We start from the raw sequence: 41,430 nt of genomic DNA on the forward strand, positions 1-41,430 counted from the left end.
TCCTCTCATCGGGCCTGCAGGAGGGCGAGATGGCGAGCATCACCCGCCCGGCCCTGCTGGTCCCGGACTCGGTCCCGCTCCCCGCCGTGCTCGACCGGATGCGCGTGGCCAAGGACGACATCGCCTGCGTCATCGACGAGTACGGCGGCCTGGCCGGCGTGATCACGGTCGAGGACCTGGCCGAGGAGCTGGTCGGCGAGCTGGTCGACGAGAACGACCCGGAGCCGGCCGGCGTGGTCGAGCACCCGGGCGGAATCTGGGAGGTCCCGGGCACGCTGCGGCTCGACGAGGTCGAGCGCGCCACGGGCGTCGCGCTCCCGGAGAGCGACGACTACGACACCCTCGCGGGCCTCGTCCTGGCCAAGCTCGGCAGGATGCCCGACGAGGGCGACACGGTGACGGTGCCGATCGAACAGGACACCGACCCCTTCGCAGAGGACGAGCAGGAACACCTGGCAGAGCTGACAGTGATATCTCTCAACCGCAGAGTGCCCGAGTGGGTCCGCGTGGCCCCCGTCCAGCACGCGGAGGCGGCCCGATGACCATGCTCGTCGTCAGCCTCGCCCTGCTGGTCTTCAACGCGCTGTTCGTGGCCGCGGAGTTCGCCTTCGTCTCCGCCAGGCGCCACCGCCTGGAGGAGATCGCCTCCCGCAACAACCGCCTGATCAGGCTGGCGGCCAGGTCTGCGGTCGGCGGCACCAAGCAGCTCTCCCTCATGCTGGCGGGCGCCCAGCTGGGCATCACGCTGTGCACCCTGGGCCTCGGCCAGGTGACGGAGCCCGCGATCGAGCACACCCTGGAGCCGGTCTTCGCCGCCCTCGGCGTCCCGGAGGCCCTGCGCATGCCCATCGCCCTGACGATCGCCCTGGCCCTGGTGACCTTCGTCCACATGGTGGTGGGCGAGATGGCGCCGAAGTCGTGGGCCCTGACCCACCCGGAGCGCTCGGCCCTGCTGCTGACCGTCCCCTTCCGCGCCTTCACCTGGGTGATGCGCCCGCTCCTGTCGTCCCTGAACGGCCTGACCAACCTCATCCTGCGCCTGTTCGGCGTCCAGCCCAGGAACGAGCTGGCCACCACCAGAACCCCCCGCCAGCTGGCCATGCTGGTGGGCGAGTCAGGCCGCATGGGTCTCCTGGACCGCGACGAACACGACCTCCTGACCCGCGCCCTCCGCCTGGACGACGAGGGCATTGAACGCCTGATGATCCCCATAGGCCAAGCGGTCATGGTCCCACCCCAGGCGAACGCGAAGGAGATCAAGGAAGCAGCGGCAAGGAGCGGCCACCTCAGACTCCTGGTAGGCACGCCAGGCGACGTGAGAGGCGCCCTCCACGCAAGAGACGCCCTCCTGCAGCCCACAAGCAAGGCAGAAGACCTCTGCCGCCCGCTACCGAAGCTCCCGTGCGTAACCCAGGTCCCGGAGGCGGTGACGGCCCTACAGGAGGCAAGAGCCCACCTGGCCCTGGTAACAGCTCAACCTGGCGATGTAATCGGCATGGTGAGCCTCACAGACCTCTTGGGTGAACTCCTGGACACCAGAACCCTAGCCACTGTGACGTAAAACACACTGACAAGTCACCCGAAAGCCGGTTGCAACCAAACGGGCGTACCGTCAAAACACGGCACGCCCGTTACCAACAGGTTCTTGAAAAGAGAGACAGCCCCCCTTGCGATCCATCAAACACTTCGCCAGTGTGGGTCTGCCATGACAGAAGACAGAAGCGCCAGCGGCGATGGAGGGTCCGGGAGCCCACTCCCGGATAGGGGGGTCCGGGGGACCTCCCCCGGAAAAACGCTGGGGGTCCGGGGGTTATCCCCCGGGATAAATGACGAGGGGACCCACGGGAGCAAGCCAAAAGCTTGCGGCCAAGAGTCCCCAGTCACCGAGTGGGCGAGGAGGGATTTGAACCCTCACGTCCTTTCGGACACACGGACCTGAACCGTGCGCGTCTGCCGTTCCGCCACCCGCCCTTGTGGGTGCGGAAAGAACACTAGCACGGAACAGCCACTGGTACTGAACCCGGATACGATCGCATAAGACACGGGAGCGGAGGAGCTGGGCGCGACAGCCGACGAGCGCCAGGGATGCCGTGACGTGGAACGAGCGGGAACCGGGCGCCGGACGCGTCTGGGGGCCGCGATCATATGCACGGAGGAAGGGAGGTACCCGGTGGGAGTCCTTCAGCGCTTCGAGCGAAGGCTCGAAGGCTTGGTTGAGGGGGCCTTTGCGCGGGCGTTCAAATCTGACCTTCAGCCGGTCGAGGTCGCCAGCGCGGTTCAGCGGGAGATGGATGAGCGTGCGGCGATCGTCGCTCAAGGTCGCACGCTTGTGCCCAACGACTTCGTGGTTGAGCTGTCCACGACCGACAGCGAACGGCTTGAGGTCTACGCCGACAGCATCAGTCACGAGCTGGCCAACCTTGCCAGGGAGTACGCCAAGGAACAGGGCTACTCCTTTGTGGGACCGGTCCGGGTCCGCTTCGAGACCGCCGGCGATCTGGCTGTGGGGCTGTTCCGCATCAGGTCCGGCGTCATCCGCGGCGCGACGGTCGAGCAGGACGAGATTCGCCAGCCGGCGAGCGACCTGCCTCCGTCGAGGCCGAACGCTTTCAACGGGCGGCCCAGGCTGCTCGTCTCCACTCAGGACGACCCGCAGGGCGACCGTTCCTACGAGCTCACCACTCCGGTGACCTTGCTCGGCAGGGGCACCGACTGCGATCTTCGTCTGGTCGATCCGGGAGTCTCGCGACACCACGCGGAGTTGCGGGTCGAGGGCCAGACGGTGGCCCTCGTCGATCTCGGGTCCACCAACGGCACTTTCGTCAACGGCCAGCCGGTACGCAGGATCGAGCTCCAGAACGGCACGCGAGTGACGTTGGGGCGCACGACTCTGGTGTTCCGGCGCGATTAGGGGTAGACAAGCGGTCCATGTCCGAGCTCACGCTGCTGCTGATCCGGCTCGCCTTCCTGGCGGTGCTGTGGTTCTTCGTCATTGCCGCAGTCGGCGTGATCCGGACTGACTTGTTCGGTTCACGCACGGCTCCCGCGGGTCCACGCAAAGGCGTGAAACCCACCAAACCGGCGGCGAAGCCCAAGAACAAAAAGGGCGAGCCACGCCAGCTCATCGTTACCGGTGGCCCCTTGCAGGGCACCACCATTAACCTCACGGAGACGCCCATCACCATTGGCCGGGCCAATGACGCCACGCTGGTAGTCACCGACGACTACGCTTCCAGCCGGCATGCCCGGCTCTTTCCCCAGGACGGTCAATGGATCGTGGAAGATCTTGGGTCCACCAACGGCACGTATCTCGACCGCTCGAAAGTCACCCGCCCGACCCCGGTGCCGCTCGGTGTTCCGATCCGCGTCGGCAAGACAGTCATTGAATTGCGCAAATGACCATCGCACTCCGCTACGCCGCCCGCTCGGACGTCGGCCTCCTCCGCGAAGGAAACGAGGACTCGGCGTACGCTAGCGGCCGCCTGCTCGCCGTCGCAGACGGTATGGGCGGGCACGCACACGGCGAGGTGGCGAGCTCAGTCGCCATCGCCGCCATGGCCTCTCTGGAAGAGGCCCAACAGGGGGGTGACCTGCTCAACGCCATCGAGGCAGCGGTACGCGACGCCAATCGCAAGCTGCACGAGATGGTGGGGCGGGATCCCAGCCTCAAAGGCATGGGCACGACTCTGACGGCCATGCTCTGGCACGGCACCCAGGTCGCTCTGGTGCACGTCGGCGACTCGCGCGCCTACCTGCTCAGGCGCGGGGAGCTCTACCAGATCACCCATGACCACACGCTGGTGCAGCAGCTCGTCGACGACGGGCGCATCACGCCGGAAGAGGCGGCCACGCATCCGCAGCGCTCGATCCTGCTGCGCGCGCTCGACGGCAGTGGTGAGGTCGATCCCGACCTGACCCTCCGCGAGGCGCAGATCGGCGACCGCTACCTGCTGTGTTCCGACGGCCTGTCGGGCGTGGTGAGCGCGGAGACGTTGCACGCCACGCTCACCAACATCGACGATCCTGAAGAGGTCGTGCGCCAGCTCATCGATCTGGCGAACAGAGGTGGCGGGCCCGACAACATCACCTGCGTGCTGGCCGACGTGGTGGAGATCACCGACGGGCAGCAGGTGCCCGCCGAGGCCGCCATCGTCGGGGCCGCCGGCATGACCCGGCTGCATGGCAACCCCCAGGAGACCCATCCGGGGCGAGCCAGCGCGGTGACCGCGCCCCAGCCGGTCCTCACCGACGACGACTTCGATGAGCCGGTCGCCGAGGCGCCCCGGCGCAGGCGTCGTCGTGTGTGGCCCGTGCTGGTCACCGTGTTCGGCATAGGCGTCGTCGCCGTCGGCGTCGGCGGTTATTTTGGATATCAGTGGACCCAGGACCAGTTCTTCGTCGGTGCTAGGGGCGACGAGGTGGTCGTGTTCCAGGGGGTCCAGAGAGAGCTGGGTCCCTTCCAGCTCTTCAAGGTCTCCAAGGCCACGGGCCGGCAGCTCTCCAAGCTGTCCGATGCCGACCAGGCGATGATCAAGGGCGGCATTCCGGTCACCAACGTCGACGAGGGCATGACGAAGATCAACGCTTTGAAGTTCGCCCAGGAGGACGACAAGGACGGCAGCGACACCCCCGCCACGACCGCCAGCTCGTCGCCCACGCCAACCGTGAGCGCGACCAAGACGAAGCAACGGTAAATGAGCGAAGTCGCAGATTCCCCCGTCCCGATGCCGGCCAAGCGCCGCATGGCCCAGCTCGTCATGCTCGCTCTGGCGGTGCTGATCGTCATGGGGGCCTACGCCAACGTGGGCCTGGCGGTGGACGGCAAGGTCCCCGCGGGCATGCTGGCGTACGGACTGGGTCTGGGCGGCCTGATGCTGGCCGCCTACCTCGTGCTGGCGAAGTTCGCCCCCTGGGCCGACCCCCTGATCCTGCCGCTGGTGACCCTGATCAACGGTCTCGGCCTGGTGATGATCTACCGGTTGGAGGCCGCCAAGATGGGCGGCGCGTCCACCACCAACCAGATCATGTGGACGGGTCTCGGCGTCGTCATGTTCTCGATCACCCTGGTCGTGCTGCGTGACCACCGCATGCTCCAGCGCCTGACCTACACCGCGGGCGCCGTCGGCCTGGTCCTGCTCGCCATCCCCGCGCTGCTGCCGGGCAGCCTCAGCGAGGTGCAGGGCGCCAAGATCTGGATCCGCATCGGCGGCTTCTCCATCCAGCCGGGCGAGTTCGCCAAGCTGGCGCTGGTCGTCTTCTTCGCCGGCTATCTGGTGGCCAAGCGCGACGTGCTGGCGCTGGCCGGGCGGCGGCTGCTCTTCATCGACCTTCCCAGGGCCAGGGACCTCGGCCCCGTCCTCATCACCTGGGGGCTCAGCCTGCTCGTCCTGGTCTTCGAGAAGGACCTGGGCACCTCGCTGCTGCTGTTCGGGACGTTCATCGCGATGCTCTACATCGCGACCCAGCGCACCTCGTGGGTGCTGATCGGCGTGCTCCTCTTCGTCGGCGGCGCCTTCCTCGCCGGGCAGGTCTTCGACCACGTCGGCGCCCGCTTCGACGCCTGGCTCGATCCGAGCAACCCGATCTACTACGGCAACGACCCCGTCTGCCTGAAGGATCCGCCGGGCGACCCGATGTGCAGCAAGAGCTTCCAGATCATGCAGGGCCTGTTCGGGTTCGGCGCGGGCGGCATCCTGGGCACGGGGCTCGGCGAGGGCAACCCCCAGCTGATCCCGCTGTCGTTCTCCGACTTCATCTTCGCCGCGACCGGCGAGGAGCTGGGCCTGACCGGCCTGATGGCGCTGCTCATGATGTACGCCCTGCTGGTCGAGCGCGGCCTGCGCACCTCGCTGGCGGCCCGCGACCCGTTCTCCAAGCTCCTGGCGGGCGGCCTGTCGTTCATCCTGGCCTGGCAGGTCTTCATCATCGTCGGCGGTGTGACGAATCTCATCCCCCTGACCGGCCTGGTCACCCCGTTCATGTCCCAGGGTGGCTCGGCGTTGCTGGCTAACTGGATCCTTATCGCGCTATTGGTACGCATGTCAGATGCGGCCCGGCGGCCTCCGCCCCAGGCGATCCAGAACGAAGGACTGACGCAGGTGTTCCAGCGATGAACAGCCCTCTGAAGCGCGTGGCGGTGGCCTGCCTGGCCATGTTCGCGCTCCTGATGATCAACGTGAACTACCTGCAGGCGGTGAAAGCGGAGGGCCTGCGCGGCGACGCCCGCAACACCCGCAACTTCTACGAGCGCTACGCCATCGAGCGCGGCCGGATCACGGCGGGCGGCAAGGTGCTCGCGCAGTCCGTCGAGACCAAGGACCCCCGGTTCAAGTTCCTCAGGCAATACCCCGAGGCCAGGCTCTACGCCCACGTCACCGGGTTCTTCTCGCCGGAGAGCGAGAGCGCCATCGAGAGGTCCGAGAACCAGCTGCTCAACGGCTCCAGCGCCGACCTGCTGCTGCGGCGGAGCATCGACCTGTTCACCGGTGAGCCGACCAGGGGCGCCAACGTCGATCTCACGATCAACCCCAAGGCGCAGAAGGCGGCCTACGACGCGCTGCGGCAGAGCGGCAAGCGCGGCGCGCTCGTGGCGCTAGACCCGAAGACGGGCGGGATCCTGGCGATGGTCTCACTGCCCACCTACGACCCGACCGAGCTGTCCGGCACCGACAAGGGCAAGGTCTTCCCCCGCTTCGACGAGCTGGCCAAGGAAAAGGGCCAGCCGCTGCTCAACCGCACGATCGCGCAGACCTACCCGCCCGGCTCGACGTTCAAGGTCGTGACCATGGCGGCCTACCTGGAGGACGACTCCTCGCGCGGGCCGCAGACCACCGTGGACGCGCCGCAGCGGCTGCCGCTGCCCAACACGAACATCAGCCTGCCCAACTACGGCGGCGCGGCCTGCGGCTCCGGCTCGGTCACGCTGACGTACGCGCTGGAGAAGTCCTGCAACACGCCGTTCGGCAAGATCGGCATGGAGCTGGGCTACGACAAGATGAAGGAGCAGACCGAGAAGTTCGGCATGGGCCAGCCGGTCGCCGTGCCGATGTCGGTCACCGCCAGCGACTTCGGCCCGGAAGAGGACAAGGCGGCCCTGGCCATGGCCTCGATCGGGCAGCGCAGCAACCGCATGACCCCGATGCAGATGGCCATGATCGCCGCGGGCATCGCCAATGACGGCAAGGTGATGAAGCCGTACCTGGTCAACAAGATCACCGACGCCAAGGGCGACACCATCAACCAGGCCGACCCCGAGGAGCTGTCGGAAGCCGTCAGCTCCGAGACGGCGGGCAAGCTGCGTGAGATGATGGTCAGCGTCGTCCAGAACGGCACCGCAAACCTGGCGCAGGTCCCAGGCGTCCAAGTAGCGGGTAAGACGGGCACCGCGGAGACGGCCGACGGCCAGCCACCGCATGCCTGGTTCATCTCCTTCGCGCCTGCCGAGGATCCGAAGGTGGCCCTGGCGGTCATCGTGGAGTCCGGTGCTGCCAACGTCGGTGCGGAGGCGACCGGCGGCCACACCGCCGCGCCGATCGCAAAGGCCGTGCTGGAGGCGGTGCTGAACAAGTGAGTGACGGTAACCTGCTGGGTCATGCGGCTCCGTAACCGCTATCTCCTGATCTCCCGCATCGCCACAGGCGGTATGGGGGAGGTCTGGCGCGCCCGTGACGAGTTGCTCGGGCGCGAGGTGGCGGTGAAGATCCTGCGCAGCCACATCTACGCCGACCCCACTTTCCGTGAGCGGTTCAGGAACGAGGCGCGCATCACCGCGGCTTTGGCCGACCCGGGAGTGGCGCAGATCTTCGACTACGGCGAGCAGAGCGACCTGGCCTATCTCGTGATGGAGCTGGTGCACGGCGAGCCGCTGTCGGCGATCCTGGCGCGCAACCGCTCCATCGGGCCCGAGGTGACGCTCGACGTGGTGGGCCAGACGGCCAAGGCGCTGCACGCCGCGCACACCTCCGGGATCATCCACCGCGACATCAAGCCGGGAAACCTGCTGGTCACCTCAGAGGGGACCATCAAGGTCACGGACTTCGGCATCGCGCGGGCCCTGGAGGCGGCTCCGGTCACGCAGACGGGCACGGTGCTGGGCACGGCCCAGTACGTCAGCCCCGAGCAGGCCCAGGGGTTCCCGCTCACTCCCGCGACCGACCTCTACTCGCTGGGCGTGGTGGCCTACGAGTGTCTGGCCGGGCGCACGCCGTTCCGCGGCGACAGCCAGGTGGCGATCGCGCTGCAGCACCTCAACGAGCACCCGCCGCCTCTCGGGGTGGACGTGCCCGCGCCGGTGCGCGAGCTGGTCATGTCGCTGCTGTCGAAGGACCCCGCGCGGCGCCCGGCCTCGGCGCTGGAGGTGGCCGACCGGGCCTACCTGCTGCGCGAGTCGCTGGCCAGCGCCGAGCAGGGCGCCGACCTCAGCATGCTCACCGACCCGGGAGGCTTCCGGGTACGCGAGCCGGCTCCGGAGGACGAGCAGGAGACGGACCACCTCCACTCGGCCACCACGCCGCAGGAGCCGGCCGTGGGAAAGCGCCACAGGAGGACGCTGGCCCTGGTGGCCACCGCGGGCTGCGCGGCCGCGGTGGGGCTCAGCGCCATCACGTTCGCCGACCGGCAGCCCACGCAGCCGACGCCGGACGTGGCCGAGCCGACCAAGTCGGCGGTGGCGCCGCCGGACCGGGCGACACCCTCGCCCACGAAAAGACGTACCAAGCGGCCTTCCGTAGTTCCGGTGAAGTCACCGAGGCCTATACCCTCGCGGTCAGCTACGGTAAGCAAGTCGGCAACACCCACCAAGAAGCCGACACCGAAACCGACCCCGACCACCCGTACCCCTACGCCCACACCGACCCCAACGCCCACCACTACACCCAAAACTCCGACACCCACCGCCTCGCCGGACCCGGGTGATACAAACCCGCCCAAGGAGGAGACGTGATGCGCTTTGGGGTCGATGATGGACACCGGCGGCCCCCCGAGCAGGCCGGTACCCAAGATGAACGGTAAGGGACAGTGCAGGAAATGACTCAGCCTCGGCTACTCGGAGGTCGCTACGAGCTCGACGGTGTCGTCGGGCGCGGCGGCATGGCCGAGGTGTATCGTGCCCGAGACATCCGGCTGGACCGCATAGTCGCGATCAAAACCCTCCGGTCCGACCTGGCGCGCGATCACACCTTCCAGGCCCGCTTCCGCCGCGAGGCACAATCGGCCGCCTCTCTGAACCACCCGGCCGTCGTCGCGGTCTATGACACCGGCGAAGACGGTACCGAAGGCACCCCCGTGCCGTACATCGTGATGGAGTACGTCGACGGCCGGACGCTGCGCGACCTGCTGCGCCAGGACCGGCGGTTGCTGCCGGAGCGCGCGGTCGAGCTGGTCGACGGCATCCTGCGAGCCCTCGACTACAGCCACCGCGGCGGCATCGTGCACCGCGACATCAAGCCGGCCAACGTGATGATCACGCGCGCCGGCGACGTCAAGGTGATGGACTTCGGCATCGCGCGCGCGATGGCCGACTCCGCGGCCACGATGACGCAGACGGCGCAGGTGATCGGCACCGCCCAGTACCTGTCTCCCGAGCAGGCGCGGGGCGAGCGGGTCGACGCGCGCAGCGACATCTACTCCACCGGTTGCCTGCTCTACGAGCTGCTGACCGGGCAGCCACCGTTCACCGGCGACTCTCCCGTCGCGATCGCCTACCAGCACGTGCGCGAGGACCCGATCCCGCCGTCGCAGATCGACCGCGACATCCCCCCGTGGGCCGACGCGATCGTGCTCAAGGCCATGGCCAAGGACCCCGCCCACCGCTACCAGAGCGCGGGCGAGATGCGGGCCGACATCCAGCGGGCGATGTCCGGGATGCCGACCGACGCGCAGACGATGGCCATGAACGGCAACTTCAACCAGGGCACGCGGATGATGACCGCGACCCAGGCGGGACAGGGCCCGGCCACCCAGCGCACCACCGCGGTCCCACCCTACGAGTACGACGAGGGTGGCAGTGGCGGCGGCCGTGGCGGGCGCCGCAGGGCGAGCGGCGGCGGGAACAACGCCGTCAAGACCGCGCTGTGGATCATCGTCCCGCTGGCGATCATCGGTGCGTTCATCGGGGTCGGCTACTCGGTGTTCGGGTCGAAGGGCACCCCGGCCGCCACGCAGGTCACGATCCCGTCGCTGGCCAGCCAGGAGCGCGCGTACGCGGAAGAGCAGCTCAAGAACCTCGGGCTCACCGTCCAGGTGGTCCAGGAGAACAGCGACGACGTCGACAAGGGCAGCGTCATCAAGACCGACCCTCCCGAGAACTCCAAGGTCGACAAGGGCTCCCCGGTCAAGCTGGTCATCTCGAAGGGCCCGGAGAAGGTCAAGGTGCCCGACGGCCTCATAGGCCAGTCGCAGGAAGACGCCATGAAGACACTGGAGGACGCGGGCCTGCGCGGCACGGTCAAGACCAAGGTCTCCAGCAAGTCGCAGGGCACGGTCATCGACACCAGTCCCAAGGCCGGCGAGGCGATCGAGAAGGGCGGCGCGGTCACCCTCTACGTGCCCAAGGAGCTCGGTGAGGTGCCCAGCGTGATCGGGCTCACCGAGGCGGACGCCAAGGCCCAGATCAAGGCCGCCGGCTTCAAGGCCAGGGTCGTCCCGCAGGCGAACGAGCAGCCCGAGGGCACGGTCATCCAGCAGAACCCGGGTGAGGGCGCCAAGCAGGCACCGGGCACGACCATCACGATCGTGGTGTCCACAGGTCCCGGCCTGGACACGAACAACCCGCAGCCCACCACGGAAGTTCCGACGGACACGCCCACGGACGACCAGACGGACTTCCCATCCGACGGCGACCAGCCGACCGACGACAACCCGATCGGTGACGACGGCCTCGGAGGCAACGGCAACTGAGACATGAAGAAGGGCCGCCCGGGAACGGGCGGCCCTTCTTCATGTCGTCGCTGACACAAGAACGCCCCCGCCGCTCGGGGGCAACGGCGGGGACGTTCACTTGGTAGTCGCTCGCCGGGGGACATTTGTTACAAGATTCCTCGCAGCCAATTCTGGAGCAGCCGGTGGCCGTGCTCCGACAGCACGGACTCGGGGTGGAACTGGATGCCCTCGATGGGCGCCTCACGGTGGCGCAGGCCCATGATGACGCCGTCGCCGGTGCGGGCGGTCACGTCGAGCACGTCGGGGACGGTCTCGGGCAGCACGGCGAGCGAGTGGTAGCGGGTCATCCGCACGGGCGAGGGCAGCGTCTCGAACACGCCCTTGCCGTCGTGGGTGACGGGGCTGGTCATGCCGTGGACGAGCTCGGGCGCGCGGGACACGGTGGCGCCGTACGCGACGGCGATGGCCTGGTGGCCGAGGCAGACGCCGAGCAGCGGCCGGCGGCTCTCGGCCGCGTGGTGGACCAGGGGCACGCTCACCCCGGCCGCCTCGGGGGTGCCCGGGCCCGGGCTGATCAGGACGCCGTCGAAGCCGTCGGCGTCGCTCACGCGTACGTCGTCGCGCGGCCGTACGTCGCAGTCGGCGCCCAGCCCGCGAAGGTACTGCACGATGGTGTGGACGAAGCTGTCGTGGTTGTCCACGACCAGCACGCGGCTCATTTCCTCACGCTCACCTCGTCGAGTGTCACCATGGGCTCGAGTAGCGGAAACACGACATACCAGAGTACGACCCCCACGACGGCGACCATCACGGCGGCCGTCAGCAGCTTGGTCCGCGCGGTGCCGGGCAGCTTGCGCCAGAGCCAGGCGTACATGTCACTCCTCGTCCTCGGTCGCGTCCTTGAGCACCCCGTAGACGATCAGGCGCTCGGCGGCCGAGTATTCGGGGTGGCAGGTGGACAGCGTGATGAAGGCCCGGATAGGGCGGATGTCGGGCTTGCCGGGCACGGGGGCGAACACGTCGACCTCATCGGGTTTCACGATGTCCTGAGAGGTCACCCGGTACGTGTACGTGGTGCCGCCGGCCTCCACGACGATCTCGTCGTCGCGTTCGAGCTCGTCGATCTCGTTGAACGGGGCCGCGTACGTGGTGCGGTGCCCCGACACCACGAAGTTGCCGACCTGGCCCGGCAGGGCGCTGTCCGGGTAATGTCCCGGGCCCTTCTTCAGGTGCTCGGTGTCCACACCCTCGACCACGGCGTACTCGTAGTCGCGGCCCAGCTTGGGGATACGCAGCAGCGCCATGGGCCTGCCCGGCTCGGGCTTGACCGCCTTCCGCGTCGCCAACTGGCGCTGGAGCAGCCGCTGCTGGCTCTGGGTGTACGCGCCGGTGCCCCAGAGCAGGTACGCGCAGAACAGCATCATGATCAGGCCCGCGGTGATGCTCGTCTCTCCCACGGCCCGCAGCGTGGCCCGCATGCGATCAGCGTATTCGGGTCAGAAGCCGCAACCGGGGATCGCCATGTCCCGCGCGTGGCGGCTATCCTTGACCACACTTCAATTAGGCTTACCGAAGAGCCTGTGGACGATCCGGAAGCCCAGGCCCTCAGCAGGAGTTACCAGTGCCCAAGTCCAAGGCTCGCAAGAAGGCGGTCTACACCCCGCCGCAGAGATCACAGCAGGTCAAGGTCAGCCCTCGCTGGCTGGCACCCACGATGGTCGCGGCGTGGATCATCGGCATCCTGTGGATCGCGATCTACTACGTCGCACCACGGGCGCCCTTCTTCAGCGACCTCCAGAACTGGAACCTGCTGATCGGGTTTGTTTTCATCATCTTCGGGGTGGTGCTTTCCACCCGCTGGCGTTAGTTCTTTCCACAGCCTTTTCCACAGCCTGGGGAAGTCACACCGCGCTCATGATGGCCGACACCCTGACCATCACGAGCACGGCCAGCACGGCCAGCGCTCCCACGATCGCCAGCACCTGCCACAGAGGCCTGCTGTTCTTGGGAGCGTAGGCCAGCGCGCCCGCCAGCACCGATCCCGTGATCAGGCCGCCGATGTGGCCCGTCCAGCTGATGCCGGGCACGATGAAGGTGATCGCGAGGTTGATCGCGATGAGCGCGGCGATGCCGCGTACGTCCATGTTGAGCTTGCGCCCGACCACGAACACTGCGCCGAACAGGCCGAAGATGGCCCCTGACGCGCCGACCGTCGGCTGGTTGAGGGCATCCATCCAGAGGCTCAGCACCGAGCCGCCGATCGCGCTGATGACGTAGATCGCGAGGTAGCGGACGTGACCGAAGGCGCGCTCGAGGTAGGGGCCGACGACGTAGAGCGCCCAGCAGTTGAACAGGATGTGGAAGATGCTGCCGTGCACGAACGCGACGGTGATCAGCCGGTAGAACTCGCCGAGCACGGCCACCCGCGCCGGGAACATCTCCAGCTCCGCGGTGACGCGCTCGCCGGTGAGGTATTGGGCGCCGAAGACCAGGACGTTGAGGACCAGGATGGTGTACGTCACGATCGGCGTGCGTACGACGCTGCCGCCGAAGGTGGACTTCGCCTCGCGGATGCCCTTGTTGCCCTCGGCCACGCACTCAGGGCACTGGAAGCCCACGGCGGCGTCGCGCATGCAGTCGGGGCAGATGGGGCGCTCGCACCGCTGACACCGGACCCAGGTCTCCTTCTCGGGGTGCCGGTAGCACGTGGGCACCGCCTCAGCGGGCTGCTCGGGCTGCGGGGGCGGGCTGGGCGGCTGGCTGGTCATGACCGAAAGCCTATGGCTTACACGCCCTACCCGCGTGTCCTCACCCCTCGCCCCTCACCCCGAACCCCCGCCACCGACCAGCGGAACGCAGCTGGCGACTGACGGACGGCGGCTCGCGGGCGGCGGACGGTTGACGGCGGGCAGCGGACAGCGGAAGGCGGATGGCGGATGGCGGACAGCGGCTGGTCGCCGGTGGACGGCGGACGGGCGACGGCGGCTGGGCGACGGCGGCTGGGCGACGGAACGCGGCGGCCCCAAGGCCCAGGACCATCATGCGGGGGCCCGACCACGGCATCGCACCCGCCCTCACCGCGCCGCTTTGGCGAAACGGAGCGCGGCGTAGCCCAGCGCCACCGCACGGCGACGACCACACCCCCACCATCGAGACGCCACACCCGCCTTCACCGCGCCGCATCGGCGAGGTGGGGTGCGTTGGAGTCCGGCGCCATCGTGCGGCGGCCAGTGCGCCGGCTCGTTCATGGCGCCACGTCGGCTGTGTAGGCGTCTGGTGCACGTGTGGTGCCCCCGCTTGGGCTGGGGTGCCGATGTCCGCCGCTCCTGGGCGGGCGGAGTGCCTCCTACGGGGGGACGACCGGGAGGGAGGACGGCCGGGCCGGAGCGCGACCGGGCCGTCCCATCCCGAGGACGCCGCCGCAGGCGCGACCCCGAGCCGCCCGATAAGCGTCCGAAGGGGGACACGGCCCCGAGGCGCCCGAGAAACGTCCGAAGGGGGATACGACCCCAAGCCGGACCAATGAGCGCCCGATGGGGATGTAGCCCCTAGCCGACCCAATAAGCGCCCGGTGGGATGTGGCCCCGGCCGGACGGATAAGCGCCCGGCGGGATATGACCCCGGGCCGGCCTGAGGGCCGGCCGGTGGGGGCATGGGTGGGGCCGCCCCACGGCCTTGTGGGTGGGGCGGGGGTGGGTGGTGGGTCAGGCGGGGACGCGGTCGATGGTGACGGACTCGATGACGACGTCCTCCGCCGGGCGGTCCCGGCGGTCGGTCTGGGTCTTGGCGATGGCGTCCACGACGTCCTGGCCCTCGACCACCTCACCGAAGATCGTGTGCCTGCCGTTCAGGTGCGGCGTCGGCACGACCGTGATGAAGAACTGGGACCCGTTGGTCCCCTTGCCGAAGCGGACGCCCGCGTTGGCCATGGCCAGCAGGTACGGGCGGTTGAAGTACAGCTCCGGGTGGATCTCGTCGTCGAACTCGTAGCCCGGGCCGCCGGTGCCCTGGCCGAGCGGGTCGCCGCCCTGGATCATGAATCCGGAGATCACCCGGTGGAAGATCGTCCCGTCGTAGTAGCGCGCGGTGCTCTTCTCCCCGGTGCCCGGGTGCGTCCACTCTCGCGAGCCTTCCGCGAGCTCGACAAAGTTGCGCACCGTTTTCGGGGCTCTGTTGGGGAAGAGCTCCACCTTGATATTTCCACGATTGGTCTGCAGGTTTGCGATCAGCTTCTCAGCCACGAGACAGCCGCCCCCTCTATGTACAGGGTTAGTTCTGTGATGTTTTGAGGACTATGGCCGTAAGGCCTCCAGAGCCATCCTCCCACGGCTCGCCATGATTGAGCCGCCTTGTCCAGGGAAGGTCAGGCTCGGGGCCCCAACGACAGGGGAGGTTGTCGTGTCCCTGACAATGAAAAGACGCCGCGTGGTCATAGAGGTACCCGCCACGTGGACGGGCCGAATGAAGGCCCGGGCCGTGCGAACCGGCCACCTGATGGCGCCCGTGGCGGACCAGGCCAAGATGGCCGCCGCCCAGCGCCTCGAGGACGCCCGCTACTGGGTGGCGCCACGGATTCACTCCGCGGCGCACGGGTTCGAGGATCAGGTCGCTCCCAGGGTCAGCTCCATGCTGATCACGGCGGCCAGGAAGATCGACCCCACGCCCACGCGGTCGCGGCGATGGCCGACGCTCGTTCTGCTGACCGGCCTCGCGGTGGGGGCGATCGGTTACATGTTCTACCGCCGCAACGCCCAGCAGTGGACCGAGCATATGAAGGACTCCGCCTCCGATGCGTCACGTTGGGCCAGTGAGAAGGCCGACAGGACCGCCGAGTCTGCGGAGCGGATGGCGGGCCGTGTGTCCGACAAGGCAGATGAGGCATCTCGCAAGATGTCCTGATCCGGTGCTGCCGGAAGGGAAGCGCGTCCTCGGTTGATCCCGAGGGCGCGCTTCCCGTTTCCGGACCCCCGTTGACGAACCACCAAGCGCTTGCTACAAACCCGGCATGGCGCTGTCTCCCTTAGACGACTACCCCGTCCACCAGGCCGCGCAGGTCATGCGGCACGTCGCCACCTCCGACCGCAACTTCTACGACCGCTACTACTTCAACTGCCACCCCGGCACCGACGAGCTCATGCTGATCGTCGGCCTCGGCCAGTACCCCAACCTGGGCGTCACCGACGCCTTCGCCTGCGTACGCCACGGAGACCTGCACCGCGTCGTACGGGCCTCCCGCGAGCTGGGAACCGACCGGATGAACACGGAGATCGGCCCCTTCCGCGTCGAGGTGCTCGAAGGGCTCAAGCGGCTCAGGGTGGTCCTGGAGCCGAACGAGCATGGCCTGTCCTTCGACCTGCTCTGGGAGGGCACGATCCCGGCGACGCTGGAGCCGCGGCACTTCCTGCGGTGGCAGGAGCGGGTCATGTTCGACTCGGTACGCCTGGCACAGACGGGGCGCTGGTCCGGAAATATCAGGATCGGCGAGCAGGACATACCGGTCACGCCCGACCGCTGGCAGGGCACCAGAGACCGCTCCTGGGGCATCAGACCGGTCGGCGAGCCCGAGCCGCCCGGCATCCAGACCAAGAACGCGGGCACGTTCTACTGGCTCTACACACCCATGCAGTTCGACGACCACGCCATCCTCTGCATCATCCAGGAGGACGAGCGCGGCCGCCGGATGCTGGAGGAGGCCGTACGCGTCTGGCCCGACGGCCGCGAGGAGGAATACCTCGGCAGACCGGACTACCGCCCGGTCTACGCCCCCGGCACCCGCGACGTCGTGGAGGCCACGATCACCTTCTCGCCTCCCGGCGGCAAGCCGTTCGACGTGCGCTGCACCCCGATCCTGCCGGTGCACCTCATGGTCGGCACCGGGTACGGCCTGGAGCCGGACTGGAAGCACGGCATGTACCAGGGTGAGGGGCCGGTCGTGCAGGGCGTGACGTACCGGCTGCCCGACGACGCCGCCAGAATGTGGGGCATGGTGGACGCCGTCGGGCGCTTCGAGTACGACGGGCTCGTCGGCCACGGCCTCTACGAGTACTGGGCGCTCGGACCGCACCCGTCCTTCTCGGAATGACCTAGTCGGTCTTCTCGCAGATGATCTTTACCGCCTTGATACCGACCGACGGCGCGTCCAGCTTCTCGCCGGGCTTCGCCGGCTGAGCGGGCTGGGCGGGCATGGCCTGCACGCTGTCGGGCAGCTTGCCGTCCTCCGGGAGGGGCACGGTCTTGGTCACCTCCAGCATCTCGCCGTCCTCCGGGACGGGCACGGCCTTCGTCACCGCCAGCCCCTCGCCCTCCTGCGTGACGGTCCCGGCCCGGGCCCCGTCCAGCGGCGGCGCCTCGCCGTCGGGAAGGGCGTCGACCTTCACCGTGTCGCTGGGCTTGAACTCGCGCACCTTGCCGTCAGGACCGACGATCTTGCCGGCCGGGGCCGTCCGCGCGAATTCGGCCAACTCGACGGTCTTGCCGTCGGCCGTCTTGCAGGTCACCTTCGCGCCGGCGGTGCCCGGGGTCTCGTCGGCCATGGCGGAGCCGGTCAGGCCGGTGATGGCGAGTACGGCGACCGCGCCGAGCAGCGCGAGACGACGCTTGAACATGGGTTCTCCTCACTGAGATCGGTCGAACGCCTCCGAGACTGGCCCGGCGTACCTGAAGTGATCCTGAAGAGGCCCTAAATGATCTTCAGGTTGGCTTTAGGTGACCTGAGGCACCCTGGTCGGTGTGCGAGTGCTACTGGTGGAGGACGAGGAGCGGCTGGCCGACCTGGTGAAGGGCGGCCTGGCGGGCGAGGGCTTCGCCGTGGACGTGGCCCACGACGGGCGTGACGGCCTGTGGATGGCCACCGAGAACACGTACGACGTGATCGTCCTGGACGTGATGCTGCCCAGGATGAACGGCTACGCCGTCTGCGCCAAGCTGCGCGAGGCGGGCGACTGGACGCCGATCATGATGCTCACGGCCAAGGACGGCATCTACGACGAGGCCGAGGCGCTCGACAACGGGGCCGACGACTACCTGGCCAAGCCGTTCTCGTACGTGGTGCTGCTGGCCAGGTTACGGGCGCTGGTGCGGCGGGGCGGGCGGGAGCGGCCCGTGTCGATCACCGTGGGCGACCTGGTGGTGGACCCGGCGGCGCTGAAGTGCCGCAGGGGCGAGGTGGAGATCGGGTTGACGCCCAAGGAGTTCGCGGTGCTGCACGCGCTGGCCCGCCGCCCCGGCGAGGTCGTGTCCAAGGGCGAACTGCTGGCCCAGGCCTGGGACTTCTCCTACGACGGCGACCCGAACATCGTCGAGGTCTACATCAGCGCCCTGCGCCGCAAGATCGACACGCCTTTCGGGCGGACGACGCTCATGACGGTCCGCGGCGCGGGCTACCGGTTGGAGGCGGCATGAGCCCACTGCGCAAAGCGTCGGCCGCGCTCTCGTCCGTACGGCTGCGGGCGACCGCCGCCGCGACCCTGGTGGTGGCCCTCGCCCTGGGCCTGGCCGCGCTGGCGCTGGTGGCGGTGCTGCGCGGCACGCTGGAGAACAACGCCGACGCCGAGGCCACCAGGAAGGCCGTGGCGGCGGCGCCGTACGCGCAGACGCTGGACTTCGCGCGCGCCACTCCGCTCTCACCCGGCGTCACGGCGCCCGCGGACACTCTCGACAAGAGCTCGATCGCCATCACCAAAGACGTGACCAAGCACGGCGAGCCGCTCGCGATCGTCGGGAAGAGCGGCACGGTCCAGCTGCGCGACGGCACGACGGCCGCGATCGCCGACCCCGACGTCCTGCTGACCGACGACAAGAGCGCCTCGGCCACCGAGTGGGCGGCGCCGCAGAAGTACGCCGTCGCCGGCGTCGAGGTGGCCACCGTGGGCGGCCCCGCCATGCTCTGGTCGCGTGTCCCCCTGGAGGGCACCGAGAAGGCGCTGCAGACGCTCTACAGCGCGCTGCTGCCCGGCGTGCCCGCCGTGCTGCTCGTCGTGGCCGGGATGACGTGGATCTCGGTGGGCCGCGCGCTGGCCCCCGTGGCCGCCATCCGGGCCAAGGTCGCCGACATCACGGCCCGCGACCTGCACCAGCGCGTGCCCGTACCCGGCTCGAAGGACGAGATCGCCTCCCTGGCCACCACCGTGAACGGCACCCTCGACCGCCTGGAGACGGCCGTGGACACGCACAAGCGGTTCGTCGCGGACGCGGCGCACGAGCTGCGCAGCCCCATCGCGACCCTGCGCGCCCGCCTGGAGCTGGCCGAGCCCAGCGAGCTGACCAGGGAGGCGCTGGCCGACGTCGAACGCCTGCAGTCCCTGGCCGCCGACCTGCTCATCCTGGCCAAGCTGGACGCGGGTGAGCCGCTGCGCGCGGCCGAGTTGGACCTCGGCCAGGTGGCCGCCGAGGAGTCGGTACGCGCCAGGCGGCGGCCCGAGGTGCGCCTGGAGCTGGACATCGAGCCGGACGTGGTCATGAAGGGCTCCCGGGCCCACCTCGACCGCCTGATGACGAACCTGGCCGACAACGCCGTCCGGCACGCCGCCTCCACCGTGCGGGTGCTCGTACGCGCCGAGGAGGACCAGGCCGTGCTGGAGGTGCGGGACGACGGGCCCGGGATCCCGCCGGAGCAGCGGGAGGCGGTGTTCGCCCGGTTCACCAGGCTGGACGAGGCGCGTGCCAGGGACGCGGGCGGCGCCGGGCTGGGGCTGCCGATCGCGCGGGACATCGCGCACCTGCACGGCGGCACGCTCGTGTACGCAGATTCCGGATTTATCGCCAAATTTCCCCTGAACCACTGAAGATCTGCAAACGTGTGAGTGGTTGAAGGAGGCAACAATGCTCACACGCCGCGCATTGATCACCAGAGGCAGCGCCGCGGGCGCAGGAGTCGTGTTCCTGTGGCCGCGCCCGGCAGAGGCGGAAGCGGAGGCGGCCAAGCCCGTCCTCGCCACCACCAAGAGCATCCCGGTAGGGGGCGGGAAGATCGTCCAGGGCAAGTACGTGATCACCCAGCCGAGGAAGGGCGTCTACAAGTGCTTCAGCGCCAAGTGCACCCACCAGGGCTGCACGGTGGCGAGCGTCAGCCGCGGCACGATCAACTGCCCGTGCCACGGCAGCAAGTTCAGCGCCTCGACGGGCGCGGTGGTGAACGGCCCCGCCAAGAAGCCGCTCGCCGGCAAGAAGATCAAGGTCTCGAAGGGGAAGATCAGGCTGGCTTGATCGGCAACGCGTAGGTGGTGCTGCGCTTGGTGATCTCGAAGCCGGCGCGGGCGTACACGTTCACGGCCCCCGTGGGGTTGTCGGCGTCCACCCCGAGCCCGGCACTCTCGTAGCCCTGATCTCCGAACGCGGCAAGGGCGTGCCCGATCAGCGTGCTCGCCACGCCCTTGCCGCGCCACTCCCGCAGCGTGCCGATGATCTGGATCCACGCCTGGCGCTCGCCGCACCGGGCGGCGGCCTCGAAGAAGTGCGTGATCAGCACCCCGACCGGGCGGCCGCCGGCCAGGGCCACGAACGACGACTCGGGGCGGAAGTTCCTGGAGCCGGTCATCATGGCGCGCCAGCTCTCGGACGTGTGCCGCACGCTGCCCCAATGGTCGAGGAACGACTCGTTGCGCACGAGGCGGGCGCCTTCGTCCAGTTCGGGCGACCAGGCGACGATGGAGACGCCGTCCGGCGGCCGCACCGCGGGCAGGTCGCCCGGCAGGCTCCGCTCCATGCGGGCGAACCACCGTACGGCCGTGAGTCCGGCCCCCTCCACCAGCGCGGCGAGGTCGGACCGGCCGTCGGGGACGTCGACGTGGAGCTCCAGAGGGACGCCGGGGTGAGCCCGTTCGCTCACCCCCGGCGCCGTCCGGATGCTCCAGTCCATGATGTTCCTGCCGAGCCCCTGCCCGCGGTAGGCAGGGTGCACGCCGCCCGAAAGGCGCATCATGTGCAGGTCGTCGGCGGTCTGCCTGACGGGGAGGTAGCCGAAGGCCACGATCCGGTCGCCGTCCCTGGCCGCGAGCGTGCCCGTGTCCAGATCGATGAGGTGGCTGGAGACCTGCTCCGCCACGTCGTCGACGTCGTGGACCTCGCCGGTCCTGTCCTCGGCCTCCATGGCGGCCCAGAGCTCGGCCAGAGCCTCGGCGTCGTCCGCCGTCAGCGGTCCCCATTCCATGACCGGCAGCCTAGGCGAGCCTGGTGGCGCACCCCAACCGGGTTCCGATGTCGGCCAGGCCCTCGGCGAACGACCGGCGCGTACGTTCGCGGAACCCGATGAACAGCCGGTTGGCCAGGGCGACGGCCCAGTGGTGGCCGGCCACGTCGTAGACGCGGTGGACCAGGCGCGTGCCCCCGTGGTCGGGGGTGACCGACCACTCGCCGCGGTACCACCAGCCGCCCTGGTAGGCCAGGACGTGCTCGCCCAGCTCCGTCCTCGGTATGGCGCGTACGATCTCCGGCCACACCCGCTCGACCGGAGCCTCGATCACTCCGGTGACCTCGACGATGAGCCGCCTGCTCACGGCGCGCTCACCCGCGTGTTCTGGAAGGAGGCGAAGCGCCAGCCCTCGGCCGTGCGGAGCGCGGTCAGCGTGATGACGGACCGGCGGCTCGGGTCGGCCGCGCCGTTCACGGACGAGCCGCCGCCCACGATCACCAGCGCGACGTCGTCGGTGAGCGGCTTGATCAGCGGCTCGCCGCCGCCCCCTTCGAGCTTGATGTCGAGCTTGAACAGCTCGCGGTGGGCCTCCTCGATGGCCTGCCGGCCCTCCAGGTGCTGACCGAAGAACGTGATGTAGTCGGCGTCCTCGGTGAAGAGACCGGCGTAACCCTCGGCGTCCCCGGAGTTCCAGGTCTCCGCGATCCGCGCGAGCAGCCGAACGATCTCTGTGGACATGGCACTGCTCCCTGTGTCGCGGCGCCTATCCTGTGAATGCGAGTTCGGGCAGGGCAGGCGCCTTGTTCGGATTTCCGGCCGCCGGGGTGTTGGCGCACCTCGGCGGCCTTCTCACATCTCGACTGTGGTCTCCCAGTCGAGTTCTCCCTTGTCGAGCCGGTCGAGCAGCCCCCTGATCCAGCCCAGCTCGGCGGTGTAGAGCGCCTGCTCGCACTCCACCTCCAGCATGAGGATCGCGGGCAGGCCGCTGTCGGCCATGGCTCGCAGGTGGGCCTCCATCCCGGCGAGGACGCCCTCGATCGTGGCCGCGCGCCCGCGCAGCGCCCGCTGGGCCTCGGCGAGCGGCAGGCAACCGATGAGCGAGACGGCCGCGACGAAGGCGCGCCGGTCGGGATCGGGTTTCTCCAGGAGCTGCCGCAGCCGGGTGACCAGCTCCTTGCGGCCCTCATCGGTGATCTCGTAGACCGTGCGCTCGGGCCTGCGGCCCTCGCGGTCGGTCTTCGAAGGGACGATCAGGTCGTCCTTGGCCAGCCGCTCCACCGCGTGGTAGAGGCTGCGCGGCAGGCCGGTGATGTAGTCCTTGTGCGTGTCGATGATGAACCGGTGCAGCTCGTACGGGTGGCTCGGGCGCACGGTGAGCAGGGCCAGCACGGTCAGGCCGACCAAGCTGTGGCGTTGCGCCATGATGCCTCCATCCATATTGCACTTTGCAATATAACTCAGACATCCAGCTGCAGGAAGGTCCGCTCGATCGCCTGCCTGGCCACGTCCTCCGGATAGGGGAAGAGCTTGATCAGGTCACGCAGCCCCTCCACGTGGGCCCGCCTGGCCAGCTCGGCCACGAGGGCCAGCTCGGCCTGCTGCGCCTGCGCGAACGCCCGGTCCACGACCGCGCCGTGCCCCGGCACGATCACCTGGTCGGGCAGCTCGGCCAGCATCGCCGCCGTGGTGAGCGGCCAGTCGAGCGGGTACGAGTCGCTGAACGCCGGCGGCGCCCCCTCCTCCACCAGGTCGCCCGCGAACACCACGCCCGCGTCCGGCACGTGCACGACCACGTCGTTGCTGCTGTGCCCGAGCCCGAAATGCTGCAGATGCACGATCCGCCCGCCGATGTCGAGGCTGGCCGCGCTCGTGAACGTGTGGTCCGGCGGCACGATCGTGATCTCCTCGAACTCCTCACGCTGCTCGGGCCGCCCCTTGATCATTACGGCGCGCTGCTCCTCGCCGTACTGCTCGATCTCCTCGGCGCACCTGACGTGGCCCCAGATCTCGGCGGGGCGGAAGATCGCGTTGCCGAAGTAGTGGTCGAAGTGGGAATGGCTGTTGACGACCGTCCACGGGCTGGCGGTGATCCTCCTGACCGCCTCGACCAGGTCACCGGCCTCCCGGTGTGAGGCGCGCGTGTCGAGGACCAGGCAGTGCCCGTCGCCCACGACCAGACCCACGTTCATGTCGTACGACTTGTGGCGCCGGACGTAGACCCGGTCGCCGACCTCCTGCCATTGCTCGTTCATGCCAACGAACCCTACTTTCAAGCCGCGTCATTTGAGGTATTCGAGCACCGCAAGCACCCTTCTGTGCCCGTCCGCGGCGGGCGGGAGGTCGAGCTTGGCGAAGATGTTCGCGATGTGCTTGGCCACGGCCGCCTCGGTGACGAACAGTTCCTTGGCGATCGACGCGTTCGTCCGGCCCTCGGCGATCAGGCCGAGCACCTCCTGCTCGCGCGGGGTGAGCCGGGCCAGCGGGTCGCGGCGCCGCCTGAGCAGCTGGCGGACCACCTCCGGGTCCACGACCGTGCCCCCGGCGGCCACCCGGTCGAGCGCGTCGACGAACTCGCGCACGTCGCCGATGCGGTCCTTCAGCAGGTAGCCGATCCCGGCGCCGGCGCCCGGTTCCAGGAGCTCGGCGGCGTAGGTCTGCTCGACGTACTGGCTGAGCACCAGGACGGCCAGGTCCGGATGCCGCTCGCGCAGCTCCAGCGCCGCCCGCAGCCCCTCGTCGGCGAAGCCGGGCGGCATGCGCACGTCGGTCACCACGGCGTCGGGGCGGTGCTCGGCGACGGCGGCGAGCAGGGCGGGCGCGTCGCCGACCGCGGCGGCCACGGTGTGGCCGAAGCGTTCCAGCAGCCCGACCAGGCCCTCCCGCAGCAGGACGGCGTCCTCGGCGATCACTACGCGCACGGTATCTCCGCTCTCATCAGGGTCGGACCGCCGATCGGGCTCGACAGGGACAGCCTCCCGTCCACCACGGCCAGCCGGTCGGCCAGCCCGGTCAGCCCCGTGCCCCTGGCCGGGTCGGCCCCGCCCACGCCGTCGTCGCGCACCTCCACGACCAGCGTGCCGCCCTCGACCCGCCCGGTGACGGCGCCCCTGGTGGCCCGGCTGTGCTTGGCCAGGTTCGCGAGGGCCTCGCTGACCACGTAGTACGCGGTCACCTCAACGGGCGCGGGCAACCGGCCGGCCAGCTCCACGTCCACGTCCACGGGCACGGGCGAGCGCCCGGCCACGTCGCGTACCGCCGCGCCCAGCCCGCGGTCGGTGAGCACCTGCGAGTGCACGCCCCTGATCAGCTCGCGCAGCTCGGCGAGCGCCCGCTTGGCCTCCTCGTGTGCCTGCCCGACCATCCGCCCCGCGGGCGAGTCGTCCGGCAGGTCCAGCCGGGCCATGCCGAGCGCCATCGACAGGGAGACCAGCCGCTGCTGCGCGCCGTCGTGCAGGTCGCGCTCGATCCTGCGGCGCTCCGTCTCGAACGCGTCCACCAGCCGAGCCCGTGACCGCAGCACCTCGTTCAGCTCGGAGCCCTGCGGAGCGAGCACCGCGCGTACCATCGCCCCACGGGCGCCGCCCCAGGCGGTGATCGTGTACGCGGCGACGGGCAGCAGCAGCACGCCCGCCACGGAGCCCACGGCGGCGACACCGGGCTCCGCCTCGGGCTGCACGACCGGCGAGAGCATCAGGACCACCGGCCCGCCCACCGTGAACCCCAGCATGATCAGGTCGATCCACCACAGCGCGAGCACCGTGATGACGGCCAGCCCGGCCTCCCGCCCGCGCCCGCCGGGCACCTCGGGCAGCGGCACGCCGTCCACCAGCCGCAGCCTGCGCCGCTCGAACCAGGCGACGAGCGGCAGGCACAGCGCCAGCACGACCGGGGCCGCGACCACGCCGAGCGGGATCGTGGCGAACACCGCGGCCCCGACGGCCACGCCGGGGACGGCGCTGGCCAGCAGGTACGCCGCGCACCGCCAGGGCCACGCGGAGCCCAGGAAAGGCAGCGGCCGCTGCGTGAGCGCCTCCAGCGCGGTCCGGTTGAGCACTTTCTGACGGTATCCGCAGGTTGGCGGGCCAGGCAGTAGTGCTGGGTCTACTGTCCGAGGAAGCGGGTGAGCACCGGGGCCAGCGCCTTCGGGTCCACCATGTGCGTCTGGCCCTCGATGGTCTCGCGCACGGCCCCCGGGACTAGCTCCGCGATCGCGTCGGCGGCCCGGGCGAAGAAGTCGCCGCCCCCGCCCACGAACGAGTCGGCGCCGGCCCCGCCCGTGGCCACCAGCGTGGGGCAGGCGATGCCGGGCAGGCGGTCGGCGGGCGGGCGGCCGTCGCCCAGGCAGGCGGCGTCGTACGCGAGCGTGGGCGCGATGGCTTCCAGGCCCGGCCACATCGGCGACTCGCGGGCCTGCTCCACCATCTCCTGGGTGGCGCCCGCCGTCACCATGAACAGCGCGAACGCCTCGCCGCGACGACCCGCGGCCAGCAGCGCGCGGAGCCGGTCGGTGTACTCCCGCGAGCGCCGCGGCCCGTCCGGCGCCACGTCGTAGGGCACCTCGTACACGGCCAGTCTCGCGATCGGCAGCCCCGTGGCGGCGGCTTCGAGCGCGAGCGCGCCACCCGATGAGATCCCGAACAGGTGCGCCGCCCCGCCCGCCTCGGCGATGAGCGCGGCGATGTCCTCGATCTCGCGGTCGACCTCGTACGGGAGGGTGTCCTCGCTCTCGCCCCGGCCGCGCCGGTCGTAGTTGTAGACGGTGAACCGCTCCGCCAGCTCGTGCGCCAGCTGCGCATTGGCCGAGCGGTCGGCCGCGGCGCCGCCGACCAGGACGATCGCGGGGCCGACGCCCAGCCGGTCGAACGCGATGGACGTGCCGTCTTTCGCCGTGACGCGGTACATGTGACTCCTCCGGAGGCCCTTGTGACCACCCGATCTCGATGGGTGACTATCGGCGGCGGCGTTATGGGACTACCGTCGTGCGTATGGCGATCCCCATTCCATCACGGCGGAATTCCGCGGACAACGACAAGGCCCCTGACACCCCCGCCGCACCGTCCTGGCCTATGTCGGCTCCCCTCCTTTCCGCCGAACCCAGGGCGCAATCCGGGGAAACAGCATCAATCATCGTAAATTTAGACAAGGCGACACTTGATGCGGTTCATCAAAAAGCGCGCTCCGATGGCCGTATGATTTCCGATGTGATTCGCGCCGCGGTGGAGCGCGAAGTGGGCAACATGACGCACGCGACCATCTTGATCCAACGCTGGAACCTGCAGTGCGACGACCTCGACAGAGCGGCCGACGCCCTCAAGGTGGACCGGATTTCGGACGACATGATGCTCAGGCTCGGCCTGCATCGGAATCAAGAGGATTGACCATGCTTCCTGGGCGCGTTCTCGACGTGGGAGCGCTCGTCGACATCGCGGTCGCCAAAACGAATCATTCGCGCAGCATCGCGGCGCTGTGTCTTTATCGGGGCGGCGGGCTGTGCATTCCCACGACCGCACTCACCCTCGTCTATTCGATCGTCCCGCTCGCCACGAAAGTCGAACTCTTCGATCTGATCAGCAGCTCCGCCGTCCAGGTCGACGACCTCACCGCGGGAAAGGTGCCCGACATCGCCGAGATCCTCGACGGATCGAGCGACATCACCGCGGGCCACGTGATCTTATGCGGGCGGGCCACCCAGTGGCCGATCCTCACCGACCGTCCCGGCATCCTGCGAAATCTGGACCCGGCGATCCTCGTCGATCCCCTGCCTGAGCAGAACTGACCTATCAGGCCAGGCTGATGCCCGGTTCACCCACTATTGTGGGGGCCCGGACACACGAGGAAGCGGATCCACCTTGGCACATCGCGCCCTGGTCATCGCCCTGCTGCCCGCGATCGCGCTGCGGGCGCTCGCCGTGCTCGGATACCCTCCGTCGATCCTCTTCTACGGCGACTCGTTCGCCTTCCTGCGCGAGGAGCTGACCCCCGGCACCACCAGGCCCTCCGGATACTCGCTGCTGCTGGCGCTGCTGCGCCCCGCGCACAGCCTCACGCTGGTGACGGTCCTGCAGCACCTGCTGATGCTGGCGCTGGCCGTGGCGGTGTACGCGCTGCTGAGGCGGCGCGGCCTGCCGGGCTGGGGCGCCGCCCTGCTGGTCACCCCGCTGCTGTACGACGAGTTCCTGGTGCTGCTCGAACACATGATCATGGCGGACGCGGTCTTCGTCGTGCTGGTCACGGTCGCGATCCTGCTCGTGGTCTGGCGCGTCACCCCCACCACGGCGGCCGTCGGCGGCCTGCTGCTCGGCCTGGCCGGGATCACCAGGACGGTCGGCCTGCCGCTGCTGATCCTCACGGCCGCCTACCTGCTGATCCGGCGGTACGGCTGGCGCCCGCTCGTGGCGCTGGTGGTGGCGGGCGCGATCCCGCTGGGCGCGTACGCCACCTGGGCGAAGGTGGAGAAGGGGAAGTTCGCGCTGACCGAGGCGGACGGGAACTTCCTGTGGTCCAGGACCATGAGCTTCGCCGACTGCTCGGTGATCAAGCCTCCGGAGCGGCTGGCCGTGCTCTGCCCGAACATGCCGGTGGAGCAGCGCCCGTACCCGCCGTACTGGCTGTGGGAGAGCTTCTCCCCCCTGCTCAAGGTGCCGGGGACGGCCAATCGCAACCAGCTCGCCGGGGAGTTCGCCAGGGCGGCCATCCTCGCCCAGCCCGGCGAGTACGCCGCGGCGGTCGCGACCGACCTCACGCAGCTGCTGCGCTGGGAGCGCACGGCCGTGGACGAGAAGACGCCGTACAAGTTCCCCACCGCGGAGCGGCCGCTGAGCGAGTCGGTACGCGGCATCGCCGAGTCGTACGAGGCCGGGCCGGCCGCCACCCGGGTCGTGGAGCCGTTCGCGGGGTGGCTGCGGGCGTACCAGCGGTTCGGGTACGTGCCGTTCCCGCTGCTCATGCTGGCCCTGGTCGGTGCGCTGGCGACGGCGCTGGTGCGGCGGCGGTGGGACGCGCTGCTGCCCGGGGTCACGGCGCTCGCGCTGGTCTGCTCGCCGCCGTTCCTGGCGGCCTTCGACGTACGGTACGTGATCCCGGCGATCCCGCTGGTCTGCCTGGCCCTGGGACTGGCCCTCGGCGCCCGGTCGCCGTCCCCGCAGGAACGCGCGGGGACCCCCAGCCCTGAGCTTTCCCGGACCGCCACCTGAGTGCTAGGGTCATGTGTAAGGAAATTATTACACGTGACGGGAAGCCATGACAGTGCCGGGGCCGACAGGTGACGACCTGGTCGAGATCTTCGCGGCGCTGGCCAACCCGCTGCGGCTGCGCATCATGGCGGTGCTGGCGGACAGGCGCGACTACGTCAGCCACCTGGCCCGCGAGATCGGGGTGAGCCGCCCGCTCCTGCACATGCACCTGCAACGGCTCGAGGCGGCCGGGCTGATCGTCGGCACCCTGGAGCTGTCCGACGACGGCAAGGCCATGAAGTACTACGAAGTCGCGGATTTCAGCCTGCACCTGACCGCGTCGGCGCTGGCCGAGGCGGCCAAGACCCTCACCAGGCCGGACCCGGGGAAGGGTCCAGGACCCAAGGAGCACTCCTGATGATCGATTCTTGGCCCGCGGCGATCTTCTCGTTAGGGGTGCTGCTCGTGGTCGGCTTCCTGATCGCCCTTTTCGCCGTGGGGATGTTCGAGATGCGCAAGGCCAAGCTCGACGCCCATCAGGCGGACGACCTGCGGCAGCTCGTGCGCCGGTTCGAGCAGCTCGCCGAGAACACCATGGACGCCCAGCAGCGGATGGCCGCCGACCTGGCCGAGCTGCGCGCCCGCGCCACCTCGATCGAGCAGATCCTAAGAACCGTCGAATAGGGCGACGTAGCGGCGTTGCCAGGGGGTCTCGACGGCGTGCGAGTCGTAGTGCTCGCGTACGTAGGCGACGGCCCGGTCTCCGGGCACCCCGTCGAGCACGGCCAGGCACGCCAGGGCCGTGCCGGTGCGGCCCCGGCCGCCGCCGCACGCGACCTCGACCCGCTCGGACTCGGCGCGGGCCCACGCCTCGCGGAACGCGCCGGCCGCCGCGCCCCGGTCGGACGGCAGCCAGAAGTCGGGCCAGCGCACCCACCGGTGCTCCCAGTCGACGGCCGGGGGCCGGCGGCCCAGCAGGTAAAGAGCGAACGTGGGGAGCGGCCCCTCGGGGAGGGGGCGGCGCAGCCCTCGGCCGCGGACGAGCCGGCCCGAGGGCAGCCGCAGCACTCCCGCCGCCGTGGGCTCCCAGGTAGCTGTCATGGTGCGAGCGTAGCCGCGGGGCTGCCAGGACACGCGATCTTCAGCTTTCGGCGGACTTCAGCGGGCTTCAGAGGCCGAAAGCCCCGCCCTCCACGAGGATGACCACGCCGAGCCCGATCAGGACGAGGGGCAGCAGGATGTGCCCCCATCGGCTGAGCGCCCCGGCGATCAGCGGGCGGGTGGCGAAGAACCTGCCGGCCAGGCACCAGACGGCGACCAGGATCAGGAAGACGACCACGTACACGGTCATGCCCGAGGTGCCGGACGTGGCGAAGACGGGGACGTAGACCCCGATGTTGTCGCCGCCGTTGGCGAAGGTGACCGCGGCGACCTCCAGCGCCTTCGGCCCGCCGCTCCGCGCGGGTGGGTCGTCGTCGCCTCCGTCGGCGCGGTCGCGCCACACCTGCCAGGCCGCCTTGAGGCCCAGGGCGAGGGGGAGCAGGCCGAGGTACGGGACGGCGGGCTCGGGCAGGAACGTGGCCCCGAAGGCGGCCGCGACGGCGACCACGAGGATCCCGGCGAAGCCGATGTACTGCCCGAGGACGATCCGCAGGTGCCCGGCCCCCTGGGCGAAGAAGAGCGCCAGGATGACGATGTCGTCGATGTTGGTCACGGCGAACAGACCGGCGGCTTGCCCGATGATGCCCGCATTCACGCCTGGAACCGTACCGGACCCTCACGATGTTGGAACGATCCCTGCCACCCCCGGGTTGACAGCCATCCTGACACCTGGGCCCCCAGCTTTCTGACGCAGATTACGGCGTATGTGGTCACATCCGGTGAACTCTCGCTCATCCTTTGTTATGGTCACTCACTGTCCAGAAACGGACACCCTTTACCCGAGGAGGATCATGAGGACCCCGAGGACCGTCGCCATCACTGCGGCTGTGGCGGCGACAGTCGCTCCCCTGCTGGCCATCGCGACCCCGGCGAGCGCCCAGCAGTCCACCGAGACCACCAAGAGCGTCCAGAGCTTGCCGCTGCTGGACTGGCTCTCCCTCGATAGCCTCAACCCGACCGAGCAGCTCAAGAAGGTCAAGGAGCTGCTCGGCACCGGTTACGTGCCCGAGGCGTTGAGCGTGACCAACGCCGCCAACCCGCAGTACACGTCCGTCTGGATCAAGGACACCACCCGCAAGGTGAGCGTCCTGCAGGGCCTGTCGGCGACCGACCTGCCGACGCGCATCGCCGAGCAGGCGAAGAGCGGCTTCGTGCCGTCCATGATCACCGGCACGGGGACGGGCCCCAGCGCCATCTTCGCGGCGGTCTTCGAGAAGACGACCGAGAAGGTCCAGTCCAAGCTCGGCATGACCAAGGACGTCTTCGCGTCCACCAACGCCAAGCTCGGCGCGGCCGGCTTCAGCGTCGCCTCGCTGGACGTCTACGGCACGGTCGAGAAGCCCCTCTACGCGGCCGTCTGGGTCGCCGGGGCCGCAACCGGCGCCGTGCAGGTGACCACCGGCCAGACGGTCACGCAGCGCGGCCAGGAGCTCCTTGCCAAGACCAAGGCCGGGCTGCGTCCCGTCCTGATGGCCGTCGAGCCCGGCAAGCTCTACACCACCGTGTGGAGCAAGGGCAGCGCGACCGGCCTGAAGGAGTACCTGAACCTGTCCAAGCTGACCTACACGCTCAAGGCCACCGAGCTGAAGGCGCTGGGCTACCGTCCCGAGGTCCTGGACACCGAGGGCAGCACCATCGCGGCGATCTGGAGCAAGGGCTAAGACCCGGATCGTGGTGCCGTGCACCGGCGATCAGCGAACACACTCGTCTGATCGCCGGAACGCGCGACACCGGGCTCAGCGATCGAACCAGCGGCCCGCCGCCGGGGTCAGCAGCAGGACGTACGCAGGGCTGAAGATGACGGGCCCCGACCCGACGAACGCGGGCATAATGGCGGACAATGCCGGAAATTCGGGAACTATCTGAGTATGCGGCGGCGATCGCGCCCGTCATCGACGCGGCCCAGGTCAACGTGCACGCCTCCGCCCGCAGAGCGATCACCGCACTGGCCGAGACCACCGGCGTGAGCACAGGGCTGCTGTACGACCTCAGATTCGTGCTGCCGCTGCGCCCGCTGACCCGAGCCGGCCTGAGCGCCCTCTACCGCTACCGCGACGCGGCCGAGCGAGAGGCCGGGATCCGGGAGCACCTGAGCGAGGGCACCCTGGCCGAGGACGGCGACGGGGTGCTGAGGGCGACGGCCTCGGGGCTGGCGTTCATCCGGAAGCTGTACGAGGCGCACGGCGCCGCCGCCGGGCGGAGCTGGGCAGGGCAGGACCTGCCACGGCTGGCCCACCTGGCCGGCAGGGTGCTCGACGGAGCCGAGCGGCTGCCGGGCGGCGCGCTCGAACTCGTCGCACCTCCCTACGAGCCCGAGGGGAGCGGGCCGGGCCTGCTCCTGTTCAACCGGCTCGCCGTCCTCCGCTACCACCGCGCCGACGCCCACGCCCGGGCCTGGCAGGCGGAGGGCCTGTCCGCGGCCGAGATCGTCGGCCTGCGGGACGGGCCCATCCGTGCGCGGATCGAGGTGGAGACCAACCTGCGGGCCGCGCGGCCGTACCAGGTGCTGGCCGAGGACGAGCGGCGGGCGCTGTACGACGGCCTGCTGAAACTGATCTAAAGCGCCGCCAGCAGGCGGCCCACCTGGGTGCGGTCGTTCACGCCGAGCTTCTCGTAGGCCGCCTGCAGGTGATTGGCGGCCGTACGCGTGGACAGCGTGAGCCGGTCGGCGATCTGCCGGTTCGTCAGCCCGGCGGCCGCGAGCTGGAGGATCTCCCGCTGGCGCGGCGTCAGCTCGGGCGTGGCCAGCTCCACCAGCGCCGGGGTCGACACACCCGGGCAGCGCCTGGCCAGCGCCCACGCCCTGGTCTGCGCGCCCTTGGCCAGGGTGCCGCGGCCCGCGTCCCGGTGCGCCGCCGCCTCCTGGGCCGTGGCCTCGGCCGCGTACAGGAGCATCCCGAGCCGTTCGAACTCCCCGGCCACCGCCCGGAGCTCGACCGGGTCGCCTATCGCGCGGGCGTGCCTGGCCAGGAGCGCGGCCAGGGGGCCGTCCACCCGACCGGCCAGCCTGGCGGACTGGTCCGGGGCTCCGAGCCGTACCAGGTCGTGCAGCGCGAACATCAGGCCGCCGTGCAGCTCGTGCCGCTCGGCGTGGTCGGCCGCCGCGAGGCACAGCCGTACCGCCTCGTCGAGCTCGCCGCCGGAAGCCGCCACCCACACCTCGGCCTGCAGCACGTGCTGCCGGGTGAAAGCCCACCTGGACGCCGTCGCGCCGGCCTCCGCCAGCGCCTCCCGAGCCTGCTCCGTACGGCCCAGCAGCGCCAGCGCGTGCGCCTGCTCGGCCAGCACCCGCCCCAGGTAGGGCTCCCGCCCGGGCATCCTGGCCAGGTCGTCCCGGCACCAGCGCAGCGCCCCCGCGACGTCCCCGCGCAACCGGCCGACCATCGCCCGATATGCCGCGAACCCCGACACCGACAGCTCGGCGGCCGGCAGCTCCATCCCCTGCTCCGCCGACCGGTCCGCCGCCTCCAGCAGGCCCGCGAACGTCTGGGCGGCGCAGAGCGCGTCCAGGAAGCTCGGCAGCGCGTGCGGCGCCTCGTCCCGCCAGCTGTCCACGCTCTCCAGCGTTCGCGCGGCGATGGCGAGGCTCTCCCCGGTACGCCCCGAGTACGCCGCGGCCCACGCCTCCATTGCCGCCGCGTGCGCGTCGGCGCGCCGCGACATCGGCCCGTACGAACGGGACCGCGCCAGCGAGCGCGCCGCCCCGGTCAGCCGGCCGGCGAAGCAGTCCGTCACGGCGCGGTAGATGTGCGCCTCCTGCAGCCAGACGGGCTCGGTCAGCGTCACGGCGGCCAGGTCGAGCACCTCGCACGCCTCGGCGTCCGCGCCCGCCCACGCCAGGTTGATCCCCAGGCTGAAGGCGTGCTGGGCGCGGTCGGCCTCGGTGACCGCGTCGCGCGCCGCCCGCCGCAGCGCCGCCAGCGCCGCGTCCGCGTCGCCCAGCACCATGAGCACCTCGCCGAGCACCGCGACCGCGGCCACGCCCCCACCCGCGTCGATCGCGGCCTTGGCCAGGCGTTCGGCCAGGTGGGGATCCTGCCTGCCCCAGGCCAGCCGGGCGGCCGACACCAGCATCTCGGGGGCCGTGACCGAGCCGGAGTCCAGCCGCCACACGGCCGCGCGCAGCTCGTCCTCGCGCCGCCGCAGCCCGCTGGCCTCCAGCGCGTCGGCCAGCATCCGCAGCCGCCGCCGCGTCCGCAGCGTGCCGCAGCCGCCGCGGACGACCTCGCCGTAGAGAGGGTGGCCGAGCCGCAGTTGCTCCCGCCTGCCCTCGTTGACGGCCACGACCAGGCCGCGGTCCTCGACCCGCTCGACCGCCCGGGCCGAGGTCAGCGAGACCAGCAGCTCCGTGCCCAGCGGCTCCCCGAACGCCACCAGCTCCAGCACCTCGCGCTCGTCCTCGTCGAGGTGGCCGATCCGGTCGCCCACCAGCTCGCGCAGCCTGGTCGTCATGGACAGCTCACCCCGCCAGCGCCACTGCCCGTCCCGCTCGGTCAGGCAGCCCGCGTTGCGCCCCGCCTGCACGACCTCGCGCAGGTAGAGCACGTTCCCCTCGCTGACCCGCGCGAGGTGCCGTACGGTCTCCGCGGCCACCTCGCCGCCGAGCGCGCCCGCGAGCACCTGCCCGACCTCGGCCCTCGTCAGCGGCGGCAGCTCGATCCTGTCGAGCAGCTCGTCCTTCCACAACGCGGCCACCGGCGCCGGCTGCGGCTCCCCGGACCGCACCGTCACCAGGACGCGCGCCGCGCCGCTGTCCGCCAGGTAGTGCACCAGCGCCGCCGAGGCCGGGTCCAGCCGGTGCGCGTCGTCCACGCTGACCAGCAGCTCGCCCCGCGGCGCGCGCTCGCGCAGGTGGCGGGCGGCCCAGCTCAGCAGGTTCTCGCCGCCCGCCGGCGGGCCCGTCAGCACGTGCGCGAACGCCCCGAACGGGATCATCGACGCGGTTTCCGTGCCGAGCGCGCGCACCACCGCGTACCCCGGTAACCCGGCCAGCGCCTCCGCCGCCAGTCTGCTCTTCCCGACCCCGGCCTCACCGGCGATCATCACGCCCGCTCCCGACCGTAGCGCCGCCCGCACAGTCGTGAGCGGCCCCCCTCGCCCGACGAACGGCCAACCGCTCCCCTGCTCGCTCATCGCGCCTCCTCTCGACACCCATCGTCGTCACGGAGATTCGCGCGAGGTTCAAGTCGGGTTGCTGCTCAATCCGGCGGCGGAACGCAGGAGGTCGAGGAGGGCTTCCGTGCCGCTGAACGGCACCGGCTCGCCCCCCACCTCTTCGAGCAGCCCGCGGAGCTGGCCGCCGGATTGCTCGGGCTCGACCAGCCGGACGATGACCGTTCTCATCTGGAAACCATCTCGCCGGGCGGTTCAGGTCTGGTTCAGGTGGGGTACGGGGCGGGCTCGACCTCCAGCTCGCGCATGCGTTCGGCGTAGAGGTGGTAGCGCCTGCGGGCGTCGCCGCGGCGGCCGGCCAGGTCGAGCACCCGTACCAGGCCCAGGTGGGCGCGCTCGTCGTAGCGGTCGCGCTCCAGCAGCCGCAGCCAGTAGCGGGCGGACTCGTCGTAGCGCCGCTCGCCCGCCCGCGCCGCCGCGAGCCTGGCCGCCGCCTGCGTGTAGGCCAGCCGGGCCTGCTCGCGCAGCCCCACGGCCCAGTCCGCGTAGGGGTCCTCCTCGCAGAACTCCCCGCCGTACGCGCTCTCGGCCGCCGTCCACCGCTCCAGCGCCTCGGCCGTACGTCCTGCCTGATCCAGCCGTACGGCCTGAGCCACCAGGTCCAGAAATTTCTCGACATCGACGTCCACATTGGACAGGTCAAGCCGTAACGCGCCCTCGTCCGAGACCACGATCTCGTCCGCCGGGCTTTCGTGCGCCGGATCCAGCACGGCGCGCAGCGTGGACACCATGACGTTCAGCCGGCGCAGCCCGACCGCCTCACCCTCCTGGTCCGGCCAGAGGATCTCGACCAGCCGCTCCCGGCCGATCCCACTCCCCCTCCGGCTGACCAGGATCTTCAGCAGGTCGCGTGCCTTGCGCGACTGCCAGGCCGTACGCGGGACCGGCACGCCGCCCCGCAGCACCCGGAACGTTCCCATTGTCTCGACGATCACCTTCACGCCCGGCGCGGGAGCGGCGCGGGCGATCAGCGCGTCGATCCGGTCGTCGAGCGCCCGGCAGCCGATGGCGTGCATGCGCTCGCGCACCCCCGCCGCCAGCTCGCCGCCGGTCGCCGGGTCGGCCAGGGCCGCCCTGACCAGCTCGGCCCTGGCCTGTCCCACCGGGTCGCCGAGCATGGTCCACGTGCGCACGGCCTCGTCGGCCGGCCGCGTGTCGCCGTCCAGCTCGGCCCGCAGCTCGGCGATGGCGGCCTGCGAGGCGTGATCCCTGCGGCTCACCGCGACGGGTTCGGTCTCGTCGAGCAGCGCCCTGGCGTCGTCGTGCCGCCCGCCCGCCAGCGCCACGCGGGCGGCCACGACCCTGGCGGTCACCCCCGCGATGCCTTCGGCGTGTTCGAGCGCCTGCTCGGCGACGCGTGCGGCCTCGACCGGATCGTCGTCGGCCAGCAGCTCGGCGAGGCCGTTGAGCGCGTTGGACAGCGACTGCACCTCGCCCGACGGCGCCGAGTCGGCGATGATCCGCCGGTAGATCGCCGCCGCCGTCCTGCGCTCGCCGCGCAGGACGTTGATCTCGGCGAGCCGGTTCAGGCCGGTGCCGACCAGGCGGGAGCCCATCGCCTCCCACCTGGCCACCGCGTCGGCGGCCTCGGTGGCCGCCTCCTCCAGGCGGCCGAGCCCGATCAGGGCCTTGGCGCGGTTGGAGACGTTCAGGGCGGCATAGGGGGCGAACGACACCAGGTCGGACAGCCGGCCCCCGACCTCCGTCTCGGCCAGCGCCTCGGCGTAGGCGCCCTCGTCCACGTGGCGGGAGGCCCGGTTGGCGTGAATGCGGATGAGCTGGACGATGTCGCCCGCGCGTTCGGCGTACTCCAGGGCGCGCAGGTAGTGGGCGTCGTTGGCCCGGCGGTCGCCGTCGAGCGCGGCGAGCATGGCCAGGACCGTGTTGGCCATGGCCAGCGCGCTCGGGTCGCCCAGGCTGCCGGCCTGTTCGAGCGCCTTGTCGGCGAGCTCGGCGCAGCCTGCCCGGTCGCCCTTCAGCCAGAGCACCGACGCCATGGACGCGGCGCACATGGCGGCGTCGGCGGGCGGAAGGCCGTACTCGTATCCCCTGGCGTACCCGGCCAGGGCCGCGTCGAGGTCGCCGCGCAGGTGGTCGATGAGGCCGAGCCGCCTGGCCACGAACGCGTCGAACGCCGGCCCCTCGGCGGCCCGGGCGAGCAGGTCGCGGGCGCGGGTCCACTGGCCGCGGTTCTGCTCGGCGACGCCGGCCAGTTTGATCATGGTGGGCGCGTTCCTGGCGGCCTCGGGCAGCAGCTCCAGCGCCGCGACCACGTCCCCGCGCTCGGCCAGGCGCAGGCCGTACGAGTCGAGGAGCGCGGCCGCCAGGCTCGGATGCTCGGTCGCGACGGCGGCCCGCAGGGCCAGCTCGGGCTGGTCGTGCTCGACGTACCAGCGGGACGAAACCGCCGCCACGTCGTGGGCCTCGTGCCGGTCGAGCGGCGCGTGCTTGGCCAGCACGTGGCGGCTGGTCAAGGTCAGGCGGTGGCCGTCCTGACCGGCCTCGAGGAACAGGCCGCGGCTGGTGAGCGAGTCGAGCGTGTCGGGCGGCACGCCGAGCGTGGCGGCCAGTCCGGAGGTCAGCACGGGCAGAACGGTGGCGGCCCGCAGCAGCTCGCGCATCGCCGGCGGCAGGTCCTTGAACGCGGCCAGCGTGAGGCGTTCGAGCGTGGCGGAGTTGGCGGCCAGCCCGGCGGCCGTACGCGGCCAGCCGGACGGGTCCTCGCGGGCCAGCGCGTCGAGCGCGGCCTGCACGGCGGCGGGCCAGCCGCCGCAGGCGTCGTGGAGCGTGGCGGCGACGGCCGCGCCCTGCTCGCCCAGCCGGTCGCGCGCCCAGGCGGCCGTCTCGTCCGGGGTGAGCGCGAGATCGGTCGCGTCGAGGTCGAGCACCTCGTGGTCCTGGCGCAGCCGGGCGGTCGGGAACGGCAGCGGTGCCCGCGACGCGGTGACCAGGTGCAGGTGCCTGGGGGCGACGCGGACCAGCGTCTCCACGTACCGCACGGAGCCCGGGGCGCCCGCGATGGCGTCGATGCCGTCGAAGACCAGCGCGAGGCCGCGCCGCAGCCGCCTGCCCAGCGCCTCGGCCAGCGCGCCCGCCAGCGCCGCGGCCCTGGACACCTCGTCGGCGTCGGGCCCGAGCGGGGCGTCCGCGGCGGTCACCAGGTCGGCGGGTAACCCGGCCACCCGCTCCGACAGAGCCGATGCCACGGCTCCCGCCAGCGTGGGAAGATCACGGTCAGCGGGCCCGAGCAGGTGCAGCACCGCGCCGACGGCCTGGCTCCACCCTGCCAGGGCAGTCGACTTCCCGTAGCCTGTAGTTGCGACGAGCGAGGTGAGCCTGTACGTCAGCGCCGCGTCCAGCCGCCGGTCGAGGGCGGGACGGGGTCGCACCCACCCTCGTTCCACCCCCGCATGCTACGCCGGGGTTCGCGGGGGGACTCCATAGTTCGAAAAGTGCCACCTCCCGGTAACAGACCGGCGGGCGCACTATGGTCGTACTTCTTAACAGGAGGCACCGTGGAACAGGAACTGCCCGGCGGTGCGAGGCTGATCGTGGGGGTGGACGAGTCCCCGGCCTCGCGCTGGGCGCTTGCCTGGGCCATCGGTGCGGCCAGGCTGCACCGGATGGCCCTGGTCGCCGTACACGTCAGCCGCGCGCCCGTCCACCCATTCCCCGAGGCTCTGCCCGTCCAGCACGCGCTCCGGGCCGGCGAGGAGGCGCGCTGCAGCGAGGTGATCGCCGGCGTGTTCGACGACGTCGCGGGCGGCGTGCCCGACGACATCAGAACGGCGGTGATCGGCCGGGTCGGCGATCCCGGCTACCATCTCGTCGACCTGGCCCGCGAGGGCGACCTGCTGGTGCTGGGGCGGAGCCGGCGCGGGCTGCTCAGCCGCATCTTCCTGCCCTCGACCAGCATGTACTGTGCCCGCCACGCGCGGACCACGGTCGTGATCGTGCAGCAGCCGGCGCCGCCCGACGACCCTGAGCTGTCAGGGGAGCGGGCCCGCCGGTTCTGGAGCCGCCGACATCCGTAGGCGCCTGAGTCCTTCGGGGATGTCGTCCCTGGTGATGCCTCCGTAGCCGAGGACCACGCCGGGCTGGGCCGGGCTCTCACCGCAGTACGCCTCCAGCGGCTCCACCGCGAGATCCGGCGCGGCACGTACCTCTATATCCGGGGCGAGCCGGGCACACAGGTGCAGGCCTGCGGTGGACGGGACCAATCGCAGCCGCTCGTCGCCCGCCAGCGTTTCGGCGATCATGGCGTGCCTGGCGGCGTACTCGCGGGTCGCCTTCCTGATGTGCCTGGACAGGAGCCCTTCGTCGATGAAGCGGGCCAGGGCGGCCTGCGCGGGCACGTCGCTGTGCCAGTCGGACAGCTGCTTGGCCGCGCGCAGCGCCGGGGCCAGCGAGGCCGGGGCGACGAGGAAGCCGAGCCTGAGCATGGGGAGCAGGGTCTTGGAGAAGGAGCCCACGTAGATGACGCGGCCCGCGCGGTCGAGGCTCTGGAGGGGTTCGAGCGGGCGCTCGCCGAAGCGGAACTCGCTGTCGTAGTCGTCCTCGATCACCACCGCCCTGCGGCGCTCGGCCCAGGCCAGCAGGGCGGCGCGGCGGGCCGGCGACATGGGCGTGCCCAGGGGGAACTGGTGCGAGGGGGTGACGTACACGATGCGGGCGGCGCCGGGGATGGCGCGGACGTCGATGCCCTCCTCGTCCACCGGCACCCCGGCCACGCGGGCGCCGAGCGAGCGGAACAGCAGGCGGGCGGGCGGGTAGCCGGGCTCCTCGACGGCCACGCAGGTACCCGGCTCGATCAGGACGCGACCGATGAGGTCGAGCGCCTGCTGGGCGCCGTTCGTGATCAGCACGTCGTCGGGGCCGGCGTGGACCGAGCGGCTGATTCCTATATGCCGTGAAATAGCTTCTCTCAGCGGCTCATATCCGGATGGGCTGCTGTACGCGGCGGCGCTCACCCGCAGCTCGCGGGCCACCAGCCGGCGCCACGTCTCCATGGGGAACAGGTGCGGGTCCGGCATGCCGACGCGGAAGTCGTACCGGGCTCCCCGCATGGCTCGCGGGGCCTCGATCCCCTGCCAGAACGCCCTCGGCCGCACCACGCCCTTCGGGGCCGCCCTGCCGCGCACCGACTCCCCCGACACGAACGTGCCCGCCCCCGCCCGTCCCAACAGGAACCCGTCGGCGACCAGGCGGTCATAGGCCACGGCGACCGTGTTCCTGGAGATCTCCAGCCTGCGCGCCAGCTCCCTCGTCGGAGGCAGCCGCTCGCCCGATCTGAGCCGGCCGTCGAGAATGGCGTCGAGCAGCTGCCGGTAGACCTGTGCGGCCAGGTCACCCCGCCCTTGAAGGCTTATGTGAACGTCCAACTTGGCCCAATCACTTTGCCGGAAATTGGATCTTATATCGGGACAATGGGGGATCGAAGATGAGGGTATGGCACCCCGGCGCATCCTGGCTCAGGCCCAGCTCGCGAACTCCATCGGCGACGGCGTCTATCTCGTCACCTCAGCGTTCTACTTCACCAGGATCGTCGGCCTGTCGGCCACCGAGATCGGCCTCGGCCTCACCCTCGGCTGGGCCGTCGGCATGGTGGCCGGCGTGCCGCTCGGCCACCTCGCCGACCGGCGCGGGCCGCGCGGCGTCGCCGTCCTGCTCGCGCTCACGACCGCCACGGCGGTCGCCTCGTTCCTGTTCGTCCGCTCGTTCGGGCTCTTCGTGCTGGTGGCCTGCCTGTACGGGACGGCGCAGACAGGCCTGTCGGCCGCCCGCCAGGCCCTGCTCGCCGGGCTGATCGCCCCCGAGGAGCGCACGGTCGTTCGGGCGGTCCTGCAGTCCACGCTCAACGGCGGCCTGGCCGTCGGCGCCGCCCTGGGCGGGCTCGCCCTGCACCTCGGCACGCGGCCGGCCTATCTGGCGGTGTTCGCGCTCGACGCCGTGAGCTTCCTGGTCGCCGCCGGGCTGCTGCTCAAGCTGCCTTCCGTACGGGTCCCGCCGGCCGCGCCCGGCCCCCGGCTGGCGGTGCTCAGAGACCGGCCGTACGCGCTGATCACGCTGATCAACGCGGTGATGCTCTTCTACATGCCGCTGCTCAGCCTGATCGTGCCGCTCTGGATCGCCTCACGTACGGGTGCGCCCACCTGGATGGTCTCGGTCCTGCTGCTGCTCAACACCGTCACCGTGCTGCTCTTCCAGGTGCGGGTGGCCCGGCGCGTGAGGGGACTGCAGTCCGCCGCCCGGTCGGTGCGGTACGCGGGTCTGGTGATGTTCGCGGCCTGCGCGGTGTTCGCACTGAGCCCGTACGGGTGGCTGTTCCTGCTCGTGGCGGCCGGCCTGCAGGTCCTCAGCGAGATGCTGCTGGCCTCCGGGTCCTGGGAGATCAGCTTCGGGCTCGCCCCCGACCACAAGCAGGGCCAGTACCAGGGCTTCTTCGGCACCGGCGTGGCCGTGGCCAGGATGCTCGGGCCCGTCGCGCTCACCACGCTGGTGCTCGGCGGCGGCACCCTCGGCTGGCTGCTGCTCGGCGCGGCGTTCGCGGCGGCCGGCGCCTCGATGGCGCCGGCCGTCAGATGGGGACAGCGGTCACTTGAAGCGGCGCAGCCGCAGGCTGTTGCTCACCACGAACACGCTTGAGAACGCCATCGCCGCACCCGCGATCATCGGGTTGAGCAGCCCCAGCGCGGCCAGCGGCAACGCGGCCACGTTGTAGGCGAACGCCCAGAACAGGTTCCCCTTGATCGTCTTCAGCGTGCTGCGGGACAACCGGATCGCCTCCGGCGCCACCCGCAGATCGCCCCGCACCAGCGTCAGGTCCGCGGCCTCGATCGCGGCGTCCGTGCCGGTGCCCATCGCCAGCCCCAGATCGGCCTGAGCCAGCGCGGCGGCGTCGTTGACCCCGTCGCCCAC

Annotated in this window: 45 protein-coding genes and 1 tRNA gene (1 of these 46 running past the window's edge); 24 read left to right on the forward strand and 22 right to left on the reverse strand. The window is 70.6% G+C overall.

Annotation, left to right across the window (positions count from 1 at the left end):
• Positions 1-542, forward strand: the 3' end of a protein-coding gene (locus AB0J87_RS45830; protein WP_363977456.1) for a hemolysin family protein. The gene continues 808 nt to the left of window position 1, outside the view; only the last 542 of its 1,350 coding nucleotides appear in the window; its start codon lies off the left edge, out of view; the stop codon is at positions 540-542.
• Positions 539-1,561, forward strand: coding sequence for a hemolysin family protein (locus AB0J87_RS45835; RefSeq protein WP_363977459.1), 1,023 nt, complete (start codon positions 539-541; stop codon positions 1,559-1,561). The genes AB0J87_RS45830 and AB0J87_RS45835 overlap by 4 nt, the downstream gene beginning before the upstream one ends.
• A gap of 327 nt (positions 1,562-1,888) precedes the next feature.
• On the opposite strand, the gene AB0J87_RS45840 is transcribed toward AB0J87_RS45835, so the two are convergent.
• A tRNA-Leu gene (locus AB0J87_RS45840) sits at positions 1,889-1,971 on the reverse strand.
• A 199-nt stretch (positions 1,972-2,170) separates the two neighbouring features.
• Between AB0J87_RS45840 and AB0J87_RS45845 the strand changes: the two genes are divergently transcribed.
• The 7 genes from AB0J87_RS45845 to pknB all read left to right on the forward strand — a co-directional run bounded on the left by AB0J87_RS45845 (position 2,171) and on the right by pknB (position 10,896).
• The gene (locus AB0J87_RS45845) at positions 2,171-2,911 is read left to right on the forward strand and encodes a DUF3662 and FHA domain-containing protein (RefSeq protein ID WP_091081864.1); all 741 of its coding nucleotides are present in this window, start codon (positions 2,171-2,173) and stop codon (positions 2,909-2,911) included.
• A 17-nt stretch (positions 2,912-2,928) separates the two neighbouring features.
• Positions 2,929-3,399: an FHA domain-containing protein gene (locus tag AB0J87_RS45850; RefSeq protein WP_350732387.1), complete on the forward strand. Its 471-nt coding sequence runs from the start codon at positions 2,929-2,931 to the stop codon at positions 3,397-3,399.
• The gene (locus tag AB0J87_RS45855; RefSeq protein ID WP_363977463.1) at positions 3,396-4,694 is read left to right on the forward strand and encodes a Stp1/IreP family PP2C-type Ser/Thr phosphatase; all 1,299 of its coding nucleotides are present in this window, start codon (positions 3,396-3,398) and stop codon (positions 4,692-4,694) included. The genes AB0J87_RS45850 and AB0J87_RS45855 overlap by 4 nt, the downstream gene beginning before the upstream one ends.
• The gene (locus tag AB0J87_RS45860; RefSeq protein WP_363977466.1) at positions 4,695-6,113 is read left to right on the forward strand and encodes an FtsW/RodA/SpoVE family cell cycle protein; all 1,419 of its coding nucleotides are present in this window, start codon (positions 4,695-4,697) and stop codon (positions 6,111-6,113) included.
• On the forward strand, positions 6,110-7,570 hold the full coding sequence (locus AB0J87_RS45865; RefSeq protein WP_363977469.1) for a penicillin-binding protein 2: 1,461 nt from the start codon (positions 6,110-6,112) through the stop codon (positions 7,568-7,570). The genes AB0J87_RS45860 and AB0J87_RS45865 overlap by 4 nt, the downstream gene beginning before the upstream one ends.
• Before the next feature lie 21 nt (positions 7,571-7,591).
• Positions 7,592-8,941, forward strand: a complete 1,350-nt coding sequence (locus AB0J87_RS45870; protein ID WP_355203177.1) for a serine/threonine-protein kinase — start codon at positions 7,592-7,594, stop codon at positions 8,939-8,941.
• Positions 8,942-9,024: 83 nt separating this feature from the next.
• A complete protein-coding gene (gene pknB / locus AB0J87_RS45875; protein WP_363977473.1) occupies positions 9,025-10,896 on the forward strand; it encodes a Stk1 family PASTA domain-containing Ser/Thr kinase in 1,872 nt (623 codons plus the stop codon).
• Between the two features lie 128 nt (positions 10,897-11,024).
• Here pknB and AB0J87_RS45880 read toward each other — a convergent pair whose 3' ends face one another.
• The 3 genes from AB0J87_RS45880 to AB0J87_RS45890 are packed head-to-tail and all read right to left on the reverse strand — an operon-like array spanning position 11,025 to position 12,356.
• Positions 11,025-11,597 carry a gamma-glutamyl-gamma-aminobutyrate hydrolase family protein gene (locus AB0J87_RS45880; protein WP_355203182.1) on the reverse strand — a complete coding sequence of 191 codons (573 nt, stop codon included), beginning with the start codon at positions 11,595-11,597 and terminating at the stop codon, positions 11,025-11,027.
• The gene (locus tag AB0J87_RS45885; RefSeq protein ID WP_363977476.1) at positions 11,594-11,752 is read right to left on the reverse strand and encodes a hypothetical protein; all 159 of its coding nucleotides are present in this window, start codon (positions 11,750-11,752) and stop codon (positions 11,594-11,596) included. Before AB0J87_RS45885 ends, AB0J87_RS45880 begins: the two co-directional genes overlap by 4 nt.
• A 1-nt stretch (position 11,753) precedes the next feature.
• Positions 11,754-12,356 (reverse strand): class E sortase, encoded by a 603-nt coding sequence (locus AB0J87_RS45890; protein ID WP_355203187.1) that lies wholly within the window; start codon positions 12,354-12,356, stop codon positions 11,754-11,756.
• A 143-nt stretch (positions 12,357-12,499) separates the two neighbouring features.
• On the opposite strand from AB0J87_RS45890, the gene AB0J87_RS45895 reads away from it, so the two are divergent.
• Positions 12,500-12,745 (forward strand): cell division protein CrgA, encoded by a 246-nt coding sequence (locus AB0J87_RS45895; protein ID WP_080047363.1) that lies wholly within the window; start codon positions 12,500-12,502, stop codon positions 12,743-12,745.
• Between the two features lie 34 nt (positions 12,746-12,779).
• Here the strand turns inward: AB0J87_RS45895 and AB0J87_RS45900 are convergent, their stop codons facing one another.
• Positions 12,780-13,646 (reverse strand): rhomboid family intramembrane serine protease, encoded by an 867-nt coding sequence (locus AB0J87_RS45900; RefSeq protein ID WP_363977480.1) that lies wholly within the window; start codon positions 13,644-13,646, stop codon positions 12,780-12,782.
• Positions 13,647-14,582: 936 nt separating this feature from the next.
• Positions 14,583-15,119, reverse strand: a complete 537-nt coding sequence (locus tag AB0J87_RS45905; protein ID WP_357751944.1) for a peptidylprolyl isomerase — start codon at positions 15,117-15,119, stop codon at positions 14,583-14,585.
• A gap of 235 nt (positions 15,120-15,354) precedes the next feature.
• Here AB0J87_RS45905 and AB0J87_RS45910 point away from each other — a divergent pair, with 235 nt between their 5' ends.
• Both AB0J87_RS45910 and AB0J87_RS45915 read left to right on the forward strand, forming a co-directional pair.
• A complete protein-coding gene (locus tag AB0J87_RS45910; RefSeq protein ID WP_363977483.1) occupies positions 15,355-15,777 on the forward strand; it encodes a YtxH domain-containing protein in 423 nt (140 codons plus the stop codon).
• Between the two features lie 106 nt (positions 15,778-15,883).
• Positions 15,884-16,960 (forward strand): hypothetical protein, encoded by a 1,077-nt coding sequence (locus AB0J87_RS45915; RefSeq protein WP_363977486.1) that lies wholly within the window; start codon positions 15,884-15,886, stop codon positions 16,958-16,960.
• A gap of 1 nt (position 16,961) precedes the next feature.
• On the opposite strand, the gene AB0J87_RS45920 is transcribed toward AB0J87_RS45915, so the two are convergent.
• Positions 16,962-17,483 (reverse strand): hypothetical protein, encoded by a 522-nt coding sequence (locus AB0J87_RS45920; protein ID WP_363977489.1) that lies wholly within the window; start codon positions 17,481-17,483, stop codon positions 16,962-16,964.
• A gap of 124 nt (positions 17,484-17,607) precedes the next feature.
• Here AB0J87_RS45920 and AB0J87_RS45925 point away from each other — a divergent pair, with 124 nt between their 5' ends.
• The 3 genes from AB0J87_RS45925 to AB0J87_RS45935 are packed head-to-tail and all read left to right on the forward strand — an operon-like array spanning position 17,608 to position 20,082.
• The gene (locus AB0J87_RS45925) at positions 17,608-18,279 is read left to right on the forward strand and encodes a response regulator transcription factor (protein ID WP_363977491.1); all 672 of its coding nucleotides are present in this window, start codon (positions 17,608-17,610) and stop codon (positions 18,277-18,279) included.
• Positions 18,276-19,661 carry an ATP-binding protein gene (locus AB0J87_RS45930; protein WP_363977494.1) on the forward strand — a complete coding sequence of 462 codons (1,386 nt, stop codon included), beginning with the start codon at positions 18,276-18,278 and terminating at the stop codon, positions 19,659-19,661. Before AB0J87_RS45925 ends, AB0J87_RS45930 begins: the two co-directional genes overlap by 4 nt.
• 37 nt (positions 19,662-19,698) lie before the next feature.
• Complete coding sequence (locus tag AB0J87_RS45935) at positions 19,699-20,082, forward strand: Rieske (2Fe-2S) protein (protein WP_185069693.1); 384 nt, start codon at positions 19,699-19,701, stop codon at positions 20,080-20,082.
• On the opposite strand, the gene AB0J87_RS45940 is transcribed toward AB0J87_RS45935, so the two are convergent.
• The 8 genes from AB0J87_RS45940 to AB0J87_RS45975 all read right to left on the reverse strand — a co-directional run bounded on the left by AB0J87_RS45940 (position 20,069) and on the right by AB0J87_RS45975 (position 25,909).
• Entirely contained in the window at positions 20,069-21,025 is a 957-nt protein-coding gene (locus tag AB0J87_RS45940) for a GNAT family N-acetyltransferase (RefSeq protein ID WP_363977498.1), read from the reverse strand. The two genes, AB0J87_RS45935 and AB0J87_RS45940, sit on opposite strands and share 14 nt — an antisense overlap.
• 10 nt (positions 21,026-21,035) lie before the next feature.
• A complete protein-coding gene (locus tag AB0J87_RS45945; RefSeq protein ID WP_363977501.1) occupies positions 21,036-21,371 on the reverse strand; it encodes a hypothetical protein in 336 nt (111 codons plus the stop codon).
• The gene (locus AB0J87_RS45950; RefSeq protein WP_363977504.1) at positions 21,368-21,745 is read right to left on the reverse strand and encodes an SgcJ/EcaC family oxidoreductase; all 378 of its coding nucleotides are present in this window, start codon (positions 21,743-21,745) and stop codon (positions 21,368-21,370) included. The genes AB0J87_RS45945 and AB0J87_RS45950 overlap by 4 nt, the downstream gene beginning before the upstream one ends.
• 111 nt (positions 21,746-21,856) lie before the next feature.
• Positions 21,857-22,429 (reverse strand): PadR family transcriptional regulator, encoded by a 573-nt coding sequence (locus AB0J87_RS45955; RefSeq protein WP_363977507.1) that lies wholly within the window; start codon positions 22,427-22,429, stop codon positions 21,857-21,859.
• Positions 22,430-22,464: 35 nt separating this feature from the next.
• Positions 22,465-23,259 carry an MBL fold metallo-hydrolase gene (locus AB0J87_RS45960; RefSeq protein ID WP_363977510.1) on the reverse strand — a complete coding sequence of 265 codons (795 nt, stop codon included), beginning with the start codon at positions 23,257-23,259 and terminating at the stop codon, positions 22,465-22,467.
• A 27-nt stretch (positions 23,260-23,286) separates the two neighbouring features.
• The gene (locus tag AB0J87_RS45965) at positions 23,287-23,925 is read right to left on the reverse strand and encodes a response regulator transcription factor (protein ID WP_363977513.1); all 639 of its coding nucleotides are present in this window, start codon (positions 23,923-23,925) and stop codon (positions 23,287-23,289) included.
• Positions 23,916-25,061 (reverse strand): histidine kinase, encoded by a 1,146-nt coding sequence (locus tag AB0J87_RS45970; RefSeq protein WP_363977516.1) that lies wholly within the window; start codon positions 25,059-25,061, stop codon positions 23,916-23,918. The genes AB0J87_RS45965 and AB0J87_RS45970 overlap by 10 nt, the downstream gene beginning before the upstream one ends.
• 47 nt (positions 25,062-25,108) lie before the next feature.
• A complete protein-coding gene (locus tag AB0J87_RS45975) occupies positions 25,109-25,909 on the reverse strand; it encodes an alpha/beta hydrolase (protein WP_363977519.1) in 801 nt (266 codons plus the stop codon).
• An 83-nt stretch (positions 25,910-25,992) separates the two neighbouring features.
• On the opposite strand from AB0J87_RS45975, the gene AB0J87_RS45980 reads away from it, so the two are divergent.
• From AB0J87_RS45980 to AB0J87_RS46000, 5 genes are all read left to right on the forward strand, one after another.
• Positions 25,993-26,385 (forward strand): hypothetical protein, encoded by a 393-nt coding sequence (locus AB0J87_RS45980; RefSeq protein WP_363977522.1) that lies wholly within the window; start codon positions 25,993-25,995, stop codon positions 26,383-26,385.
• A 26-nt stretch (positions 26,386-26,411) separates the two neighbouring features.
• On the forward strand, positions 26,412-26,783 hold the full coding sequence (locus tag AB0J87_RS45985; protein ID WP_363977525.1) for a hypothetical protein: 372 nt from the start codon (positions 26,412-26,414) through the stop codon (positions 26,781-26,783).
• Between the two features lie 73 nt (positions 26,784-26,856).
• Complete coding sequence (locus AB0J87_RS45990; protein WP_363977528.1) at positions 26,857-28,200, forward strand: hypothetical protein; 1,344 nt, start codon at positions 26,857-26,859, stop codon at positions 28,198-28,200.
• Between the two features lie 46 nt (positions 28,201-28,246).
• Positions 28,247-28,597 carry a winged helix-turn-helix domain-containing protein gene (locus AB0J87_RS45995; RefSeq protein ID WP_363977531.1) on the forward strand — a complete coding sequence of 117 codons (351 nt, stop codon included), beginning with the start codon at positions 28,247-28,249 and terminating at the stop codon, positions 28,595-28,597.
• Positions 28,597-28,863: a hypothetical protein gene (locus AB0J87_RS46000; RefSeq protein WP_185069681.1), complete on the forward strand. Its 267-nt coding sequence runs from the start codon at positions 28,597-28,599 to the stop codon at positions 28,861-28,863. The genes AB0J87_RS45995 and AB0J87_RS46000 overlap by 1 nt, the downstream gene beginning before the upstream one ends.
• On the opposite strand, the gene AB0J87_RS46005 is transcribed toward AB0J87_RS46000, so the two are convergent.
• Both AB0J87_RS46005 and AB0J87_RS46010 read right to left on the reverse strand, forming a co-directional pair.
• Positions 28,846-29,280, reverse strand: coding sequence for a protein phosphatase (locus tag AB0J87_RS46005; protein WP_363977534.1), 435 nt, complete (start codon positions 29,278-29,280; stop codon positions 28,846-28,848). The genes AB0J87_RS46000 and AB0J87_RS46005 overlap by 18 nt on opposite strands.
• Positions 29,281-29,347: 67 nt before the next feature.
• Entirely contained in the window at positions 29,348-29,935 is a 588-nt protein-coding gene (locus AB0J87_RS46010) for a cadmium resistance transporter (RefSeq protein WP_363977537.1), read from the reverse strand.
• 196 nt (positions 29,936-30,131) lie between these two features.
• On the opposite strand from AB0J87_RS46010, the gene AB0J87_RS46015 reads away from it, so the two are divergent.
• Positions 30,132-31,001: a hypothetical protein gene (locus tag AB0J87_RS46015; RefSeq protein ID WP_363977540.1), complete on the forward strand. Its 870-nt coding sequence runs from the start codon at positions 30,132-30,134 to the stop codon at positions 30,999-31,001.
• Between the two features lie 179 nt (positions 31,002-31,180).
• Positions 31,181-31,900: a hypothetical protein gene (locus tag AB0J87_RS46020; protein WP_363977543.1), complete on the forward strand. Its 720-nt coding sequence runs from the start codon at positions 31,181-31,183 to the stop codon at positions 31,898-31,900.
• On the opposite strand, the gene AB0J87_RS46025 is transcribed toward AB0J87_RS46020, so the two are convergent.
• Genes AB0J87_RS46025 through AB0J87_RS46035 form a run of 3 tightly spaced genes read right to left on the reverse strand, consistent with a single transcriptional unit; the run spans position 31,897 to position 37,901 of the window.
• The gene (locus tag AB0J87_RS46025) at positions 31,897-34,473 is read right to left on the reverse strand and encodes a LuxR C-terminal-related transcriptional regulator (RefSeq protein WP_363977546.1); all 2,577 of its coding nucleotides are present in this window, start codon (positions 34,471-34,473) and stop codon (positions 31,897-31,899) included. The genes AB0J87_RS46020 and AB0J87_RS46025 overlap by 4 nt on opposite strands.
• Before the next feature lie 48 nt (positions 34,474-34,521).
• Positions 34,522-34,683: a hypothetical protein gene (locus AB0J87_RS46030; RefSeq protein WP_363977549.1), complete on the reverse strand. Its 162-nt coding sequence runs from the start codon at positions 34,681-34,683 to the stop codon at positions 34,522-34,524.
• Positions 34,684-34,718: 35 nt separating this feature from the next.
• Positions 34,719-37,901 (reverse strand): BTAD domain-containing putative transcriptional regulator, encoded by a 3,183-nt coding sequence (locus tag AB0J87_RS46035; RefSeq protein WP_363977552.1) that lies wholly within the window; start codon positions 37,899-37,901, stop codon positions 34,719-34,721.
• Between the two features lie 126 nt (positions 37,902-38,027).
• Here AB0J87_RS46035 and AB0J87_RS46040 point away from each other — a divergent pair, with 126 nt between their 5' ends.
• Positions 38,028-38,546 carry a universal stress protein gene (locus AB0J87_RS46040; RefSeq protein WP_319715898.1) on the forward strand — a complete coding sequence of 173 codons (519 nt, stop codon included), beginning with the start codon at positions 38,028-38,030 and terminating at the stop codon, positions 38,544-38,546.
• On the opposite strand, the gene AB0J87_RS46045 is transcribed toward AB0J87_RS46040, so the two are convergent.
• On the reverse strand, positions 38,502-39,893 hold the full coding sequence (locus AB0J87_RS46045) for a PLP-dependent aminotransferase family protein (protein ID WP_363977555.1): 1,392 nt from the start codon (positions 39,891-39,893) through the stop codon (positions 38,502-38,504). The genes AB0J87_RS46040 and AB0J87_RS46045 overlap by 45 nt on opposite strands.
• A 67-nt stretch (positions 39,894-39,960) precedes the next feature.
• On the opposite strand from AB0J87_RS46045, the gene AB0J87_RS46050 reads away from it, so the two are divergent.
• The gene (locus AB0J87_RS46050; RefSeq protein ID WP_363977558.1) at positions 39,961-41,157 is read left to right on the forward strand and encodes an MFS transporter; all 1,197 of its coding nucleotides are present in this window, start codon (positions 39,961-39,963) and stop codon (positions 41,155-41,157) included.
• Here AB0J87_RS46050 and AB0J87_RS46055 read toward each other — a convergent pair.
• Positions 41,107-41,430, reverse strand: a 324-nt coding sequence (locus AB0J87_RS46055) for an HAD-IC family P-type ATPase (protein WP_363977561.1), incomplete at its 5' end; no start/stop codon positions are given. The genes AB0J87_RS46050 and AB0J87_RS46055 overlap by 51 nt on opposite strands.

The organism is Nonomuraea sp. NPDC049625, assembly GCF_040675285.1.
GTDB classification, from domain to species: Bacteria; Actinomycetota; Actinomycetes; order Streptosporangiales; family Streptosporangiaceae; genus Nonomuraea; species Nonomuraea angiospora_A.

What these genes read in the sequence shown, in the direction of transcription:
- AB0J87_RS46025 (WP_363977546.1), bottom strand. Translation starts at nt 34,473, where the DNA reads ATGAGCGAGCAGGGGAGCGGTTGGCCGTTCGTCGGGCGAGGGGGGCCG.
- AB0J87_RS46030 (WP_363977549.1), bottom strand. Translation starts at nt 34,683, where the DNA reads ATGAGAACGGTCATCGTCCGGCTGGTCGAGCCCGAGCAATCCGGCGGC.
- AB0J87_RS45935 (WP_185069693.1), top strand. Translation starts at nt 19,699, where the DNA reads ATGCTCACACGCCGCGCATTGATCACCAGAGGCAGCGCCGCGGGCGCA.
- AB0J87_RS45900 (WP_363977480.1), bottom strand. Translation starts at nt 13,646, where the DNA reads ATGACCAGCCAGCCGCCCAGCCCGCCCCCGCAGCCCGAGCAGCCCGCT.
- AB0J87_RS46000 (WP_185069681.1), top strand. Translation starts at nt 28,597, where the DNA reads ATGATCGATTCTTGGCCCGCGGCGATCTTCTCGTTAGGGGTGCTGCTC.
- AB0J87_RS45865 (WP_363977469.1), top strand. Translation starts at nt 6,110, where the DNA reads ATGAACAGCCCTCTGAAGCGCGTGGCGGTGGCCTGCCTGGCCATGTTC.
- AB0J87_RS45860 (WP_363977466.1), top strand. Translation starts at nt 4,695, where the DNA reads ATGAGCGAAGTCGCAGATTCCCCCGTCCCGATGCCGGCCAAGCGCCGC.
- AB0J87_RS45880 (WP_355203182.1), bottom strand. Translation starts at nt 11,597, where the DNA reads ATGAGCCGCGTGCTGGTCGTGGACAACCACGACAGCTTCGTCCACACC.
- AB0J87_RS45920 (WP_363977489.1), bottom strand. Translation starts at nt 17,483, where the DNA reads ATGTTCAAGCGTCGTCTCGCGCTGCTCGGCGCGGTCGCCGTACTCGCC.
- AB0J87_RS45975 (WP_363977519.1), bottom strand. Translation starts at nt 25,909, where the DNA reads ATGTACCGCGTCACGGCGAAAGACGGCACGTCCATCGCGTTCGACCGG.
- AB0J87_RS45890 (WP_355203187.1), bottom strand. Translation starts at nt 12,356, where the DNA reads ATGCGGGCCACGCTGCGGGCCGTGGGAGAGACGAGCATCACCGCGGGC.
- AB0J87_RS45885 (WP_363977476.1), bottom strand. Translation starts at nt 11,752, where the DNA reads ATGTACGCCTGGCTCTGGCGCAAGCTGCCCGGCACCGCGCGGACCAAG.
- AB0J87_RS45870 (WP_355203177.1), top strand. Translation starts at nt 7,592, where the DNA reads ATGCGGCTCCGTAACCGCTATCTCCTGATCTCCCGCATCGCCACAGGC.
- AB0J87_RS46005 (WP_363977534.1), bottom strand. Translation starts at nt 29,280, where the DNA reads ATGACAGCTACCTGGGAGCCCACGGCGGCGGGAGTGCTGCGGCTGCCC.
- AB0J87_RS45955 (WP_363977507.1), bottom strand. Translation starts at nt 22,429, where the DNA reads ATGGCGCAACGCCACAGCTTGGTCGGCCTGACCGTGCTGGCCCTGCTC.
- AB0J87_RS45950 (WP_363977504.1), bottom strand. Translation starts at nt 21,745, where the DNA reads ATGTCCACAGAGATCGTTCGGCTGCTCGCGCGGATCGCGGAGACCTGG.
- AB0J87_RS45930 (WP_363977494.1), top strand. Translation starts at nt 18,276, where the DNA reads ATGAGCCCACTGCGCAAAGCGTCGGCCGCGCTCTCGTCCGTACGGCTG.
- AB0J87_RS45915 (WP_363977486.1), top strand. Translation starts at nt 15,884, where the DNA reads ATGGCGCTGTCTCCCTTAGACGACTACCCCGTCCACCAGGCCGCGCAG.
- AB0J87_RS45940 (WP_363977498.1), bottom strand. Translation starts at nt 21,025, where the DNA reads ATGGAATGGGGACCGCTGACGGCGGACGACGCCGAGGCTCTGGCCGAG.
- AB0J87_RS45850 (WP_350732387.1), top strand. Translation starts at nt 2,929, where the DNA reads ATGTCCGAGCTCACGCTGCTGCTGATCCGGCTCGCCTTCCTGGCGGTG.
- AB0J87_RS46015 (WP_363977540.1), top strand. Translation starts at nt 30,132, where the DNA reads ATGAGGACCCCGAGGACCGTCGCCATCACTGCGGCTGTGGCGGCGACA.
- pknB (WP_363977473.1), top strand. Translation starts at nt 9,025, where the DNA reads ATGACTCAGCCTCGGCTACTCGGAGGTCGCTACGAGCTCGACGGTGTC.
- AB0J87_RS45855 (WP_363977463.1), top strand. Translation starts at nt 3,396, where the DNA reads ATGACCATCGCACTCCGCTACGCCGCCCGCTCGGACGTCGGCCTCCTC.
- AB0J87_RS46020 (WP_363977543.1), top strand. Translation starts at nt 31,181, where the DNA reads ATGCCGGAAATTCGGGAACTATCTGAGTATGCGGCGGCGATCGCGCCC.
- AB0J87_RS45960 (WP_363977510.1), bottom strand. Translation starts at nt 23,259, where the DNA reads ATGAACGAGCAATGGCAGGAGGTCGGCGACCGGGTCTACGTCCGGCGC.
- AB0J87_RS46050 (WP_363977558.1), top strand. Translation starts at nt 39,961, where the DNA reads ATGGCACCCCGGCGCATCCTGGCTCAGGCCCAGCTCGCGAACTCCATC.
- AB0J87_RS45835 (WP_363977459.1), top strand. Translation starts at nt 539, where the DNA reads ATGACCATGCTCGTCGTCAGCCTCGCCCTGCTGGTCTTCAACGCGCTG.
- AB0J87_RS45980 (WP_363977522.1), top strand. Translation starts at nt 25,993, where the DNA reads ATGGCGATCCCCATTCCATCACGGCGGAATTCCGCGGACAACGACAAG.
- AB0J87_RS45995 (WP_363977531.1), top strand. Translation starts at nt 28,247, where the DNA reads ATGACAGTGCCGGGGCCGACAGGTGACGACCTGGTCGAGATCTTCGCG.